General features: G+C 34.6%; 57 protein-coding genes (2 of these 57 only partly in view). 30 read left to right on the top strand and 27 right to left on the bottom strand.

The features are described from left to right. From hppD to AC1Q7L_RS12140, 5 genes are all read right to left on the bottom strand, one after another. Window positions 1–176, bottom strand: the start of a protein-coding gene (gene hppD / locus AC1Q7L_RS12160; protein ID WP_492306178.1) for a 4-hydroxyphenylpyruvate dioxygenase. It extends 955 nt beyond the left edge of the window; 176 of the gene's 1,131 nt are visible here — the first part of the coding sequence; its start codon is at window positions 174–176; the stop codon falls past the left edge of the window. Window positions 177–417: 241 nt separating this feature from the next. Then, entirely contained in the window at window positions 418–1,200 is a 783-nt protein-coding gene (locus AC1Q7L_RS12155; protein ID WP_492306177.1) for a hypothetical protein, read from the bottom strand. A 141-nt stretch (window positions 1,201–1,341) separates the two neighbouring features. Continuing rightward, window positions 1,342–2,616: an acetyl-CoA hydrolase/transferase family protein gene (locus tag AC1Q7L_RS12150; RefSeq protein WP_410693255.1), complete on the bottom strand. Its 1,275-nt coding sequence runs from the start codon at window positions 2,614–2,616 to the stop codon at window positions 1,342–1,344. Window positions 2,617–3,085: 469 nt separating this feature from the next. Further along, on the bottom strand, window positions 3,086–3,271 hold the full coding sequence (locus AC1Q7L_RS12145; protein ID WP_492306176.1) for a bacteriocin-like protein: 186 nt from the start codon (window positions 3,269–3,271) through the stop codon (window positions 3,086–3,088). Between the two features lie 306 nt (window positions 3,272–3,577). Beyond that, a complete protein-coding gene (locus AC1Q7L_RS12140; protein ID WP_492306175.1) occupies window positions 3,578–4,729 on the bottom strand; it encodes a homogentisate 1,2-dioxygenase in 1,152 nt (383 codons plus the stop codon). A gap of 121 nt (window positions 4,730–4,850) precedes the next feature. Between AC1Q7L_RS12140 and AC1Q7L_RS12135 the strand changes: the two genes are divergently transcribed. Together AC1Q7L_RS12135 and AC1Q7L_RS12130 are read left to right on the top strand one after the other, a co-directional pair. Then, the gene (locus AC1Q7L_RS12135; protein WP_492306174.1) at window positions 4,851–6,920 is read left to right on the top strand and encodes a TonB-dependent receptor plug domain-containing protein; all 2,070 of its coding nucleotides are present in this window, start codon (window positions 4,851–4,853) and stop codon (window positions 6,918–6,920) included. Window positions 6,921–7,099: 179 nt separating this feature from the next. Continuing rightward, entirely contained in the window at window positions 7,100–7,567 is a 468-nt protein-coding gene (locus AC1Q7L_RS12130; RefSeq protein WP_492306173.1) for a thioredoxin family protein, read from the top strand. A gap of 286 nt (window positions 7,568–7,853) precedes the next feature. Here AC1Q7L_RS12130 and AC1Q7L_RS12125 read toward each other — a convergent pair whose 3' ends face one another. The 4 genes from AC1Q7L_RS12125 to AC1Q7L_RS12110 all read right to left on the bottom strand — a co-directional run bounded on the left by AC1Q7L_RS12125 (window position 7,854) and on the right by AC1Q7L_RS12110 (window position 11,709). Further along, the gene (locus AC1Q7L_RS12125; protein WP_492306172.1) at window positions 7,854–8,708 is read right to left on the bottom strand and encodes a glycine betaine ABC transporter substrate-binding protein; all 855 of its coding nucleotides are present in this window, start codon (window positions 8,706–8,708) and stop codon (window positions 7,854–7,856) included. A 1-nt stretch (window position 8,709) separates the two neighbouring features. Further along, window positions 8,710–9,537, bottom strand: a complete 828-nt coding sequence (locus AC1Q7L_RS12120) for an ABC transporter permease (protein ID WP_492306171.1) — start codon at window positions 9,535–9,537, stop codon at window positions 8,710–8,712. 1 nt (window position 9,538) lies between these two features. Next, window positions 9,539–10,789, bottom strand: coding sequence for a quaternary amine ABC transporter ATP-binding protein (locus AC1Q7L_RS12115; RefSeq protein WP_492306170.1), 1,251 nt, complete (start codon window positions 10,787–10,789; stop codon window positions 9,539–9,541). A gap of 530 nt (window positions 10,790–11,319) precedes the next feature. Further along, window positions 11,320–11,709, bottom strand: a complete 390-nt coding sequence (locus tag AC1Q7L_RS12110; RefSeq protein ID WP_066751355.1) for a DUF1304 domain-containing protein — start codon at window positions 11,707–11,709, stop codon at window positions 11,320–11,322. A gap of 66 nt (window positions 11,710–11,775) precedes the next feature. Here AC1Q7L_RS12110 and AC1Q7L_RS12105 point away from each other — a divergent pair, with 66 nt between their 5' ends. From AC1Q7L_RS12105 to AC1Q7L_RS12095, 3 genes are all read left to right on the top strand, one after another. Continuing rightward, window positions 11,776–12,348, top strand: coding sequence for a Crp/Fnr family transcriptional regulator (locus AC1Q7L_RS12105; protein ID WP_492306169.1), 573 nt, complete (start codon window positions 11,776–11,778; stop codon window positions 12,346–12,348). A 63-nt stretch (window positions 12,349–12,411) separates the two neighbouring features. Further along, entirely contained in the window at window positions 12,412–12,846 is a 435-nt protein-coding gene (locus AC1Q7L_RS12100; protein ID WP_492306168.1) for a DoxX family membrane protein, read from the top strand. A 19-nt stretch (window positions 12,847–12,865) separates the two neighbouring features. Then, a complete protein-coding gene (locus AC1Q7L_RS12095) occupies window positions 12,866–13,309 on the top strand; it encodes a carboxymuconolactone decarboxylase family protein (protein WP_410693263.1) in 444 nt (147 codons plus the stop codon). Window positions 13,310–13,388: 79 nt separating this feature from the next. Here AC1Q7L_RS12095 and AC1Q7L_RS12090 read toward each other — a convergent pair whose 3' ends face one another. The 6 genes from AC1Q7L_RS12090 to AC1Q7L_RS12065 all read right to left on the bottom strand — a co-directional run bounded on the left by AC1Q7L_RS12090 (window position 13,389) and on the right by AC1Q7L_RS12065 (window position 17,339). Continuing rightward, window positions 13,389–13,895: a PPC domain-containing DNA-binding protein gene (locus tag AC1Q7L_RS12090; RefSeq protein ID WP_492306167.1), complete on the bottom strand. Its 507-nt coding sequence runs from the start codon at window positions 13,893–13,895 to the stop codon at window positions 13,389–13,391. Between the two features lie 65 nt (window positions 13,896–13,960). After that, window positions 13,961–14,944, bottom strand: a complete 984-nt coding sequence (locus AC1Q7L_RS12085) for an aldo/keto reductase (RefSeq protein WP_492306166.1) — start codon at window positions 14,942–14,944, stop codon at window positions 13,961–13,963. Between the two features lie 235 nt (window positions 14,945–15,179). Then, on the bottom strand, window positions 15,180–15,929 hold the full coding sequence (locus AC1Q7L_RS12080; RefSeq protein WP_492306165.1) for a type 1 glutamine amidotransferase domain-containing protein: 750 nt from the start codon (window positions 15,927–15,929) through the stop codon (window positions 15,180–15,182). Between the two features lie 191 nt (window positions 15,930–16,120). After that, window positions 16,121–16,408 (bottom strand): putative quinol monooxygenase, encoded by a 288-nt coding sequence (locus AC1Q7L_RS12075; protein WP_492306164.1) that lies wholly within the window; start codon window positions 16,406–16,408, stop codon window positions 16,121–16,123. Beyond that, entirely contained in the window at window positions 16,408–17,022 is a 615-nt protein-coding gene (locus AC1Q7L_RS12070; protein WP_492306163.1) for an NAD(P)H-dependent oxidoreductase, read from the bottom strand. The genes AC1Q7L_RS12075 and AC1Q7L_RS12070 overlap by 1 nt, the downstream gene beginning before the upstream one ends. A gap of 83 nt (window positions 17,023–17,105) precedes the next feature. Continuing rightward, complete coding sequence (locus AC1Q7L_RS12065; RefSeq protein ID WP_492306162.1) at window positions 17,106–17,339, bottom strand: hypothetical protein; 234 nt, start codon at window positions 17,337–17,339, stop codon at window positions 17,106–17,108. A gap of 33 nt (window positions 17,340–17,372) precedes the next feature. On the opposite strand from AC1Q7L_RS12065, the gene AC1Q7L_RS12060 reads away from it, so the two are divergent. Both AC1Q7L_RS12060 and AC1Q7L_RS12055 read left to right on the top strand, forming a co-directional pair. Further along, window positions 17,373–18,113 (top strand): metallophosphoesterase family protein, encoded by a 741-nt coding sequence (locus AC1Q7L_RS12060; RefSeq protein ID WP_492306161.1) that lies wholly within the window; start codon window positions 17,373–17,375, stop codon window positions 18,111–18,113. A 137-nt stretch (window positions 18,114–18,250) separates the two neighbouring features. Continuing rightward, a complete protein-coding gene (locus AC1Q7L_RS12055; RefSeq protein WP_492306160.1) occupies window positions 18,251–19,168 on the top strand; it encodes a LysR family transcriptional regulator in 918 nt (305 codons plus the stop codon). Window positions 19,169–19,297: 129 nt separating this feature from the next. Here the strand turns inward: AC1Q7L_RS12055 and AC1Q7L_RS12050 are convergent, their stop codons facing one another. Further along, the gene (locus tag AC1Q7L_RS12050; protein WP_492306159.1) at window positions 19,298–20,893 is read right to left on the bottom strand and encodes a T9SS type A sorting domain-containing protein; all 1,596 of its coding nucleotides are present in this window, start codon (window positions 20,891–20,893) and stop codon (window positions 19,298–19,300) included. A 190-nt stretch (window positions 20,894–21,083) separates the two neighbouring features. On the opposite strand from AC1Q7L_RS12050, the gene AC1Q7L_RS12045 reads away from it, so the two are divergent. From AC1Q7L_RS12045 to AC1Q7L_RS12030, 4 genes are all read left to right on the top strand, one after another. Continuing rightward, the gene (locus AC1Q7L_RS12045; RefSeq protein ID WP_492306158.1) at window positions 21,084–21,959 is read left to right on the top strand and encodes an aldo/keto reductase; all 876 of its coding nucleotides are present in this window, start codon (window positions 21,084–21,086) and stop codon (window positions 21,957–21,959) included. A 103-nt stretch (window positions 21,960–22,062) separates the two neighbouring features. Beyond that, a complete protein-coding gene (locus AC1Q7L_RS12040) occupies window positions 22,063–22,764 on the top strand; it encodes a DNA alkylation repair protein (RefSeq protein WP_492306157.1) in 702 nt (233 codons plus the stop codon). A 95-nt stretch (window positions 22,765–22,859) separates the two neighbouring features. Continuing rightward, window positions 22,860–23,180, top strand: a complete 321-nt coding sequence (locus AC1Q7L_RS12035) for a RebB family R body protein (RefSeq protein ID WP_492306156.1) — start codon at window positions 22,860–22,862, stop codon at window positions 23,178–23,180. Between the two features lie 91 nt (window positions 23,181–23,271). After that, window positions 23,272–23,718 carry a lipocalin family protein gene (locus tag AC1Q7L_RS12030; protein WP_492306155.1) on the top strand — a complete coding sequence of 149 codons (447 nt, stop codon included), beginning with the start codon at window positions 23,272–23,274 and terminating at the stop codon, window positions 23,716–23,718. A 44-nt stretch (window positions 23,719–23,762) separates the two neighbouring features. Here AC1Q7L_RS12030 and AC1Q7L_RS12025 read toward each other — a convergent pair whose 3' ends face one another. The 4 genes from AC1Q7L_RS12025 to AC1Q7L_RS12010 are packed head-to-tail and all read right to left on the bottom strand — an operon-like array spanning window position 23,763 to window position 27,019. Continuing rightward, complete coding sequence (locus AC1Q7L_RS12025; protein WP_492306154.1) at window positions 23,763–25,100, bottom strand: UDP-N-acetylmuramate--L-alanine ligase; 1,338 nt, start codon at window positions 25,098–25,100, stop codon at window positions 23,763–23,765. A 5-nt stretch (window positions 25,101–25,105) separates the two neighbouring features. Continuing rightward, entirely contained in the window at window positions 25,106–25,543 is a 438-nt protein-coding gene (locus AC1Q7L_RS12020; protein WP_492306153.1) for a hypothetical protein, read from the bottom strand. Window positions 25,544–25,555: 12 nt separating this feature from the next. Further along, a complete protein-coding gene (locus tag AC1Q7L_RS12015) occupies window positions 25,556–26,362 on the bottom strand; it encodes a lysophospholipid acyltransferase family protein (protein WP_410693278.1) in 807 nt (268 codons plus the stop codon). Window positions 26,363–26,389: 27 nt separating this feature from the next. Then, complete coding sequence (locus AC1Q7L_RS12010; RefSeq protein ID WP_410693279.1) at window positions 26,390–27,019, bottom strand: NUDIX hydrolase; 630 nt, start codon at window positions 27,017–27,019, stop codon at window positions 26,390–26,392. A gap of 286 nt (window positions 27,020–27,305) precedes the next feature. Here AC1Q7L_RS12010 and AC1Q7L_RS12005 point away from each other — a divergent pair, with 286 nt between their 5' ends. The 6 genes from AC1Q7L_RS12005 (at window position 27,306) to AC1Q7L_RS11980 (ending at window position 32,776) form a co-directional block, all read left to right on the top strand. Continuing rightward, window positions 27,306–28,124: a hypothetical protein gene (locus AC1Q7L_RS12005; RefSeq protein ID WP_492306152.1), complete on the top strand. Its 819-nt coding sequence runs from the start codon at window positions 27,306–27,308 to the stop codon at window positions 28,122–28,124. A gap of 170 nt (window positions 28,125–28,294) precedes the next feature. Continuing rightward, window positions 28,295–28,693 carry a hypothetical protein gene (locus AC1Q7L_RS12000; RefSeq protein ID WP_492306151.1) on the top strand — a complete coding sequence of 133 codons (399 nt, stop codon included), beginning with the start codon at window positions 28,295–28,297 and terminating at the stop codon, window positions 28,691–28,693. A gap of 10 nt (window positions 28,694–28,703) precedes the next feature. Further along, a complete protein-coding gene (csgH, locus tag AC1Q7L_RS11995) occupies window positions 28,704–29,432 on the top strand; it encodes a curli-like amyloid fiber formation chaperone CsgH (protein ID WP_492306150.1) in 729 nt (242 codons plus the stop codon). An 11-nt stretch (window positions 29,433–29,443) separates the two neighbouring features. Beyond that, complete coding sequence (locus AC1Q7L_RS11990; protein ID WP_410693283.1) at window positions 29,444–29,854, top strand: curli production assembly/transport component CsgF; 411 nt, start codon at window positions 29,444–29,446, stop codon at window positions 29,852–29,854. Window positions 29,855–29,888: 34 nt separating this feature from the next. After that, window positions 29,889–31,253, top strand: coding sequence for a CsgG/HfaB family protein (locus tag AC1Q7L_RS11985; RefSeq protein WP_492306149.1), 1,365 nt, complete (start codon window positions 29,889–29,891; stop codon window positions 31,251–31,253). Between the two features lie 11 nt (window positions 31,254–31,264). Then, window positions 31,265–32,776, top strand: a complete 1,512-nt coding sequence (locus tag AC1Q7L_RS11980) for a carboxypeptidase-like regulatory domain-containing protein (protein ID WP_492306148.1) — start codon at window positions 31,265–31,267, stop codon at window positions 32,774–32,776. 208 nt (window positions 32,777–32,984) lie between these two features. On the opposite strand, the gene AC1Q7L_RS11975 is transcribed toward AC1Q7L_RS11980, so the two are convergent. The 7 genes from AC1Q7L_RS11975 to AC1Q7L_RS11945 all read right to left on the bottom strand — a co-directional run bounded on the left by AC1Q7L_RS11975 (window position 32,985) and on the right by AC1Q7L_RS11945 (window position 40,458). Further along, window positions 32,985–33,632: a response regulator transcription factor gene (locus tag AC1Q7L_RS11975; RefSeq protein WP_410693286.1), complete on the bottom strand. Its 648-nt coding sequence runs from the start codon at window positions 33,630–33,632 to the stop codon at window positions 32,985–32,987. 226 nt (window positions 33,633–33,858) lie between these two features. Further along, window positions 33,859–34,329: an OsmC family protein gene (locus AC1Q7L_RS11970; RefSeq protein ID WP_492306147.1), complete on the bottom strand. Its 471-nt coding sequence runs from the start codon at window positions 34,327–34,329 to the stop codon at window positions 33,859–33,861. Between the two features lie 99 nt (window positions 34,330–34,428). Then, window positions 34,429–35,805 (bottom strand): T9SS type A sorting domain-containing protein, encoded by a 1,377-nt coding sequence (locus AC1Q7L_RS11965; RefSeq protein ID WP_492306146.1) that lies wholly within the window; start codon window positions 35,803–35,805, stop codon window positions 34,429–34,431. Between the two features lie 147 nt (window positions 35,806–35,952). Then, window positions 35,953–37,347 (bottom strand): T9SS type A sorting domain-containing protein, encoded by a 1,395-nt coding sequence (locus AC1Q7L_RS11960; RefSeq protein WP_492306145.1) that lies wholly within the window; start codon window positions 37,345–37,347, stop codon window positions 35,953–35,955. Window positions 37,348–37,421: 74 nt separating this feature from the next. Next, on the bottom strand, window positions 37,422–38,981 hold the full coding sequence (locus tag AC1Q7L_RS11955; RefSeq protein WP_492306144.1) for an Rne/Rng family ribonuclease: 1,560 nt from the start codon (window positions 38,979–38,981) through the stop codon (window positions 37,422–37,424). Window positions 38,982–39,356: 375 nt separating this feature from the next. After that, window positions 39,357–39,647: an HU family DNA-binding protein gene (locus AC1Q7L_RS11950; RefSeq protein WP_027388329.1), complete on the bottom strand. Its 291-nt coding sequence runs from the start codon at window positions 39,645–39,647 to the stop codon at window positions 39,357–39,359. 139 nt (window positions 39,648–39,786) lie between these two features. Next, the gene (locus AC1Q7L_RS11945; RefSeq protein WP_410693291.1) at window positions 39,787–40,458 is read right to left on the bottom strand and encodes a LuxR C-terminal-related transcriptional regulator; all 672 of its coding nucleotides are present in this window, start codon (window positions 40,456–40,458) and stop codon (window positions 39,787–39,789) included. Between the two features lie 179 nt (window positions 40,459–40,637). Here AC1Q7L_RS11945 and tssO point away from each other — a divergent pair, with 179 nt between their 5' ends. The 13 genes from tssO to AC1Q7L_RS11880 all read left to right on the top strand — a co-directional run. Then, window positions 40,638–41,174, top strand: coding sequence for a type VI secretion system TssO (gene tssO, locus AC1Q7L_RS11940; RefSeq protein WP_410693292.1), 537 nt, complete (start codon window positions 40,638–40,640; stop codon window positions 41,172–41,174). An 11-nt stretch (window positions 41,175–41,185) separates the two neighbouring features. Then, window positions 41,186–41,710: a type VI secretion system transmembrane protein TssO gene (locus tag AC1Q7L_RS11935; RefSeq protein ID WP_410693293.1), complete on the top strand. Its 525-nt coding sequence runs from the start codon at window positions 41,186–41,188 to the stop codon at window positions 41,708–41,710. A gap of 50 nt (window positions 41,711–41,760) precedes the next feature. Then, the gene (locus AC1Q7L_RS11930; protein ID WP_410693294.1) at window positions 41,761–42,669 is read left to right on the top strand and encodes a PKD domain-containing protein; all 909 of its coding nucleotides are present in this window, start codon (window positions 41,761–41,763) and stop codon (window positions 42,667–42,669) included. Between the two features lie 40 nt (window positions 42,670–42,709). After that, complete coding sequence (gene tssR, locus AC1Q7L_RS11925) at window positions 42,710–45,109, top strand: type VI secretion system protein TssR domain-containing protein (protein ID WP_492306143.1); 2,400 nt, start codon at window positions 42,710–42,712, stop codon at window positions 45,107–45,109. A gap of 93 nt (window positions 45,110–45,202) precedes the next feature. Next, complete coding sequence (locus tag AC1Q7L_RS11920) at window positions 45,203–45,706, top strand: DUF4280 domain-containing protein (protein ID WP_492306142.1); 504 nt, start codon at window positions 45,203–45,205, stop codon at window positions 45,704–45,706. Between the two features lie 20 nt (window positions 45,707–45,726). Then, a complete protein-coding gene (locus AC1Q7L_RS11915) occupies window positions 45,727–48,561 on the top strand; it encodes a peptidoglycan DD-metalloendopeptidase family protein (protein ID WP_492306141.1) in 2,835 nt (944 codons plus the stop codon). Continuing rightward, window positions 48,562–49,611: a hypothetical protein gene (locus AC1Q7L_RS11910; RefSeq protein WP_492306140.1), complete on the top strand. Its 1,050-nt coding sequence runs from the start codon at window positions 48,562–48,564 to the stop codon at window positions 49,609–49,611. A 186-nt stretch (window positions 49,612–49,797) separates the two neighbouring features. After that, window positions 49,798–50,760 (top strand): hypothetical protein, encoded by a 963-nt coding sequence (locus AC1Q7L_RS11905; RefSeq protein ID WP_492306139.1) that lies wholly within the window; start codon window positions 49,798–49,800, stop codon window positions 50,758–50,760. Window positions 50,761–50,950: 190 nt separating this feature from the next. Continuing rightward, window positions 50,951–51,355 carry a type VI secretion system tube protein TssD gene (gene tssD, locus AC1Q7L_RS11900; protein ID WP_072409673.1) on the top strand — a complete coding sequence of 135 codons (405 nt, stop codon included), beginning with the start codon at window positions 50,951–50,953 and terminating at the stop codon, window positions 51,353–51,355. Window positions 51,356–51,786: 431 nt separating this feature from the next. Next, complete coding sequence (locus AC1Q7L_RS11895; RefSeq protein WP_492306138.1) at window positions 51,787–54,276, top strand: ATP-dependent Clp protease ATP-binding subunit; 2,490 nt, start codon at window positions 51,787–51,789, stop codon at window positions 54,274–54,276. Window positions 54,277–54,339: 63 nt separating this feature from the next. Further along, window positions 54,340–55,188 carry a lytic transglycosylase domain-containing protein gene (locus AC1Q7L_RS11890; RefSeq protein ID WP_492306137.1) on the top strand — a complete coding sequence of 283 codons (849 nt, stop codon included), beginning with the start codon at window positions 54,340–54,342 and terminating at the stop codon, window positions 55,186–55,188. 79 nt (window positions 55,189–55,267) lie between these two features. After that, complete coding sequence (locus tag AC1Q7L_RS11885) at window positions 55,268–57,205, top strand: type VI secretion system Vgr family protein (protein ID WP_492306136.1); 1,938 nt, start codon at window positions 55,268–55,270, stop codon at window positions 57,203–57,205. Between the two features lie 12 nt (window positions 57,206–57,217). Then, a protein-coding gene (locus tag AC1Q7L_RS11880) for a hypothetical protein (RefSeq protein ID WP_410693304.1) crosses the window boundary here: on the top strand, window positions 57,218–57,671 show its 5' end (the start). The gene runs 1,145 nt beyond the window's last position; 454 of the gene's 1,599 nt are visible here — the first part of the coding sequence; the start codon lies at window positions 57,218–57,220; its stop codon lies beyond the right edge, outside the window.

The following is a 57,671-nucleotide window of genomic DNA, read 5'->3' as shown; positions in this document are numbered from 1 at the left end:
TCTCTTACTCCTGTTTCAGGACCAGCGTATGCTACAGACTGAAAACCGAAAGCGGTTTTATAATAATGAGCAGCCTGTTTAGCATTTCCTACATAAAACTCAATGTAATCTGTACCATTAATTGGTAAAAAATTCTCTGCTTGAGCAATTTTTTCGGCAAATGTAAGTGTTGACATATTTTCTCTTTTACTTTTATTTTATAGGTATGCAAAATACAAAATTCCTTGAAACCTTAAAAATATTAATGTGGAATCCTTGAAGATAGTTAACATAATCATAAAGAAGAGTTCATTTAAGTATATTTAAGTTTCTTATATCACGATTAGGTTATCTACATTTGTATACACAAAGCAAGTGGAAAAAAAATATTTCGAAAATGTGAAAGCCGTAGATCTCTACGGCTTTCATTTTTTTATGTTATTCGGTTTTCTTATTTAATCTTCCTGCGTCGGGATTATAGTTGTCCCATATTTTCCAGATGTTGTCTATTTTTTTGATGAAATAAATCTGTGTATTGAGTTGATTTACAAAGTGTTCTTCGCCAGATTCGCCAACTTTAAATAAAAGATTCCAGAATTCCTGAGACTCTAATATTTTTTTATCGGGTTCATCGGTTACAATATGAATGTCAAAAACTTCAAAATTTGAACGGTTGTTTTTTGTTACTAATTGAAAATCTCTTTCACATAATTCTCTGCTGAATTGCGATGCTCTTTCCAAAAACGGAGAATCATCAAAAACTAAGGGTTTGAATAATTCTGTTCTATGATTGGGGAAATTCTTATAAAATTCAAAAACGGTAGCACAATATTCATAGACCAATTGTTTTAAAAATGCCTGATCATCGGAATCATTCTCCTGTTTTTTCTCTTTTACAAACTGTATATAAGCGTTCAGGTCTTTGTAACCTAAAAAAATACATATTTTATCTAAAGTTTTTAAAAATCTTAAATCATTATGGGTTTTATCCTGATAGTCATTTTCGAAAAAACGTTGTAAGGTAACATGCGAAATAGTGTTTCCTATTTCGAATTTTTTTCCGCCCTTCATCTCTTCAGATTCCGACAGCTCATCTTTGATGATCTCAGAAAGAATTATATAATGGCTTCTTTTCCATTCGTCAACATTCCCTAAAACTGAGTTTTTTACTTTAGAATGTTTTATGACTTCCTCCCTTATCGAATTATATATAGTCTTCAAGTTTCTGATTTTAAAAAGGTTTTTATCAAATATTCTGCCAAAACCTTAAGGCATTTTTACCATTTCTTTATGTTAAGTTAAAAGTACGTTTTTTTTACATTAAATAAAATAAATCAAGAAATAATTTAAATATTAACGCTATTAATGTTTAAATCTTTCAAAAGCTGCTCTTTCCAACATCTCTCTGTCATCGGGGTGTGCAATGCTGATCAATTCCTGTGCTCTTTGGCGTAGATTTTTCCCGTAAAGATAAGCGGTTCCGTATTCCGTAACCACCCAATGAATGTGACCTCTCGTAGTTACAACGCCCGCTCCCTGTTTTAGGAAAGGAACAATTCTGGAAACGCCTTTTTTAGTTCTTGAAGTGATGGCAATAATGGGTTTTCCGTCTTCGCTCAAGGCGGCACCTCTCATAAAATCCATTTGTCCTCCGATTCCGCTGTATTGCATTGTTCCGATAGAATCTGCACAGACTTGTCCGGTAAGATCAATTTCAATGGCAGAATTGATCGCCACCATTTTATTGTTTCTCATAATGTTGATTGGGAAATTAACATCACTCACATCTTTGAAATCAAAAACTGTATTATCATCTACGTAATCATACAGTTTTCTTGTTCCGAAACAGAAACTTGTAATCGTTTTGTTATCATGATAGCCTTTATATTTATTGTTGATAACGTCGCTTTGAATTAAATCAATCACTCCGTCGCTCAACATTTCGGTGTGAACTCCAAGGTCTTTATGATTTCCTAAACATTTTAAAACCGCATCAGGAATAGTTCCGATACCCATTTGTAAAGTTGATCTGTCATCAATTAATTCAGCCACATTTTTTCCAACAAGCATTTCGTCGGGGCCAACTTTAGAACCGTAATCTACTGTTTGAAGCTCTTCTTCATGCCAAACCAATTTGTGAATTCTGCTGATGTGGATCATTCCATCACCGTGGGTTCTTGGCATTAGAGGATTTACAATTGCAACAACCAATTTTGCAGTATCTACTGCCGCTCTTGCAACATCTACCGAAGTTCCTAATGTGCAAAATCCATGTTTGTCTGGTGGAGAAACAGTAATTAAAGCAACATCCAGCGGTAAAATATTTTTTCTGAAAAGAATAGGAATTTCACTTAAAAAAATAGGAACATAATCTCCATTTTCAGAATTAACTGCATTTCTTACCGGTGTGGAAACAAATAATGAATTGACGAAAAAACTGTCTTTATATTCTGGTTTAGCAATTTCTACAGCTCCCTGTTGAGTGATAGAAACCATCTCTACATTTTGAAGTCTGTGGGATTGTCTTGCCAATTCATCAATTAAATAATTCGGAGTACATGCACTTCCATGAAAAAACACTCGGTTTCCGCTTTTGACGGTATAAATTGCTTCTTCTGCGCTAATATAATTATACATATTAGAGTTTTTAATTTTTATCTCTTAAAGATAATTAATATTGTATTTATTTGCTTTAAAAATGGCTGTGTTTTTTTCAAACATTTGTCATATTTTAGAAAAAAAATAAGGACTAAATACCTTGGCATTCACTCCTTTATTTATAGTATTGTTGTGGGATTCTTAATTAACCTGAGTTTGGAGAAATTACTGCTAGGTAGAAAATACCAACACAGATGCGTAAACAATTTTATAGTGAATATTTTGGAAAGTCTGATGGCATATTTTTCTTTAAAAAAAACCGTCATTAAACTTGAATAAAGTAAATGACGGTCAATTATTTTTAAACTTTGCCTATATCAAACTCAGATTAATTATAATAAAAATATTTTTTTGAAGAATCTGATAATTAAACAAAGCAGAGCTCATCGCATGCCGAAGTTTTGATAAACTAAACTCTTATAGCGATGATTGTACTTTTGTCATGATATTATAGACCATAAAGTCTTTTACATACGCATACCGTATGAGTCGAATTTTCCGGATTATAGCAAAAATCTTCAGGAAACACTTCTACAAATTGATTCATTAGTTGAACACAAGTGACACGTGTTGGATTATCTCCTCCTTTTACATTTTTTAGCTCGTTTCTCTTCAATTTTTTAAGATTTTTCATAAATAATTTATTTTATTAGTTTTTCCTACTCATATAGCTTTTCGGATTACGCTTTTTAAATCTGTTAAATTTAATAATTAATTCCAATATATATGATTTATTTCAAAAATAATTGTTTCTTTCCAAAAAATACCGTCATTTAAACCACCATTACTTTAGGATTCGTCATGAAAAATAATGATGGTCAAATATGTTAACCATACCTCACAAATTTGCGAAAAAAGACGCTTTAAATAAAGGATTTAAGGCGTCTTTTGGATGTATTTAGCGGTACTTTTTTAAATTTTAGAAAGAATTTTTACTGCTTTATTCCAACCATGAAGTTTTGTATGACGGATCTTCCACTTTCATGGCTTCTTCCGTAATTTTCAATGGACGGAAAGGGTCTACCATCACCGCATATTCTTCAGTGAATTTTTTACCAATACTTCTTTCCATAGCTCCTGGGTGAGGCCCGTGAACGATTCCTCCCGGGTGAAGCGTGAAATCCATTAAATCGATATGATTACGACTCATGAAATCACCTTCTGTGTAGAATAAAACCTCATCAGAATCAATGTTTGAATGATTATAAGGCGCAGGAATTGCCTGTGGATGGTAATCGTACATTCTTGCACAGAACGAACAAACTACAAAATTATGCGATTCAAAAGTCTGGTGAACTGGTGGCGGTTGGTGAATTCTTCCTGTAATCGGTTCGAAGTTTTTAATATTAAATTTATAAGGATAAAAGTAACCATCCCAACCTACAACATCAAACGGGTGCGTTGCATAGATGAAATCAGTGATTTGATTTTCTTTTTTTACTTTAATTAAAAATTCCCCTTTTTCGTCTTTAGGTTCAACAAAAGTCGGTGCGATGATGTCTCTTTCGCAGAATGGAGAATGCTCCAAAAGCTGTCCGAATTCGTTTCTGTATCTTTTTGGCGTGTAAATCGGAGAGTGGCTTTCCACTACGAAGAAAACGGTATCATCAGAGTTTAATTCAACCTGATAAATTGTTCCTCTCGGAATAATCAGATAGTCACCAACAGAAAAATCAAGATTTCCTACAAAAGTTTTCAAAACTCCGCTTCCGTTGTGAGCATATAAAAGTTCATCACATTCAGCATTTTTGTAGAAATAATCCATCGACTTTCTTGGTTTTGCCAATCCCATTTTCAGGTCATTGTTCACCAAAAGTATCTTGCGGCTGTCCAAAAAGTCGTCTTCAGGAGTTACATTCATTCCCTTAAACATTCTTGGCGTCACGTTTTTGTCAACGGCGATTTTCGGAGTTACATCTTTTGGTTCCCCAATAGATTTTATTTGAGTCGGACGGTGAATATGGTACAGCAAAGAGGAGATTCCATGAAAACCTTCCGTTCCGAAAAGCTGTTCGTAGTAAAATTTATCTTCCGGAGACTTAAAAATAGTATGTCTTTTTGGTGGGATTTTTCCCGACTGGTTATATCGCATTTTACTTTTATATGTAGTTTCTCAAATTTAATAATTTTTCATGAATTGTTTTTAAGAATATTTTCCATGGAGTTTTGTTGTTCTAAAAATAATTGTTAGATTTGTCTAACAATTTTGATTCATGAAACGAATATTATTCTCTATTGTCTTTTTATCCAACTATTGTTTTTCACAGGAAATGGATAGTTTGAATATAAATCAATCAAAAAAGGTTGATTCTGTAAAAATTCCACAACGGGAAGAAAGGACAAAGTTAATCGATGATGTTGTGATCACAGGAACCATAAAACCGATCAGCAGATCGAAAAGTCCCGTGGCAGTGGAGATTTACAGTCAAAAGTTTTTCCAGAAAAATCCGACTCCGAATATTTTTGAGGCTATTGCAATGGTAAACGGCGTAAAACCTCAATTGAATTGTTCGGTTTGTAATACGGGAGATATTCACATCAACGGTTTGGAAGGACCTTATACGATGATTTTAATTGACGGAATGCCGATTGTAAGTTCGCTTTCCACGGTGTATGGTTTAAGCGGAATTCCGAATAGTTTGATTGAAAGAGTGGAGGTTGTAAAAGGCCCAGCATCTTCTCTTTATGGTTCAGAAGCGATGGGCGGAGTTATTAATATTATCACTAAAAATGCTTTGACGGCTCCGAAATTAAGTGTCGATCTTATGACAACAAGTTGGGGTGAAAATAATCTGGATTTTTCAACGAAATTTAATTTTGGGAAAAATGTTGCTTCATTATTAAGTTTAAATTATTTCAGTTTTAATGAAAAAATAGATCAGAATAAAGATAATTTCACAGATTCTGCTTTACAAAATAGAATTTCAGTTTTCAATAAATGGAATTTCCAAAGAAAGGAAAACAGAATGGCTAGTTTTGCGCTGAGATATTTGTATGAAGACCGTTTTGGCGGCGAAATGCAGTGGAATAAATCTTACCGAGGAAGCAATGAAGTGTATGGTGAAAGCATTTATACCAATAGAGTAGAGGCTTTCGGGATGTATCAATGGCCAATGAAAGAAAATATTATTACTCAGTTTTCTTATAATTTTCATGACCAAAATTCTTTTTATGGAAGCAATCCGTTTGATGCCACACAAAAAGTAGCTTTCGTTCAGACGTATTGGGATAAAAAATTGGGAAGTCATGATTTGATTGCAGGAGTTACTTACAAAAGAACTTTTTATGATGATAATACTCCCGGAACTTTATCAGGAGACGGAGTAACAAATGAGCCGATGAAGTCACCTATTTTGGGGGCATTTATACAGGATCAGTGGGAAATTAATGATAAAAATACGTTGTTGTTGGGGTATCGATATGATTACGATAGAATCCATCATTCTGTGCATTCACCGCGTTTTGCATGGAAATTTTCTCCGAATCCTTATCATACATTGCGGTTTAATTTTGGGACAGGTTTCCGAGTGGTGAATTTATTTACAGAAGACCATGCAGCTTTGACTGGCTCTCGTGAAGTGGTGATTAAAGACAATTTAAAACCAGAGAGATCGATTAATGGAAATTTAAATTATGTTTGGAAAATTCCTGTTGGAAATAAATTAATTAATTTGGATGCTTCTGCTTTTTACACCTATTTCAGCAATAAAATTGTTGGTGATTTTGATACTGATCCTCAGAAAATTATTTACGATAATCTTCATGGATATGGTATTTCAAGAGGTGCTTCAATGAATGTAGACTTGAGTTTTAGCTTTCCTTTGAGTGTTAATTTAGGAGTAACTTACCTTGATGTTTATCAAAAATTTGATGGAAATGATGAAAAAGTTCAACAGCTTCATGCTCCAAAATGGAGTGGAACGTATAGTTTGACCTATAAATTTCCGAGTAATTTGACGATTGATTTTACCGGACAGTTTTATGGTCCGATGCGATTGCCTGTTTTACCGAATGATTATCGACCGGAATACTCTCCGTTTTATTCATTGGCGAATATTCAGGTTTCCAAAAGTTTCAAATCAGGATTTGAAGTGTATTGCGGAGTGAAAAATATCTTCAATTTTACTCCAAAAGATCCTTTGATGAGACCGTTTGACCCGTTTGATAAGCATGTTGATGACCCTATTAATAATCCTAATCATTATACTTTTGATACCACTTACGGATATGCTCCGATGCAGAGAATCAGAGGGTTTCTGGGTGTAAAATATACTTTGAAATAGTAATATCAATATGTAAGAAATATTTAACCACAAAAGGAACAAAAGAAATGATAGGAAAAAAAAATGATAAAAGTTTACAAAATGTAAAAGTTCTTAGGCTCGATTGTTTTGTAAGCTTTTAAGTATCTAAAAACGACTAAAAATCTTTTGTCTCTTTTGTGGTTAAAAAAATTGAAGTAATGAAACTTTTAACGATATTTTTATTTTTAATGTTTGTGCCTTGTCTTTGTCTCTCGCAGATAAAGACAGGCACTTTTTCAGACTTGGAAATTCTACAGAAAGAAACTCCAAAACCTACAATTATCCACCTTTATACAGATTGGTGCTCCGTGTGTAAGATCGAATCTTTTAAATTGAATAAAAACAAGGATCTGGTTAAAATGATCAACGACAATTTTTATTTCATCAATTTCGAAGCTGAAAAAACGAAAGATAAAATACAGTTTCAGGGAAAAGAATTCAATTATTTACCGAACGGAAATTCAGGAATACATGAATTGGCGTTGGCTTTATCTAAAAATAAAAAACAGCCTGTTTATCCGTTGTGGATTATTTTAGATTCAAAACAAAACTTGGTGTATTATCATGAAGGAGAATTTAAACCTGAAATGATGAAGCAGAAACTGTCGGAGATTTCTGCTTTGTAAACTTTTGTTGGAGAATCGCAAAGGCGCAATTTATTTTAATAACTATCTGTTTTAAGGCGCAAGGATTTTATCTGCGATAAAATTTAGGAATGCAATTATTACAGAGTTAATATAACATGACGCTTGGTAAAAATCTTTGATTTTCTTGCGCCTTAAAACAGTATATCATTTCATTCTTTGCGCCTTAGCGTTTACCAACTTATATTTCTTATTGATTTAGCGGATGATTATGCATAAAGTGAATTTTTAAAAATTCAAAAAAAATCTGCGAGAGAAATTTAAAAAATTAATTTTTATCCAACCATAATTTCACAAGTTCAGAATGATCTTCCACCCACTTTTTTGCAGTGGCTTCTTTGTCTTTACTGTCTTCCATTTTAGTTAAAAGATCGCCCATATTTTCATCATCAAAATGTACTTTAGAAAAGAATGTTGCCAATTCTGGGTGATCTTTGGCAAAGCTTTTTCGGCTGTAGGTTTTAATCTGTTCTGCTTCTCCAAATGTCTTTTTGGGATCTTCCAGAAACTTAAGCTTCATTTTTCCAAACATCCAGTGGGGTTGCCATCCTGCTACAACAATCCATTCTTTACGTTTGATCGCATTTTGCAGTTCCGTAATCATAGCAATGGTTGAGGAGTTGATTTGTTTATAATTCAATTGATAATCAATAATGGCTTTATCCGTTCCAGAGGTCAATCCGGCTCCCTTTTCAATTCCAATGATTCTGTGATTAAATTGATCCTGATGCTGATTTAATTCTTCTATCGAATTAATCGGAACATATTCAGGAACTACCAAACCTATTCGGCCGTTGTCATAATTGGTTCCAAGGTTAATTAATTCTGGAAATTTTGCAACTTTTGTTGCGTGAGTGTAGGGTAGCCATACCCCCATAAAAAGGTCTGTATCTTCATTATTCATCGAAGCTAGAATCATATCTGTTGAAGCTTTCTGAATAATTACGTGATATCCTTGTTCATCCAGAATGGCTTTGGCAACATGCGTCATGGCGACATCTTCTGCCCAGCCGTCAACCATTCCGATGGTTATATATTTAGAGTTTTTTATATTTTCACATGAATTTAATATGCTGAATACAGCGATTAAAATTGGAAAAAATAAGTATTTTAATTTCTTCATTTTATTGTTTTTTCTTTACAAATCCTTGGGTAATTCGGTCAAGAATAATGGCTAAAATCACAACGGATAATCCACTTTCAAATCCTAATCCGATATCCAGATTATTAATTCCTTCCAATACTTTTTCACCTAAACCGCCTGCAGCAATCATTCCGGCAATAACCACCATGGATAATGATAATAATATCGTTTGGTTGATTCCTGCCAAAATAGTTTGCATGGCTAAAGGAAGTTCTACTTTAAATAAAATCTGACGGTTCGTAGCTCCAAAAGCTCGGGCTGCTTCTACAATATCTTTCGGAACAGCTTCAATTCCCAATGTTGTTAATCTCACCGCGGGTGGCATTGCAAAAATAATAGTTGCAAAAGCTCCCGGTACTTTACCAATACTGAAAAATAATACAGCAGGAATTAGATAAACGAATGCAGGCATTGTTTGCATTAAATCCAGCATCGGGCGGATGATTTTTGCAGCCAATTTGCTTTTAGCAGCCCAGATTCCCAAAGGAACAGAGATGACCAATGCGGTAATGGTTGCGACAAAAATTAGGGCAAGGGTTTCCATGGTTTCTCTCCATAATCCCATTAAAAATATTAAAGTAAGTCCTGTTACAGTCATAATAGCAATGCCCTTTCCTGCTTTCCACCATGCCAATAATGTAAAAAGGAGAATGATAATATAAAAAGGAGTGTTTACCAAAGCCCATTCAATCCCCATGATGGAGGAGTTTCCTACATGTTTTATGACATCGAATACTGGTTTCCCGTTTTCTGTGAGCCAATTGATTACAGTTTCTACATATTGACCAATATCTATAGTTTTATTCATTTTATTGATTGTTTGCGATTTCTTTTAATTCTATGATTTCTTCTTCGTTAAACTTTGTAGCTTCTATCACGAGGGATAATTGACTGATAAGACCCAAAAACTTATTGTTTTCGTCCACAACAGCAATGGAAGATTTACTTCCGGAAATTAACGGTAACATTTCCTCAACAGTAGCCTCAGGATAAACAGAAGGGACATTGCTATTGATTACAGATTCCACTGTAGGTTCTTTTCTTCGGGCAATCATCATAATATCGCTGAGCGTCACAAAACCAAGAAATTTATTTTGAAAATCTACGACAGGTAAGTTTTCCAAACCAGTTGCTCTCATTTTTCTTAAAGCACCTTCAGGACCGTCTTTTCTGAATCTTACTACTGTAGGTTTATCAAACATCAAAGATTTCGCAGTAATGATTGTTTTACGGTCTACTTTTTCCACAAAAGCTTTTACATAGTCGCTGGCAGGATTGGTTAAAATATCTTCGGCTGTTCCTATTTGCTCTATCACACCGTCTTTCATAATGACGATACGGTCTCCAATTTTAATGGCTTCGTCTAAGTCATGGGTAATGAAAACAATGGTTTTTTGTAGGGTATCTTGCAATTCAAGCATCTGATCCTGCATTTCAGATTTGATCAAAGGATCGAGAGCGGAGAAAGCTTCATCCATCAATAAAACTTCAGGATCGTTCGCCAAAGCTCTTGCCAATCCAACTCTTTGCTGCATTCCTCCTGAAAGTTGAGAAGGGAACTGATTTTCAAAACCATTTAAACCTACAATGTCTAATGCTTTTTGAGCTTTTTCATCACGAGAAGCTTTATTTTCGCCTCTAATTTCCAGTCCAAAACCTGCGTTGTCTAGAATATTATGATGAGGTAGCAGTCCAAATTTTTGAAATACCATACTCATTTCCGTTCTTCTTACTTCCAGAAGTTCTTTGTTATTTTTATCAGTAATATTATCATCATTGATATATACTTTTCCTGAAGTAGGTTCATTCAGTCGATTAAGACAACGCAGCAAAGTAGATTTTCCACTTCCTGATAATCCCATGATGACAAAGAATTCACCTTCGTAGATTTCAAAACTCGCTTTGTTGATTCCAACGGTACAACCCGTTTTTTCAAGAATTTCCTTTTTGGAAAAACCTTTGTCTAAAAGTTCCTGTGCTTTTTCTTTGTTTTTGCCAAAAATAATCGTCAGATCTTCAACTTTAAGTTTTACTTTTCTACCGTTTTCAATTTTTTCCATATTCAGAATTTTTGATTAATAAATGATCTAAGAAACTGTACACAAATTAATGATTATACGTTTAATCTTCGTTGTTCTGCTGATGGCGATAGTACAAAATAGTCTGTAATAGCTTTTAATGATAAAAACTTTTTACAATAAAATATGAGCATAAAAACCTGTGGCTTTATGTTTATATTTTAAATATTTCAAATAGATTATACTCTAGAAGAAGAGTGAATCAAGTAAAAAAGAAGTTAATCTTTTAAAGAGATTCTACAAATAAATTACTGATGATGTAATTACAGATATGTGTACTGAACAACTTAGATTTCTACATTTCATCAAAATGCAGGCCAGCATAAAAAAGCTGTGTATCAATTTCTTATGACAGTGCAAATTTACGAATTATATATTAAATGGATTTTTTAAGGCCTAAAAAGCTGGTTTTAAGCCTGATGATGGAATGAAAAATTCATGAAAATTTAGCTGTAAAAATTTAGCTAAAAAAAAGATTTAGATGAAAAGTTTAAGTTTTTTAAAACAAAAAATTATCTCTGCATAAGATGAAAGAAATTACTCAAAACAACGGCAATAATTCCCAAAATAGCGGGCAGTGCCTGAACGAAAAATATTCTTTTAGTTGCAGAAATAGCACCATAAATTCCGGCAATAGCGACACAACTTAGGAAAAACAGAGAAACATTGGTTTGCCATTTCGGATCTTCAATCAATAAAGACCAAATTAATCCTGCAGCCAGAAAACCATTGTAAAGTCCCTGATTAGCGGCTAAACCTTTTGTGGGCTTGAACATTTCTGCGGGTAAAGCAGCTTTGAAAACTTCCTTCCCTTTTGTTTCCCACGCAAACATTTCCATCCAGAGAATGTAGATGTGTTCTATTGCGACTAAGGCGATCAAAATTTTTGCAACGATGTCCATGATTTAATGTTTTTTAGAATTGTAAAACTAAAAAAATAAAGTTAAGTTTGAGTACTAAATTTTACAATGGAAACTTTCAAGGCACATTTAGATAAATTCATTACGATCAACGATGAAGAATTTGCTTCTATTATTTCTTTTTTTCAAGTTCTGAAAGTGAAAAAGAAAGAAAATCTGATGCTTGAAGGCGATGTCTGTAAATTTAAATATTTCGTTTTGGAAGGATGCCTGAGAAAATTTTTTATCAATGAAAAAGGAGTAGAGCAAACGACTGAATTTGCCATCGAAACCTGGTGGATGTCAGATACTTTTGCTTTTGAAAAACAGATGAAATCAAGCTTTAATATTCAGTCTGTGGAAAATTCCAGAATTTTGGCTATCGATTATCAATCTCAGGAACTTTTGTTGGAAAAGCATCCGATTATGGAAAGGTATTTTCGAATGGTGTACCAAACTGCTTATGCGGCGGCTGAGAAAAGAATCCGTTATATTTATGAGATGACGAAGGAAGAATATTATGTGCATTTCAGTACTTTGTATCCTTGGTTTATACAGAGAATTCCACAATATCTGATTGCTTCTTTTTTGGGGTTTACTCCGGAATATTTAAGTGAAATCAGAGCAAAATTACGTTCTTAAACCAGTTTAAGATTTTTACAATTTAGAAGTCGCAACTTTGCCCTGTTAATAAAAACAAGAATTATGACAGGCAAAAAAGATTTTCAATTCCCGCAATTATTTTTAAGGTTAGCCATCTCTGTGACAATGCTTTCCGCAGTTGCCGACCGATTCGGATTTTGGGGTAAAAACTCAGCTTGGGGAAACTGGGAGAATTTTGAAAAGTATACCCAACAACTCACTTCTTTTCTTCCTGAAAGTTTAAGTATATTTTCAGCCTATTTCGCGACTTTTTTAGAAATTCTATTCCCTTTATTATTGCTTATTGGATTTAAAACGAAAATTGCAGCTTACGGCGCAGGTTTTTTACTACTTATTTTTGCTTTATCGATGACGATGGCTTTAGGAGTCAAAGCTCCTTTGGATTATTCTGTCTGGGTAGGAAGTGCGGGTGCATTTTTATTGGCAAGTCAACATCAGTTTTCATTAAGTATCGACGAATTAATCAAGAAAAATTAATCAAATAAATATAAATAATATGAGCGCAAGAGTAAACATCGCGACAGCAGAATCAGCAGCTTACAAAGCAATGATGGGATTAGAAGGATATCTTCAGACGATTTCTTTAAATCATATTCAGAAAGAATTAATTAAAATCAGAGCTTCACAAATCAACGGATGTGCTTTCTGTTTGGATATGCACACAAAAGATGCCATGAAATATGGAGAAACTCCACAAAGAATTTATCTTTTAAATGCCTGGAGAGAAGCTTTGGAGCTTTACACAGAAGAAGAGCAAGTATTGTTGGCAATGACGGAAGAAATTACTTTGATCAGCCAAAAAGGTCTTACAGAAGAAACATATTACAAAGCAAACCAGTTGTTTGATGAAGCACAAATCGCTCAAATCATCATGGCGATCGTTACCATCAACGGTTGGAACAGAATTGCAATAAGTACGCACATGCCAATTGCAAAATAATTTTCAAGAATAAGTTATTTACCAAAAAGCGCTTCCCAATGTTGAGAAGCGCTTTTTTCTTATTATGTAATTTTATTTATTACTTACAATTCAGTTGCAGAACGTTTGCATTCAATGGTTGTTCGATTTTTCGTTCTAATTTTTGGTCATTCAAGGTCACGTAAATTTCCATTGAACCTGTTCCAACATGAAGAGACAAAATATGTCCGCCAAAAGCATTGAATTTGTCATCAGTTGCAACTCCATGAACGTGGATTGACGGACCTTTTTCATTCCATGCAATAGAACCTGTCAAACTTCCCATTTCTACTTTGTTGAATGTCTTCGGATTAAATTTTTTAGCATTAAAATCATAAAATCCAAAAGTTACATCCGATGCAAAACCAATTCCTGTAAAACTTGCAGACGGAATATTCTCTGTTTTTGCCAGATTTTCAATGTTGGCAATCACGTCGTCGCCTTGTCGAAGTACCATTAGATAACCTGTTGGTGTTTTTATATAACGACAATTTTCTTTTTGTTGTGCGGATAAATTATTCATAACTAAAACTGTAAATAATAAGATAATAGTTTTTAATACGTTCATAATCAATAATATTTAAATTTTATAATGAAATTTTTACACCAAATCTTTAATAAATCAGTTTTAAATTAAATTTCTTTCAATTCAGCATTAATAAAATTCAATTCATCCTGAGAAAGATCGAAAGACATTGCTTTTGCATTTTCAATCGCTTGTTGAGCGTTTCTTGCTCCTGCCAAAACGACTGTTATTGCGGGTTGTAAAGTCGTCCAGCGCAAAACTAATTGTGATAGAGTTGCTCCTTTTTCTTGGGCAATTGGTTCAATTTTCTCTAAGAATGTTTTTACTTTATTAAGATCAAACTGAGAAAAATATCCGTTTCTGTGGTCGTTGTCTTTTAATTTGTCTTCTTTGAAGTATTTTCCTGTCAAAAGACCTCTTTCCATCGGACTGTATACGATAATTCCTGAATTATTTTCCAAAGAATAAGCAACCAAATCGTTTTCAATCGCGCGGTTCAACATGCTGTAAGAAACTTGATTGCTTACTAAATTCAGCGTTCTGTTGGCTTCCTGCATTTGCTCAACACTATAATTGCTTACTCCGGCTGAAAGAATTTTTCCCTGTTGAATCAGTAATTCCATAGCTTCCATAGTTTCACAGATACACGTTGTGCTGTCCGGCCAGTGAAGTTGCAAAAGATCGATGTAATCTGTTCCCAATCTTTTTAAACTTTCATCAACCTCCTTAATAATATTCTCTTTTGAAGCGAATTTATAAACAGGAATTTTTACACCATTTTCTTCTGCATCGAAGAAAAATTCTCCTTTTCCATTGTTGCTTCCATCCCAAACCAATCCAAATTTCGTCAATAACTGAATCTTTGAACGGTCTTTTCCTTTGATGGCTTCTCCGATCATTTCTTCACTCAGTCCAAAACCATAGAATGGGGCGGTGTCAATAGAAGTTACACCATGATCCAAAGAAGCATGAATAGAATCTATAGAGTCTTTTTTCTCATTTCCACCCCACATATTTCCACCGATTGCGAAGGCTCCGTGCGTAATGACGGATAATTCCAGATCTGTGTTTCCTAATTTTCTATATTCCATTTTTTTTGTCTTAATTTTTTAAGTTGATTTAACCACAAAAGGCACAAAAGTTTTATTGAAACACTTTAGACCACTTTAGTTTTAAGGTTTAATGTATTGAAAACAGTAAGATCGCATAAGTCGAAAATCTTAGATTTTCAAAAACTTAAGTGTTCTTTTCAACAAAATAATTTTAGCTTAAAATAACTTAAGTATAAAAGTCTTTTGTGACTTTTGTGGTTAAAATATTTAACAATTATTTATTTAATTCCTTTAAAATAGCCTCACCAACACTTTTTGCAGATTGAGGATTTTGCCCTGTAATCACTCTTTGATCTGTCACTACATGATTCTGCCAAAGTCCTGATTTTTCAAACTTCGCTCCTCTTTCTTTTAATTTATCTTCCAAAAGAAAAGGAACAACATTGATCAATTTCACTTCAGCTTCTTCTTCATTGGTAAAAGCGTTGATTTTTTTACCGTCAACTAAATATTTTCCATCATTCAATTTAATATTAACCAAACCAGATGGTCCGTGGCAAACTGCAGCTACAATTCCTCCGTTTTCGTAAATTTTTGAAGCGATAGTTGCTAATTCTGTATTGTCGGCAAAATCCCACATGGCTCCGTGCCCTCCGGCATAAAAGATGGTTGAATAATCATTAGGATTTACTTGTGATGGAGTCAAAGAACTGTCAATTTTACTTTTGTCTTTGCTTTCCCAAAACTCTTTGTTTACGGGATCTTTTAAATCAAATCCATCAACGGGAGGAGTTCCACCTTTTGGACTTACAAAATCTATTTCGTAACCTGCTTTGTGCAAAACTTCCCAAGGATGCGAAACTTCCCCAAGATAATATCCTGTATTTTCGCCTGTATCACCTTTTTTGTCATGACTGGTAACGACAAATAAAATTTTCTTTTTCATATTTTTTGATTTTTTGGTTTGAGACTGAACAAATCCTATCGTGAATAGGGCAAGGACTAAAAACGCTAATTTTTTCATGATTTATATGAATTGTATTGAGGTATTTTTTTTAACCGCAAAAGAATCAAAAGATTTCAATACGTTATAAGACTTTCAAAAGTGAACAAAATTAAAAACATTACATTTTGTTCGCTTTCATATTTCTTTTTTTTCAATCAATTCTTTGTCTCTTTTGTGGTTAAAAAACTATACTCGTTTATATTAAATTTTTAAATAATATTAGTTAAATAAATCTGAGGTTTTTCCTGCAATTTTTCATCAACCAAAGCTCCGAAAGCCTGAATATACGGTTGTTGATTATGTTGAGTTAAACCTTCCTGATTTTTCCAAATCTCATAGAAAACAAATTGATTTTTATCTTCAATTCCTTGATGTAGCGTGTACAATTCGTTGGCTTCTTCTTTTCTGGTTTCTGTCACCATATTTTGAAGAACTTCCAAAACTTCTGTTCTGTGTTCTTCTTTTGCTTTAATTACTGCGGTAAGATAAATTTTCATTAGACTAATTGTGGTTTTAATTCCTGTTCAAAAATGTTGGTAAGATGTTCTTTGTAGATTTTCATATCACGTTCGATGTTCGCATTTTTTTCTACATCATGGAAGTGAAAACTTTCCATTTTTTCTAGAGAAACAAAGGCATTCATTCTATGGAAACCAAATAATGGTCCATTATCTACACTTGTTTCATTGAAAAATTCTCCAGGAAGCGTAAAAGCAGTTTCAGGGGCATTCCAGCTTGTAGTTACCATGTATTTTCTTCCACCCAACATTCCTCCGGTTCCGTAATTGATCTGCGGATTGTCTGAAGTTCTACCGTCACTCATATAAATTCCCTTGGCGTGACCTGCCGTGAAAACTTCATCAATATATTTTTTCAATCCATTCGGTAATTGGAACCACCAGATTGGAGTGTGATAAATAATAACATCTGCCCAAACGAATTTTTTAACTTCCTCATCTTTATCGTAACCTTCGTCTACCGTTGTGATTTTTACTTCTACATTTTCAAATTTTTGTAGAACTTCCAACGTGCTGTCTGCAATTGTTTTATTATATTTTCCTCCAGAATGTCCGAAGTTTTGTCCACCGTTAATGATTAATACTTTTTTCATTGTTGTATGATTGTTTAAATTTTACTCTGCAAAGTTAGGTTGGGGTTTTGTATAATAAAAATAGTATAAATTATAGTGAAGTATCAGAATTGTGATGGTTTGAGTTGGGAGTTAGCAGCCGGGAGATTGAAGTTATCCAGCACGAAAATTTCAATAACAGAATTAAATCGAATTTCCAAATAATTCAAAAAGTACTTTATCATTATCTTAACCGGAATGGCTCCTATCTCCCAACTTCTAGCTTCCAACCTAATTAAACTTCCCATTTCATGTTCAAATATCATGTTGATCTTGAATCTGTTTCTAAAATTTCTCATGTAATTTTGTTTAAATAATTTGAATGAAATAAGATGCAGATAGCAATTTTTAGCGATGTACATGGAAATCTTCCCGCGTTGGAAGTTGTATTAAATGATATTGGACAAAGAGGAATTCATCAGAAATTCTGCTTGGGAGATTTGGTTGATTTTGCACCGTGGGGAAATGAAGTGATTGAAAAGATCAAGAACCTGAATATCCCTTGTTTGATGGGAAATCATGATGAAAGAATTGCTTTCGATATTCCTGTAATTCCTTTGACTAAGCATTCTGAGGAAGAAACTGCTGCACGGTTTTTAGCGATTGATCATTCTAAAAAACATATCACAAAAGAGAATAAAAAGTATTTGTCGGAATTACCTTTTCACTTAAAATTAAATTATAAAATTGGAAAAAAACATTGGAATATTCAGTTAGTCCATTCAAGCCTAAAAAGCAATGATACCTATTTGTATGAATCTGAAAATGATAATATTTTTCTTGATTTATTAAATGATTCTCAGTCTGATGTTGTCATTATGGGGCACACTCATTTGTCTTTTAAAAAATATTTTAATGGTAAATGGGCGATTAATAGTGGCTCCGTTGGTCGATCAAGAGAAGAAAACAGATTGGCTTCCTACGTAATTTTAACATTGGATGAAGATCATATTACTCCTGAAATTATTCAGTTGGAATATCCGCTTGAAAAAGTTGCTCAAAAAATCGAAGAGAGCGAAATTCCAAATTATTATGCTTCATTTTTAAGAAACGAAAAACTATCAGTATTCTGATTATTTTGTAACTTTGTATCATGAAAGTAATAAATGAATTGTAAATAATCAATTCGCTTTGCTTGTCAATTTTTTTAGCTAAAGAATTTCATAATTCACTTTGAAGCAAATTGACTATTCACTAAATCAATACAATTATGGTAAATTTAGAATGGTACAGAACATTTAAAGCAATCTACAAAACCGGAACATTAACGGGAGCGGCAGAAGCTTTATTCATATCACAACCCGGAGTAAGTCTGCATTTAAGCTCTTTGGAAGCTTATGTTGGATATAAATTATTCGACAGAACCGGAAGAAAAATGCATCCCACGGAAAGAGGAAAAGTATTATTTAATGCAGTTTCCGAGCCATTGACAAAACTTGAGGATGTAGAGAAAAATTTTCAAAAATCTACCGAAAAAACAACTCCGACGATAAGTGTAGGCATGTGTTTTGAAACTTTTCAGACCACTTTGGAGCAGTATGTTTCTTCCTTGCCTTTTAATTTAATCATCAGTTTTGGAGAATATCCCGAAATGCTGGATCAGTTGGATAAAGGAATTTTAGACCTTATTATTACGCCTAAAAAAGGAATTTCTCCTAATATTCAGCATGAAGCTTTTTCATCCGAACAGATTATTTTGGTGGGCGGAAAAGACGTGGATACAGAAAGTTTCAAAAAAGTATTAAAATCAAAAGATAAAGAACAGATTGAAAGTTGGTTAAAGGAAGAAAAATGGTACGGAACAACGGGAGATATGGAGCATCTCTTCCAGTTCTGGACCTTGAATTTTGGACATAAACCGGATTTCAGAGCAAATTATATCGTTCCTAACTTAAATTCAATCATTCGTTGTTTGAAGGGCGGAAAAGGATTGGCTGTAATTCCCGATTTTTTATGTAAAAATGAAATTGAAAGCGGAGAGGTGAAATTGATCTGGGAAGGTGAAAAAAAGTTAGAGAATACCTTGTATTTTGGATGCCGTAAAAAAACGAATTATCAATCAGAAATTGCTCATATTAAAGGATTATTCAGACAGGTAATGAGTAAGGATGAAGTTTTGATTGTTTAATTTCTTGCGTTAAACTAAAATTTTATAAATTCATTAAATTTTCATAATAGGAAATTAGAGGTTCGATTAGTAATTAACAGAAAAAACCTGCACAAGGCAGGTTTTTATCAGTTATAGATGAAATATAAATTATTCCTTAATGAATTTTTTGCTTGTATTTTCCTTACCTCCAATTAGGTTTAAAAAATAAATACCTTTTTCAAAGTTTCCGATATTTATTTTTGTAATTAGCCCATCTAATTTTTGAGTATGGATGGTTTTTCCTAACATATCAGTAATGGTAACTTCCATAGAAGGTGTGAAATAATCAAGCTTTAAAGTCATATTATCTTTTGCCGGATTGGGAAACACATTAACTGTTGTAGCATCTTTCACAAGTTCATTAGTTGCCAGATTATCTTGAGCAAGTTTTACGACCCAAATATCATAATCTCCATGATTTCCACTTACATCTCCATTGGTTGAATTTGAACTTCCAGCAATGACATAACCGCCATCTGTAGTTTGAATAACAGAGGTAGCTTCATCACTTCCTGATCCTCCTAAACACTTTTGCCATACAATATTTCCTGTGGTGTTTAGCTTTACAGCCCAATAATCATAAGAAAGAGGTGATTCTCCAGGACCTGTACTTGAAGGAGCATGATATCCTGTTACCTGACCATCATTTGAAGTGGTGCTTCCTACAGCCAAATACCCACCATCAGCCGTTTGAATGATAGAAGAAGCGTTATCTACCTTAGTTCCTCCTAGAGCTTTCTGCCATTGAAGATCTCCTGTAGAATTTAATTTTACGATCCAGGAATCGTCGCTTCCATGATTTCCTGTTACGTCTCCATCATTAGAAGAAGCGGAACCAGCTACAATATAGCCACCGTCTGAAGTCTGTACAATAGATCGAGGTAACTCTTGATAGGTTCCTCCGAAAGATTTTTTCCAATAAATAACCCCTCCATCAGTATTTAATTTTAGGATCCAGTAATCTTTACTACCATGATTTCCTGTTACATCACCATTGTTGTTTTCAGCATATCCGGCAACTGCATATCCACCATCGCTGGTTTGAACAATACAAGTAGCCCTGTCATCTCCCGTTCCTCCTAAAGATTTTTTCCATTGAAGATTTCCATCAGAATTTATTTTTACGATCCAATAATCTACATAACCGTTATTTCCCGGTACATCGCCATTGTTTGAAGAAGAATTTCCTGCAAATATATAGCCACCATCTGTCGTAGGGATCATTTGATTGATAACATCATAATTTGTTCCTCCGAAAGATTTTTGCCAGTAAATAATTCCGGCATCAGAATTTAATTTTAGAACCCAGCCATCTGTAAGTCCATGATTTCCTGTTACATTTCCATTGTTTGAATCAGAGGTTCCTGCAACCACATATCCGCCATCAGCAGTTTGAACGATAGAACTCCCATAGTCAGTTCCTGTTCCTCCTAAAGATTTTTGCCATTGAAGATTTCCTGTTGAATTTAATTTTGCGATCCAGTAATCCTGACTTCCGTGATTCCCTGTTACATTCCCATTGTTTGAATTAGATGCTCCGCTAATCATATAGCCTCCATCGGCAGTTTGAATGATAGTGTGTGCTCTATCGGAGTTTGTTCCTCCTAAAGATTTTTGCCACTCTATGGCCGGAGCTTGTGCAGTAATAGCACTTGAACAAAGAATACCTATAAAAGGTATCATTTTCTTGTAATTGATTTTCATGGTTTTGTTTATTGAATTTAGAGGCGCAAAGATATCATTTATAAATGAAATAAGATTTTTTTATCGTTAATGGAAAATACATACCGAGGTTATAAAAATTAAAATCTAAAGTAAAATTGGTAAGCAGAAATTCCAAAATTTTATCGGAAATTTGTTAGACATCATATTAGTAAAATTAAAATAAAGATTTATGAGTCAAAAAACATATACAGGACAGCCTGTAATTACATTAAATAACGGAAATGATATTCCGGCTTTAGGCTTTGGTGTCTGGCAGATTGATGACCAAAAAGTGTGTGAAGATACGGTAATCAAGGCTATCCAAACGGGATACAGAATGATCGACACAGCTTCTATTTATCAAAATGAAATAGGAGTTGGAAATGCTATAAAAAACAGCGGAGTAGACAGAGAGGATTTATTTATCACTTCGAAACTTTGGGTTCAGGATACTTCATATGATAATGCAAAAAGTGCTTTTCAGAGAACATTAGACAGATTGCAGCTGGATTATTTGGATATGTACCTTATTCACTGGCCTTATTCTGATTTTGTAGGAGCTTGGAAGGCGTTGGAAGAGCTCTATCATGAAGGAAAAATAAAATCAATTGGTGTTTGTAACTTCACGGTTGAAAAACTGGAAGAATTAAAAGCTAATTCAAGCATTCTTCCGGTGGTTAATCAGATCGAATTACACCCAATTTTCCAACAAAAAGAATTGCAGGTTTATAACAGAGTAAATAATATTGTTACTCAACCTTGGAGCCCACTTGGAAACGGAAATGCAGAACTTTTAAATAACGAATCTTTAAAATCCATTGCTGAAAAACATAATAAAACGGTTGCTCAGGTTATTTTAAGATGGCATTTGCAGGAAGGTTTCTGCGCGATTCCAAAGTCTGTGACGCCGTCTAGAATTGAAGAAAATTTCAATGTTTTCGATTTTGAATTATCGGAAGACGAAATGAATATCGTTCGTTCTCTAGATACCAACAAAAGAATATTCTTTGATCCAAAAGATCCGGAGTGGGAGCAGAAAATGCTGAATTCTGTTGCGGATATTTAATTAAAACTCTCGCAGATTATGCAAATCACGCAGATTTATTTACGTAATCATCTGCTAAATCAGCTCAATCTGCGAGAAAATTTTAAAAGTTATTTCAAAAATCATGACTGCAGAACAATTCATATCAAAACTTTCAACATTCAAAGATGAGAAAGAGATTGACAAAGTTGAGAAATTTTTCAAAGGAAATGATGGGGTTACAAAGCATTTTGGGGTGAAATTCGGTGATGTTTTCAATACGGCGAAGGAGTTTTCCGGGATGTCTTTATTAGAAATCAATCATTTATTGGATAGCGATTTCTATGAAGTGAGAATGGGAGCGGTGAGTATCATGGATTTTCAGGCTGGAAATAAAAAAACATCTGCCGAAAAGAAAAAACAGCTTTTTGATTTATACATTCATCGTCACGATCGCCTTAATAATTGGGATTTTGTAGACAGAGCCGCAAGAAATATTGTTGGTGAATATCTGATAGATAAACCAAGAGATATTTTATATGATTTAGCGAAATCCGATGATCCTTGGGAAAGACGAACGGCAATTGTGGCAACTCATGCTTTTATCAGGAAAAATGATTTGGATGACACTTTTAAAATCGCTGAAATTCTTGTTCATGATTCAAACGAATTGATTAATAAAGCAGTCGGAAGCTGGATAAGAGAAGCCGGAAAAAAGGACAAGAAAAGATTGTTGGATTTTCTGGAAAAACATGTAAAAACAATGCCATCATCTACGTTTTCCTATGCAATTGAAAAATTCGATCCGGAAACAAAGAAATATTATAAAGAACTGAGGAAGCAATAGTTATTGCTTCTTTTTTTGATTTTTAGTTGAAATTATTTTTAAATTTTCTAAAATTAGATCTAACTTTACTTTAACCAAAAACTAAAACCAAAACCATGTCAAAAAAAGAGAAAAAACCAACTTCAAATGCGTTTCCGGAACCTGTTAATGATCAGATCGAAAATCATCTAGATGAAGCTCCGGCAATTGCATTGAGAAATGTTTATCAACAGGCTGCACACTCTACAGGAATTATGTTTGAAAATGCAGTGAATAATCAGAACCAACAAAATATTCTTGGTCAAGCTGCAACAACACAAGGAATTATGCAGATTTACAGCTTAGATACGGCTGCAGATGCTGTTTCTGTTGAAAAAATGTTGAATGAAAATGAAGTAGATCACTATCATGTTCGTGTTCAGAAAAATAAAAAATAATATTGAAAATTGAGGAATCTTATAATAGCAGTATAAAAAGCTTAATTAAAATTGTTTTAATTTTGTAGACTTAAAACATGTAATGTTAATTATGAAAAAATTTATTCTGCCATTAATACTATTTTCCTTTTTTGGTTGTAACGGTAATGATGAAGATCAGAATATCAGCAGTAAAGCTTCAATTATCGGAAAGTGGTATATTGAAAAATCTGAGATATACCGGTCTTTAAATCAGCAGATACAGACTTCTTTCTCAACGGATTGCCAGAAAACCAGCACGCATGAATTTACTTCTTCCCATGTTATTTCGATTTCTTTTGCCCAAAACAATAATACCTGTGAAAAAACAGATGCTGTAGCAAGGAAATATACTTTCGATAAAGGAAATGGTAAATTCTGGTTTGAAGGTGAGGAAAATTATCCGTATTTCGTGATTCAGCTTACTTTAACTGATATGGTTATTGAAGATAGGACTCAGGATTTTGACGGGGATGGTATCAAGGACGTATTAAGACGTTTTTATAAGAGAATTAATTAAAATAAAAACTCCTTTCAAATCGAAAGGAGTTTTTTATGTGAAATTTATTTCGTTAAGTCTAATCCGCCAAAATTCCCCGAACTCATCATCAGGAAAACACCGTTAGTTTTATCCAACGTTTCCCAATAAGCGTGAAGTTCTTCGGCATTGGTAAATACTTTTAGATTTTCGTTTTTAAATTTTTCTTTAATCAAATCAGGTGAAATCGGATCCATTCTTTTGATTTTTAAAGCATCTTCAGAATAGAAAACGATGGCTTCTTCCAATCCATCCATGGCGTGATCGTATTGCTCTAAAAATACCGGATTTAAGCTTGAATACGTATGAAGTTCAAGGAAACCGTATTTTTTCTCATTTTTAAATTGCTCACAGAAAGCTTTTACAGCCGCTTTTACTTTACTTGGCGCGTGTGCAAAATCTTTGTAAAGCGTTCCTTTGTCTTCTCTTTCTACTTTTTCAAGACGTTTTGAAGCGCCTTTGAAACTCATGATTGCATCATAGAAATCCTCATCCATAATTCCCAACGTGTGGCAAATATGTCTTGCTCCTTCAAGGTTTAATAGATTGTGCGCTCCAAACACAGAAAGTGGAATATCTCCCATTTCGGTTTTTAAATAAACCTGTCCGTTATTGATCTCGTATTCAGGAGTTTTATAAGGTATTTTTCTGAAATAATTTTCAGCTGCTTCCACAACTTTTACGACCTCAGCATCTTCTTCATTATACACCAAAACACCGCCCGGAGTAATGCTTGCAACGAATCTTCTGAACTGCTCAATATAATCATCAAAAGTTTTGAAAACATTGATATGATCCCAGGCAATTCCGCTCATTAAAGCGATATTGGGTTGATACAGTAAGAATTTTGAACGCAAATCGATAGGAGAGGAAAGGTATTCATCACCTTCCAATACCATAAAATCGTTATCCTGAGTAAGTTTTACCATACAGTCGAAACCTTCCAACTGAGCGCCCACCATGTAATCAACATCTTTCTGATGAAAATTTAAAACATGGAGAATCATTGAAGTAATTGTAGTTTTCCCGTGAGAACCTGCAATAACAACTCTGGTTTTGGTTTTAGACTGTTCGTAAAGAAATTCCGGATATGAGTATATTTTTAAACCCAGTTCTTTTGCTTTTGCCAATTCGGGATTGTCCTGATGAGCGTGCATTCCGAGAATTACGGCATCAATATCAGAAGTTATTTTTTCCGGAAACCATCCCAATTCCTGAGGAAGAATTCCTTTCTTCTCAAGTCTTGATTTTGAAGGTTCAAAAATAGCATCATCCGAACCTGTCACCTGATATCCTTTGTCTTTTAGTGCAATAGCAAGATTATGCATGGCACTCCCGCCGATAGCAATGAAATGGGTATTCAACTTATTTACTGTTTTTTAACATTGTTATTAATGATCTCCTGGAAAGCATTTAAAATGTTGTTCCAGTTTGTTTTATAATTTGGCATTACCAGACTTGCATCTGTTTTACTGCCTTCATTTGGACCTTTTTTAACATTAATAGAAGTAGATACATTGTCGTATATTTTTTTACGGTCTTCCTGTATTCTTCTAAAATTGTTTTGAGATAGAATGTTATCTAACTTTTTTAGATCCTCATTGGTAATTTTAAAATCCTGTTTAATCTTTTTTCCCTGTCCCTCAAAAGAGTAATGCGCATTGTTTTCTTTGATAAGAAGATTCTCATAAATCGGGGCAAAACCACCGCTTTTAGAATAACTTATGTCAAAATCCGAATATACTTTTTGGCTGTTACAAGAAACTAATACTATGATTGCGAATAAGATCCCTATTATTCTTTTCATATTTAATCTACTTTAATTATCTGAATCCTTTTGTTCTAATTTTTTAGCTTTAAGTTCTTCATCATAATTGTGTAGTATATTGAAATCTTCTGTCTGCTCAATGGCAGTCATTATTTTCAACAAAATTTCCGGTGCTTTTTCGTTATCATAATCGATATCGAGAGGTGCTTTAAACTCCATGGTAGGTTTTACGCCTGTTACCTTTACACGGAGGCCTTTTTTATCGAACGCTCTTCTGAATCCATTAATTTTAATAGGAATCACAATCGGGCGCTGATTTTTAACCAGTTTTGCTGTACCTCTTCTTCCTTGCGCAAAAGCCGATGTAGTACCTTGAGGGAAAGTAGCTACCCAGCCGTTGTCTAAGGCTTTCATAATATTATCAACCTCCGTAAGATCTACCATTCTGTTGACATTCTGGCCTTCAGCTCTCCAGGTTCTTTTTACGGTTACGGCGCCTGCAATTTTAAAAATTTTTGGAAGAATACCTTTATTCATGGTTTCTTCGGCGGCAACGTAGTAAAAATCGATCTTTGGATTAAGTAGATAGATCGGGTTTTTTATACTGTCTAAATATCCATTGTTTACAGCACAGAAAGCGTGATACATTGCTGCCACGTCTGCGAAATAAGTCTGATGGTTACACACGAAAAGTACATTGGAATCTGGAAGATCCACAAGATGTTCCGTGCCTGTAATTTTTAATTTATTAAAGCCATTGAATCTTCTGTAAGAGACAATTCCTAAAATAAAAATGATTAACCTTTTTAAAAAATAAGGAGTTCCGAATGCATCGGTGAAAATATTTTTTTTTGCCATCTATCAATTAAACACAGTTGTGCAAAGTTACATTTTTTTCAACAATTGACTGAATTCACTTAATATCATTGCCGTAGCTCCCCAGATGATGTATCCGTTGAAATTGATGACCGGAACTTCATGTCCGCCGGCGCTTGGTAAAGCCATTATTTCCGGCTTATCGGGAAGGTTTAGGAAAGACGTGATGGGAAATTCAATGGTTTCTACCACTTCAGTATGTTGTAGGATAAATTTCGGATCTTTTTTGGTATATGAAATGTAAGGATAAACATAGAAATTACTTGGCGGAATGTAGATCGGTGACATTTCTCGTATGATTCTTACATAATGCTTTTCAATCCCAATTTCTTCTGCAGTCTCGCGAACGGCAGTTTCTGCAAAATCTTTGTCCATTTCCTCACGTTTTCCGCCTGGTAGAGAGATTTGTCCGCTATGTCTGTCTCGTTCGTTTTCAGTTCTTAATATTAATGGAAAATACCATTCATCGTCTTTAATGTACAAAACAATATTTACGGCAGCGAATTTTGGATTTTTTGCTAATACCTCGTCATACGTAAAAACAGGACGTGAAGGAGGTGAAAAAAGACCATGAGCATGTTCTCCTGGTAGTTCAACACTTTTAATTTTTCGTAATAAATCTTTTCCAAAATTTTCCATAGCTCAAATTTAGCAATATATACTGAAGAAAAGAAGAGGCAAAAATGTTAATTAATGATAAAAGGACGAAAAAATATGTAACGAATAGTTCATAATCAATAATAAATTTAAATGAAACAATCCCCGTATTTATACGTAATTACTTACAGTGATGACCTATAAACTGTAAACGGTTACAAACACTACCGTAATTAGTGATTTTGAAAATTTGCCCTTTTATAGTGGTTCGCCCCATTGCTTTAGCGTCTACCTTTGTCAGACTATTAACCAATTAATTTTTATTAAGATGAAAAACTTTATAACAGGTGTGTTTACACTAATGGCCATGGGTTTTACTTTTGCACAAGCAAATATTGATGTAACAACTCAAACTGGAAACTGGAACGTTGCTACCGTAGACCAAACTGGTCTGGTGAATGTCAATACTCTAAATCAGGATGGAAATCGAAATACTGCTGATATAGATCAGGTGGGAGCCTTCAATACCAACACCGCAGAAAGTATCGGAAACAGAAACTCAATAGACGTAGATCAATTGGGAATTGGAAACTCCAATGAAGTAAGCCAAACAGGAAATAGAAACTCTGCTCAGACCTTACAGGTTGGTATCAGTAATGAAGTCTATCAAACACAAATGGGAAGAAGAAATGAAGTTGTTGCTATACAGGGAGGTTCGGATAACCTGATCGTTCAATATCAAGATGGAAGAAGAAACAGCGCAACTGCTGTTCAGCTTGGAGATGATAATGAAGCTCTGCAAGTACAACTTGGAAGAAGAAATGAAGCTGTAGGAATTCAGGTGGGAGATGGTAACTCCCTTGTACAATATCAAGATGGTAATGATAATACAGCTCTTCATGCTCAGGTAGGAGATGATAACATAGCCATAGCTTTTCAAATGGGAAATGATAATCTTGCTGCAGGTTTACAAATGGGATCTGATAATGAGTTATATCAATTTCAAGTGGGAAATGACAATATAGCTGTCGATCTTCAAATGGGAGATAACAACTTTGCTGCAATCGGACAAAGTGGTGATTCTAACATCCATTTGGGAGCTCAGGTAGGAAACAATAATTCAATCATGGTTAATCAATCAAATTAGGGAAAGTACATTACAAATCTCACTTAAGGAGGAGCTGCGGCTTCTCCTTTTTTTGGTTAAAATTTTTTGATGATTTTAAACGTAACCATAAACCGTGATTTTTCAACTGTAACGGGTAGGTGTGTTTTATAGGGCGCTGTAATCCAGTAACTTTAATAAAAATTAATACCATGTTTAAATTAGGGCTGAGTGTATTCGCACTTCTCATTTTCTTGCCTGTGAAGTCACAGCAGGTAGATTGGGATCGGATCAACAGCAATACAGTTCTTAACGTTATTGCCGGACAGAATCCTGATCAGATGATGTCTTATTCCAATGTCATTCAGATTGGTGATGCGAATAATGCTGAACTTTCTCTTAATGCTAAAACCAATATTTCTGTAAAACAATTGGGAGATTACAACAGTCTTTACTTTAATAATTCATTTACTGATACTGAAACCAAAACAGCTATTACAACCCAGGGAAGCAACAATATTATTGATGTTACCGGAAGCAACAGTATTTCGGACGGCCTTCAAATACAGGTGAAAGGAGACAATAAAACGATTTTCATGAGAAACTATTAAAACCCCGATGATGAAAAATTTTTATTCTTTGATTTTGTGTTCTTTTATTTTCCTGTCTGTTTCGATAAACGGACAGGAAGATAAAAAAATCAATGCAAAAATTGAGAGTAAAATAATGGAAGGGCAGATCAATCTAAAAGGTGTAGTCACCAACTCTACCGCAATTTATAAAGAACTCAATTATCTTTTGGTTTCTATTAAAAAAGGAAACGGAGGAAATCTTTCAAACAATCAACAAAGTGGGAAATTTTCTATTAATCCTAATGAAACAAAAGTTTTGTCTGAGATTAATGTTAACCTTGAAAAAAAAGATGCCTTGAAAGTTTTTCTTTATGTAAAAGATGAAGAAACTCAAAAATTAATCGCCAAAGACAGCCTTGAACTTAATAATGATTCATTTAAAAAGAAAGTCAGCAAAGTAGAAGAAGATGTTGTTTTTGAATTAAAAGGATTAACCATCGATGAAACCAAAAGCAAAGTCGGAAAAGATTTTTATGATTTTTTTTACCTTCAGTACAGCCAGCTTCCTGATAAAAGCAATTCTGCTATTACCATTTCTGAACTTCCCGGCCGTGGAACCAACGGACAGATCAATATCGAAATTGATGATAAAGTAGTCTACAGTTTTATGACCAATCCAAGTGAAGATTATCTTAAAGAACAATTAATTAACAGTTTAAAATACATAAAAGAATTTAATGCAAAGAAAAACCTTATAAAAAATGAATTTATATACTAAAAACGTCCGCCATGAAAACTTTAATACTCATTTTGATCTTTTTTGCAGGGATTTTCCTCGGGAAGTCTCAGCAACTCGTCTACAAGCCGGTAAATCCTGCATTTGGGGGAGATACATTTAATTATCAATGGCTTTTAAGTTCAGCAAATGCCCAGAATCAATTTGATCAAAAAAATGATTACAGTGATCTGCTGGGAAATTTGAATTCTGTTGACGGTTTCAGCCAAAGTCTTAACCGACAGGTTTTGAGTGAACTGTCCAGAAAATTGTTTGAAGATCAGTTCGGAGAGGGAAGTATACAACCCGGAAATTACCTTTTTGGGTCTATGTACTTACAGGTTACGACTACCGCTCAAGGACTTTTAATAAATATTTTGGATACCAGCACTGGCGATCAGTCCGAGATCGTAATTCCAAAATAGAATAAAAAAAAGTAACTAAAAAACCAAACTTACCATGAGAGCTTACACTTACACCAGAATTTTTTTCTGTGCCGTCATGTTGTGTGTCATACAGGCGTGCAGCTCGTTATTCGGATTGCCGTCCAATCCCGAAAAATCTACGATGGGAGAGAACACGTCTTACACCGCAGAATTGAAAAATTTACCCTTACCTAAAGAAAAAGTCGTTATCGGTGTTTATAAATTCAGGGATCAGACAGGGCAATACAAACCTTCTGAAAACGGAAATAACTGGAGCACCGCCGTTCCACAAGGTACTACAACTATTTTAATCAAAGCTTTGGAAGACAGCAAATGGTTTATCCCGATCGAAAGGGAAAATATTGCCAATCTTTTGAACGAAAGACAGATCATCAGATCCACAAGACAGGAATATTTAAAAGATGCCGAAAAAAACAGCCAGGCTTTACCACCACTTTTGTACGCCGGAATTCTTCTGGAGGGTGGCGTAATTTCCTATGACAGCAATATTATGACAGGAGGATTGGGCGCCAGATATTTTGGAATTGGAGCTTCAACTCAATATCGACAAGATAGAATTACGATTTATCTTCGAGCTGTTTCTACGTTGAATGGTGAAATTTTAAAAACAGTTTACACCTCAAAAACCATTCTTTCAACAAGCGTTAACGGAAGTTTTTTCAGATATATTGATACTGAAAGATTGTTGGAAGCTGAGGTTGGAATGACTCAAAACGAACCCGTTCAGCTTGCCGTATCTGAAGCCATCGAAAAATCTGTGAAATCATTGATTGTTGAAGGCATCAGAGATAAAATATGGGGAAAAGCAGTAGATAATACAGTAGATTATCAGGCTTTGATCGATAATTATAACAGAGAACAGGAGCAAAACCAAAACAGAGCCATCGGAAATAAGTTTCCGGATAACCAAAGAGGAAAATTTTCGATTTTGGCTCAGGCTGAAGGACAAAAAATTAAAGATGATTACATTAATCCTAAAATGAATATTGGCGGAAAATTAGGGTTTAAATATTTTATAAGTCCAAGTTTCAACGTTGAGGTTAACGGCAGTTATTTCACATTGGAAAATCAGAATATTGTTAAAAGAAATTATTTCGTTCCTGAAGTTAATCTCGAATTTTTAGTTTTCCCTAAATATAAATTCACGCCCTACATTTATGGCGGTCTTGGAGCTATGTATTCTGAGTTTAAACCTAATTATAAAGGCCAGGTAGGAGGCGGATTAGAATATCTGATTGATAAAAATGTTGCTGTAAGAGCTTCAGCACAATATGATTTGGGTTTTAAAGATAATTGGGAAGGTTTGGTGAATGGTAAAAGAAAAGATCAGGCGATGCGATTTGCGTTGGGAATCAACTTTTACATTGGTAACAAATAAAAACATAAACTATGAAAACTTTAATACGAATTATCAGCATAATCATCTTTTCTATTTGTTTATTTTCCTGTAACGAAGAGCTTGTAGATCAGGCTCAGACAGGAATTTTAAAAGGAAAAGTGGTGAAAAGAGGAACAAACGAACCTATTGCCAATGTGAAAATATTCACAGCGCCAACAACGCAAACCGTTTTCAGCGGAACAGATGGTTCTTTTGAAATAGCAAATATGCCTGTAGGAAATTATTCTGTAAAAGCAGAATTGTCCGGTTATCTTACCAATTTTCAGGCGGTTAATGTGCAAAACCAGAATCAGGTCGTAACCGTAGTTTTTGAAATGGACGATGACGAATCATTAAATTCTCCACCCACAACACCACTGTTACTAAGTCCGGTAGACAACGCGGTGAACCAGCCTTTGAGTGTAGAATTGACATGGAACGCCACCGATCCCGATACGGCAGATGTTTTGAAATATAGTTTAACAGTTAAAAATAATCTTGACACTAACGTGATTCAGGTTAATGATTTGACGGCGAAACATTATTCGCTTTCAAATTTGAAGTTTGGTGTAAGTTACTTCTGGCAGGTGTCTGTTTCGGACGGCATTCACCAGCCAGTTTTAAGTTCAATCAGTAAATTTACCACCAATACGGTTCCGTCTAACCGTTATCATTATGTTCAGAAACAAAACGGAAATTTAGTGATTGTCTCAAGTGATGCTTCTGGAAATAATTTCCAATTTACCAGCTCGTCCTACAACAGTTGGCGACCACGGAAAAATAATAATGCCGGATTAATAGCTTTTTTAAGGACAGAAGGCGGAAGCGCACATCTTTATACCGCAAATCCTGATGGTTCCAATTTATTTAAAGTAACATCGGTTCCAGTAGCGGGTTTTAATAATTTTGAAATGGATTTTTCCTGGAGTACAAACGGACAGGAGCTTATCTATTCAAATTTCAATAAATTATATAAAATTAATAAAGACGGAAGCGGATTGACGCTCATCTACACAACTCCCGACGGAAGCATGATCTCAGAATGCGACTGGAGCTATGACGGAAGTAAAATTGCCTTAAAAACCAATGATTTCAGCGGTTATAATGTCAAAATTTATATTGTTGATATGGTCGGAAACGTTGTTAAGACCATTCTCACAGGAGTTGCCGGAGCTGCCGGAGGACTGAATTTCTCCGTTGACGGACAATTGTTGCTCTACACGAAAGATGTTTCTGCCTATCAGGACGGAAGCGGAAATTACCGCCAGCTTGATTCGCGAATTTTCATCTATAATCTAGCAACGAATACAAATATCGATATTTCTACCGAAAGCGATAAACCATTAGGAACAAATGATCTTGATCCTAGATTTTCGCCCAATAATGCACAAGTTATTTTCATGAATACTTCTAATGATAACGTTTCTCAGAAGAACGTTATGACTATTGATCTGAGCAGTTCTATGACAGATCTTGTAAGAACTGCTCTTTTCAGTAATGCCGAAATGCCGGACTATGAGTAGCTGAAATTTAAATAGTGAAATGTGAATTGTCAATTTTGCTTCGCAAATCAATAATTGTGAATAGTGAATCTAAAAAATTGACGATTCACTTGCAAAGCAAAATTGACAATTCACCTTTCACCATTCAAGCCTAGATTTTTTTCATATATTAAAAAATTCCAAACCCCGTAAGGTTTGGAATTTCTGGTTAATTAGTTTTGGTTAGTGATCAGTCAATCATATGATTTTCTAGTGCGTATTTTACAACTCCGACGGAGTTTTTTACGTTTAGTTTAAGGAGAATTCTTTTGCGGTGCGTTTCTACAGTATTGATGCTGATGAAAAGTTTTTCGCAGATATCTTTACTGCTGAGGCCGTCGCAAATGAGTTTTAAAATTTCCATTTCGCGTCTTGTGAGAGGATCTTTGATTTGAAGTCTTTTTTGAGCCTGCTCACTGCTGATGAAATTAATCATTCTGTCTTTCGCGTGATCACAAATATAAATTTCGTTAAGCAGAAGCGCCTGAATAGATTTTATAAACTCGTCGTATCTGCTGTTTTTATCCAGATAGCTCTTAATTCCTTTATTAAAAAGCTTTCTTATATCTACAATATCATAGCTGTTGCCAATAATGATAATTTTTATGTTTTTATTTTCTGATGTTATGCTTTCTACAGATTTATAAAGTTCCGTAAGCATAAGCATGTTTGAACTTATCATGAGAAACTCGGGTGGATCCTTTTTTAATTGTACTGATAGAGCTTCGTAGCAATTGAATACATCAATGGTATTAAAAATCTTACTTTGAATCAGTAATTTTGATAAACCTTCGGTATATAACACCGGCTCATCAAAAATGGTTAATCTGGGCTTCATCATGGTTAGTTTTGTTTATATAAAAATATAAAAAATTATTTACATTTTAAACAAAATAATCATAATATTGTTCTTTTTTTTAACAATAATTATAGTAAAGTTTAATTTTATTGATTATTCGTTAAATAATTCTCTTTTGGTGGAGTTTTTGTTTGAAAATTTAGAGTTATTGTTAGATAAATCTAATATTCATCGGATTTTGAAATGGTTAAAAATATTAATAAAATTATTTAACTAACACGATAGGGATATGTTTCACAGGGAAATTTACCGAGTTCGCAATGAAACAAAATTCATTTGCCTTATGATGAAGCTCTTTTGCTTTCTCAATCATTGATTCTTCTGTAATTATGACGGTCGGATTGAGCGTAACTTCTCTAAAATGTCCACTTCCGTTGGAAGTTTCTTCCATAATCTCGGTTGCGTTGTCGGTGTAGTTTGTAACAATAATTCCGGCTTCTGAACAAAAATGCAAATACCAAAGCATATGACAAGATGATAAAGACGACAGAAAAAGATCTTCAGGATTATGTTTTGTCTTATCTCCATGAAAAGCAGGGTCGGAAGAAGCTTCAATAATAGCTTTATTTTCTGCGGAAATTGTGTGGCTTCTTTCGTAGCTTCTATAATTGCTGGTTCCTGTTCCTTTATTGCCTGTCCATTGGATGGTGGTTTTATAGTGGTGGTCTTTACTCATTGTGTAAATTTATTTTGTTTCAGCTTAAAAACAAAAAAGTATTCACTAAAATTTAGTAAATACTTTTATAAGATTAAATAATATTTTTTAGATGAAAAATTAATTCTTCATCAATTTTTTCACAACTGTGTTTCCGTTCTCAAAAGTGATTTTTGCAAAATAAATTCCTTTTAACAATTCTGAAACATTTGTATTGTTGTCTTTTAAAGTTTTCACCATTTTCCCGTCTGTAGAATAGATCTCTATTTTGTTTACTTGTTCTTTTGATTGGTAAACGAGGTTTTGTTTAACGGGGTTTTTAAAAGAAATTTCTTGGTTGTTTTTTACTGTTTCCGCAGTAGATAATGTGACATTATTAAGCAAATATTTTACAATATTATTACTTCCATTAGCTATAATGTTATTGTCATTAACGATCATGTCTCCAATAATACCCAAATCAGGATTGGTTTCTGAATAATAATTGAAGCTAGGATCTATTGAACCATTTTGATTTAATTTAGAAATAAAATATCTCACATCACTACCTTCGTTCATTCCTCCGATATAATAATTGCCATCTTTTTCAATAATACTCAGAATCCATGTAGTAAAAGGAAGAGAAGTAGGATCAAAATTAAAGGTGTTATCCAATGTTCCGTTAGATTTTATTCTTCCAATTTCAGCATCCATATTAGAATAGACGATATTGTTATTGCTGTCCATATAAGCACTGCCAACATATCCGTAAGGAATTGAATGACTCATTATTCCATTATTTCCAAAACTTGTAAGGGGCTGTCCGTTGTTATTGTATTTTTCAATCGTTGTACCACCTAAGACTACAACATTAGATTGATTATCTAGAAATATAAATTTTCCATCGGCAGTTGTAATAAATCCATTATTTCCAAAAGTGGTATCAATACTTCCGTCTTCATTTAACCTGTAAATTACTTTATAATGAAGATAAGAAGGTGAATTGGGATCAAGCGCTTCTCCATAAAGGATGATCTTATTGTTTTGAATAAGTAGCCCATAACCACGAACATTCATATCTGAACCAACATTATTGATCTCGGTTGTTCCATTAATACCAAATGCGGTGTCTAATTGTCCGTTAGGAAGGATTCTGGAAATAGCTGCGTTTGAATTATCGAAGCCAAAAATAACAAGCTTTCCGTCAGTTTGTTTTTTTAATTGGCTGTCATTGGTTGCATAAGGTAACTTGAGCTCTCCGTTGTTTCCAAAAGAAGAGTCTACAGCTCCGTTCGTGGTAAGTTTTGATAGGAAAGATTCGTAATTTCCTGAAGTTGGATTGTCTTTACTGTAAGTGAAATAAATACTTCCATCCAGATTTTGAGTCATTCTAGACCATGAATTGTTGTTCGCGATAGGGTATATTCCGTTTGAAGCGAAAGAAAGGTCTTTAGAAATAATTTGCGCACATACACTTTGGACTACCAAGATTAGTCCTAGTAATAGATTTTTTTTCATTTGTTTGTTTTTTTAATTTTATAGTAAATTGAGTCTGCAATTTTACTAAGAGAATTTATCTGTACAAAAATAATAAGTGTTACATACGTATTACATGGGTTTAATTAACTGATTAACAGTTTTTTTATTTATATGAAAACAAAAAAATTAATTCTTCATCAATTTTTTCACAACTGTTTTTCCATTCTCGAAAGTGATTTTTGCAAAATAAATTCCTTTTAATAATTCTGAAACATTTGTATTGTTATCTTTTAAAGTTTTAACGATTTTTCCATCTGCAGAATAGATCTCTATTTTATTTATTTGTTCTTTTGATTGGTAAACTAAGTTGTGTTTAACAGGGTTTTCAAAAGAAATATCATTGTTACTTTTTATAATATCCGTTGTGGATAAAGTTCCGGTATTAAGGAGATATTTTACGATAAATCCGTTCCCTCTTATAATAATATTATTGTTATTAATAATCATTCCTTCCGCATCAGAGTCTGTTTCTAAATAATCATTAAAAATAGGATCTGCCGAACCATTTTGAGTAAGTTTTGAAATTAAATTGTTTGGATAGCCAGCTCCTCCAATATAATAAGCTCCGTCTTTCTCGGCAATACTTTGAATCCATGAACCTCCGTTCAGACCAGAGTTTATATTTGAATTATAATTAAATGTATTGTCTAAAGTTCCATCTGGATTTATTCTAAGGACTTCATCATCAGAGTTTAATGAGAAAATAATTTTATTGTTGCTATCAACAAATATAGTCTTAGTACTGCCGTAGCCATAGCCGTTAGAATTGAGTAACGCTACCATTCCATTATTTCCAAAACTGCTTAGTGGCTGCCCGTTTGAATCAAACTTTCGAATAAAACCGCCGTCACTACTGAAGCAAATAATATTAGATTGATTATCTGTTTTTACGAATGTCCTGCCTGCAGGAGTACCTTGTGTGGCTACATACCCATTATTACCGAAAGTGTTGTCTATAGTTCCATTGGCATTAAGCCTGAGAATTACATGTTGCTGTTGTATATTTTGACCATAATTGACGGCATGAACAAGAATTTTTTCATTCTGTAAAAGAATTCCAAAGGATGCATAGTTTTGATCAGCTATAAGGGAAGGGATGATTGTTGTTCCGCCCGTTCCAAAAGTCGGATCCAACTGTCCGTTGGTAAGTATTCTTGATACTGCTACAGATTGTGTATTAGTGAAACCAAAAACCACCAATTTTCCATCTGCTTGTATTTTTACTTCATTCAAGTAGCTATTATAGGGTAGCGGAATTGTTCCATTACTTCCAAAAGTAGGATCTAAAACTCCATTGGCTGTAAGTTTTGATAAATAAGATTCGGATACATTAATTATGGGGTAAATATTTACATTATGAGTAAAATAAATCCCGCCAGCAGAATCTTGAGCCATTGACCATGTAAAGTTTCCGGGTAGTGAATATATCCCGTTTGAAGCGAAAGAAAAATCTTTAGAAATAATTTGCCCGAAAGCAGTCTGTACTGCAAGAAGCAGCACAAGAAATAAATTTTTAGTCATTCTGTATGAGTGTTTTAAGACTGCAAATATAACAAAAAAACCTCCAGACAAGCTAGAGGTTTTAAAATTTTGTATTAGTTAGAATATCCTATCAATTCTTCCTTTTTCGAATTGTAAATCTTGTATTCTAAATATTTAAAAGAATCCCTTGGGATGATAGTTACCCATTTCTTATACTTGATAAACCATTTCATCTGGATGCTTTTAATACCTTTTGTAAGGTAAGCTTCAACGAAAGGGTGTACGTGCAGATAAAGTTTTCCTTTATCCTTTTGTATAATATTTCTGATAGTTTCTTCCATTCTTTCCACAATAACGATCGGAGCGATGATTTCTCCGTCTTTATTCGGGTTATCTTCTTTTGTTTCGATCTGTTTTTCCTGACGGTTTCTTTGTCTGGTAATCTGTATTAATCCAAATTTACTTGGAGGCAGGATCTTGTGGCGAGCTTTGTCGCGCATCATTTCTGCTTTCAGATGTTCAAAAAGATCTCTTCTGTGATCAGGGTTTGGCATGTCTATAAAATCGATAACGATGATGCCGCCCATATCACGGAGACGCAATTGTCTTGCGATTTCTGTTGCTGCCATTTTGTTCACGTTCAGAGCGTGTTCTTTATTGGCTGCATTTCCGGTCGTGATGTTATTTCCGGAGTTCACGTCAACTACGTGCAGTGCTTCTGTGTGTTCTATCACAAGGTAAGCACCTTTTGAACTTGGAATATTTACGTGTTTTCCGAAGCTTTGTTTAAGCTGTTTTTCTACGTTATAATATTCGAGGAGAGGGATGTGTGAATCGTAAAACTGAACAATGTTTTTTCTTTCCGGAGCAATTACTTCTACGTAATTTTTCATTTCTTCCACCATTTGCTCGTCATCACAGATGATGCTTACAAAATCTTGGTTGAAATTATCTCTCAGAATAGCCGAAGCTTTGTCTTCTTCGCTTAAAACTTTAGACGGAAACTTGTTTTTCTGGATGTTTTTAAAAGTGCTTTCCCATTTCTGAATCAGCTGATTCATGTCATTATGTAGGTCGGCCACTTTTTTTCCTTCTGCAACAGTTCTTATGATAACGCCAAAACCTTCTGGTTTGATGCTTTCAATAAGAGTTCTCAGTCTTTCTTTTTCCTCATAGCTTTTGATCTTTTTGGAAATAGAAACTTTATTGTCGAAAGGTATTAAAACCAAAAAACGTCCCGTTAAAGAAACCTGAGTTGAAATTCTCGGTCCTTTTGTAGAAATAGGTTCTTTGGTAATTTGAAGCAGAACAAGATCGTCTTTAACGATTACTTTTTCTACTGTTCCGTTTTTGTCGATTTCGGGTTGTATCTCGAAACTTTTTAAACTTGAAGTACTTTGTTTTTTAGAAATAGTATCTTTTAGAAACTTTTTGTACGTAACATACTGCGGTCCCAAGTCCTGATAATGCAGAAACGCATCTTTATCGTAACCGATATTTACGAATGCTGCATTAAGGTTCGGAGCCAGCTTTTTTACTTTTCCTATAAACAAATCTCCAACTATAAAATCACTTTTGTCCTCTTCCTCATGAAGTTCGCATAGTCTTCCGTCTTCTAGCAGTGCGATCTTCGTAAAGTCGCCTTCATGCGAAACTATTAGTTCTTTCTTCATTTTGTTGTAAGATAAAATTATTAAGATGTTGTGAAATTGGTGTGGTTTTTATCAGGGTGATTAAGTTTTTAAATTTAGGAATTAAATTAAAACCACCGTACTTTATTAATAAAAATAAAAGTGACCACTCCTGATTTTGCACAAAATCTTATAGTTGTTGCAAAACAAAAATATAGTCGGTGAACTTTAAAAAAATAAAACCACCAACTATATTGTTATATTATAAATCTCGAAAAAAAGAGATTATTTTTTCTTGTGTCTGTTCGCTCTTCTTCTTTTCTTTCTCTTGTGAGTTGCAACCTTGTGTCTTTTTCTTTTCTTTCCGCTTGGCATAATTTTAATTTTTTAGTAACTAGTTAATATTCAGTTAATTTCTTATTTTACTGTAACTTTCGTTTTTACTTTCTCAACAAAAGATTTTGATGGTTTGAAAGCAGGAATGTTGTGTGCAGGAATTTCAATTGCAGTGTTCTTAGAAATGTTTCTTCCTGTTTTTGCTGCTCTTGTTTTAATGATAAAAGAACCAAAACCTCTTAGATAAACATTGTCTCCATTATACATAGAAGTCCTGATCTCCTGCATAAAAGCTTCTACAACTTTCTGTGTTTCATTCTTTTCTGTTCCCAACTTATTTGAGATGGTGTTTACCAATTCTGCCTTTGTCATTTCCTTTTTAAATTTTAAATTTTAGGTGTGCAAATTTAGTTAAAAAAATTGAATACTAGCAAATTAGTCACGAATTATTTTTCGGTAAAAGGTTGAGATTTTAATGTTTACTCTATATTATGTTTGCGTTAAGATAGTATTACATGCTGGAATTGTAGTATCCGTTTTCTACGCAGAAGCGTATCAGATGGAGTTTTGTTTTCAATCCGAGCTTTTCTGTAAGCCTGTTTATATAGGTGTCGATTGTCCTTGTGCTGAGATTTAATTTTTCTCCTATTTCTTTGTTACTGAAGCCTTCATAACAGAATTTCATCAACTGAATCTCGGTAGAGGAAAGTTCTCCCTGGCTTTTTTTCTGTCTGTCCATGTACTCCTGAACGGCCAATGGCTGTTGCTCCCACTCTTTAGAATAGGCTTCGTAATCAAATGTATTGGATGCAATTTGACCTTTGACAATATCTTTTATGACACTGCTTTTTTTCTGACAATAAAAAGTATTTGGGATTTTTGAAAGGATCTCCGCCATATCTTCCTGATAAGTCCCGGAATAAGTAATGATCGGCGTCTCAGAATTGCTTTTTCTGATGTATTTTATGGCTTCGATTCCGCTTAATACCGGCATAAAAAGTTCAATAATGAACACATCTTCCTGTCTTCTATAAATCCTGTTTACAAGCTCGTGGCCGTTGTTACAGTCATTGAGAAGCATATAAAAAGGGTTCTCCATAAGGGTTTTGATCATTATTTTTTTAAAATAAAAATCGCTGTCTGCAATAGAAAATCGTACGGTATTAGTTAATAGTTTACTCACTTTAATATCGATTTGGTGTAAGATATTTAAAATTTAGAGGCCTAATGTATGAAAAACTAATTAAAGTGAAAATTAATCTTAAATTAAATATTATGACAGTATTTTTTAACTAGATAATTTAAATATTGTGCATAAAATTTTTTTTTTATATTTTCACCTGCCAAACAAATCACAAATATATGTCTTCGAATAGGGAGAAAAAATTAAACAAATCAGACGTTAGAATAGGCATTTGGAAGTTTGTTCTATCTTTTGTCGTCTTATCAGCCGTTTCTTTCACCAGTGTCTTTTTCTTTTTTAAAAGTTATGACACCCAAAGGGAAGGAATTAAAAAACAGGCAGACGAATACCGCGAATTACTTACCCGCAGCGACCTGCTGAGGACCCATGTCGACAGCATTTTATACAGAATGAACCAGCTTGATATAAGCAAGGTTGATAATGATATTTTCCTTAAAAACTATATCATGGACAATGTACGAGATGCCAAAAACATCATGGGAAAAGACAGTGCAGACAACTTTAAGCATTATTCTATTCTGATGAAACAGTTGGAGCCTATACTGGCTTTAAAGACACAAATTGTTACTGTTTCTTACAAGGAACAGATCGCATTAAGGGATTTAAGTGAGTGCCGAGGCAAGATCGGGATCGCAAATAATGAATTAAGGCTGGATCCTACAAGGAAATTTACCGGAAGTAGAAAAAGAAGATAAATACAGAAATTATGCAGGGACAAATCACATTATCAAAAAAGGAAAGGCATTATCAGTTTCTTTATTTAGTACTTATGCTTTTCGCGGCACTTATTTTTCTGGGAATTATTTTTTTGAAAGGTTTCGAGTCGCCGTTTTCCGATGAAGACGTTATTTCTGTTCAAAATCTGGAGCAGAAAGCCAAATTCGATCAGCAGCAAAAAGTTACTCAAAGAGTTTTAGACAGCACATTTACGCAAATCAACAGACTTACGAATGAGGTTCCTCAGCCTTTTGAGGAAAATAATATCATGAACGGCATCAATGATGTTGCTAATTCTTTTGAGAATGCCAATGTATTAGATATCAGAAAAGAAGCTTATCCTCAGATCGCCAAGTTTTACAAAATGTTCTTCGACGATAAAAAAGTTATTTCAAGTAAAACCGAAAACATAAAGAATTTTGAAAAACAGTTTGACGAATGCTCAATCGGTTTTAAAGAAAAGAAAAGTCAGCTTTTTCAGCGTGAAAATGCTTTAAAGGCAAGAAACCAATAACCAAAATTCAAAAAAAACATTAGGAACAAAACACATCACAATTATTAACTATGAATTATTTTCAAAAAAACAAAAAGAACATTATCATTGGTGTTATTGCAACTTTGCTCATAGCAGCCCTGGTTGCATTGTGGTTGCAGAAGAAAGTCATACACTCCGCTGATGACATTGTGGGAGTGGTGTATCCGTCTTCTCTAAAGGTAGGAGATACACTTTTATTTGAAGATAAAACCCAGTTCGCAAAAACCAAAAGATGGAATTTCGGAGACGGTACAACTTCTGATAAAAGCACAGGGTTTCATTTTTACAATAAACCCGGATATTATTCGGTAACACTTATCGTGGATAATAAATATTCCAAATCTTTCCCGGTAATGGTTTCTGCAAGAGGAATTCCGAAACCAAAGGATACGTTGAAGATTAAAACTTTAATCGATGCGCCATCTCAGGCAATGAATTTTGAAAATGTGCAGTTTCGTGCAGTTTCTGACGCAAAACAGTTTACATGGAAATTCGGTGAAACAGGAAATATAGATTCCAAAGACAAAATGGCAATCTATTCTTATAAAAAACCGGGTGATTATGTAGTTACACTATACACAGACGAAAGTCCAGAACCTATTTTGCATCACATAAAAATTCTTCAGGGTTATGATGCTTTGGAAGAAGAAGTGAGCGTGGAAGATGCTTATGCTAAAATTGATAACGATTTTAAATATCATTTACAGCAGATCGCGAACGGAAACAGCTTCAATACACACTACAATTATCTGTTGAGAACCTATCTGTGTAACAACGAAAACACGGTTGTGAAGGTAAATGACAGTAAGGCAAATAATTTTTACATGTATTGCGCAGGACTTCAGTTTGACAAAAACAACGTCATCCAGACTGTAAAAGTGAATTTTGATGATACGCAGAACTGTGTAACCAAAGTTGATATTAATCAAAGCAAATAATCGTCCTTTCGGGCGCACCAATCATAAAAGATAAATTAGGATGAGAAATAAACTTCCTCTAGCAGCATATTACATCGGAGTTTCTGTATTATTGACGAGTTGCCAGGTAAAACTGCCGTCGAAAAAAACTCCGGAACCTTCACAATACGGACAGGTTGATAACTCACCGGTTGTCAATGGTTTTCCTAAAAAATCAGTGCCGTGGATCGCTATCTCAGACAGATCCAGAAATACGGCCTATCTTGATAAAAGTGATGAAAAATCATATAAAGAAGTTAAGTTTTTAGAGCCGTTAATGGTTCTGAAACACCGTGACGGAATGGTAAAAGTAGCAGAATATATTCCTGATGCTTTAATGAAAAAAGTTTCGTCTAAACAGATCAAAACCTACGGCTGGATCCCCGAATCCGATCTTCTTCTTTGGAGCAATTCTTTAAAAAGCGAAAAAACAGGTTTTCCTGTAAGAGTAGCGGTTTTGCCGAGCAACAGTGATGTTATTAAAAGCTCTGAGAGATATTACAAGAATGATTCGATCATGGTATTTAATTCACCAAGTTTGATTGAGCAGGCAAATGTTAAGATCCCGAACGGGCAAGTCGTTTACGTCTACAAACAGGCCGAAAACAACAAAAGATTTCTTGTAGGTAAAAGACCATCGGTTGATATGGATAGTATCAGCACGAGCCTGTATGGATGGGTGAGCTCAAATGTAATCTCGGCATGGGGTGAACGTTCTGCCGTGAAAATGAAAAATACAACAGGAGTTTCAGAAACTGCTTTAGGTTTACATGAAGGTTCTCCGGGCGGAACCGATGTTGAGAACAGAACTGCCGTTCTTCTTACCGACGTCAACAAAAGAACACCTCTTGAAAATATTTATCCGGTAACATTGCCTTTAAATGACGCTCCGACGGCGGATTCTAAAACAAAGTATTTCACCAACATTTTAGATTACAGTAAAAACTATGTTTTCAATGTTTTAGGCGAGCCGATTTACTTCGATCGTTACAGAGAAATTACAGAAAAAAATAAGAAGATCAATATTGTTTTTGCTTTAGACATCAGTGCTTCGAACGCGCCGTATGCTCCAATCGTAAAATCGTTATTACAGGATCTTCAGCTTAGATTTGAAAAACCTTCTTATTTCAATAATGTGAAATATGGAGTTGTTTTGTTTAAAAATAATTCTTGTGGGGACAATGTAGCGGTATCAAATTTAAGTACAGATTATAGCAAGATTACAACATTCATCGATCAAAAATCGAATGAAATGAATTGCCCTAGCAACAGCGGTTACCAACCTGTAAACGAAGGTTTGATGGCTGCCGGAAATCTTCTTTCAAACGTTCCGGATGAAACGAATATTGTGATCACTGTCGGAACTTCAGCCAATCAGGGCGGAAATATGTACGGAGTGATTAATTCTCTTACTCAGGCTCAGGCTAGATTAATTATGTTCCAGACAAGTGCTAGATCATCAGATACTTATAATGATTTTGTATTACTTTCTGAAAATGTTGTCACCAACACTGCTAAAAATATTGCTGAGCTTAAAAAACAGAAGATCATCAATCAGAATGATGTTTTAACGAAGAATAATTTTAGTCTTGTAGAAGGAGATGAAGGATTTTTCTCATTAAATTATCCAAAACAGAGTATGTCTCAAGGTTTTGTTATTTTCCCGAAAAAAGGGGATATCGCAACGCCGGGCTATCTTAAAAAATCTGTTGACAGCTTGATCGCTCAGGTTACTTTAGATAATGAAACTTTAGATAAATCATTAAATGATTATTTCCACTCTTCAGTTGGAGCGGGAAGAACTGATGTTGATTTAAAATATAAATATCTGTATCCTGGACTTACAAATCCGGTTCCTGCAGGAATTGCAGCACAGTTGATCAATTACGGAAGTCCGTTTTTGGTGAAAGGTTTCATTCCAAAAGAATTAAAAGAGTTTAAACCAGGCCTTGAAAAAGGTATTTTGATCTCAGAAACGGAATATGACAATCTTAAAGCTTTCTACACTGAAGTTTATCTTAAAACTGGCGCTGAAAGAGCAGATTTTAATCAGTCAAGTGCAATTAATGAATATATCAGGTTGCTGAAAAAGTATAATCCTACCAATAAATTTTTGGATAAAAGCGATTTATACGAACAGCCAATGTCTTATGCAGTAGGTGTAAGTACCGGTTTTGATAATTCTGAAGAAGAATTAATGTCAAAATATAAGCTGAAAGGTTGGAAAAAATCTAAGATTATTACCAATGAAACGGCAAGAACTTACTTCCGTCATTACAAAGATCTGGCAGACAGAATGCTTACGCACAGAAACAATCCGGCGGTAAAAATTCAACAGAACGGACAAACATTTTATTGGTTAAATGAGTACTTCATGCCAACCATGATGCCCGTTGAAGAACCCGAATATACTAAACATTAATAATGTATAATATTGAAAAGCAGAAATTTATTTCTGCTTTTTTTATTTTTTAACGTAAATTTTTTATCTTTATAGAACCCAAATCACACAAATATGTCAGATCAATCATCACCTCATGACGGCAAACACTTTGTCGTTCAGAAAGGCAAGGCTGAATGCAATCAGGGAAATCAGTTTCCTCAGTATAAAGTCACGGCCCATAAACAGCATTATTGGAATGATTCTGAAGGAAGTGCAGATTTTCTTGCTGTAACAGAAGACGATCTCCAGTTCAATCCTCCCGGGCCAAGTTTTGGTCAATGTAAATTAAAACCTAGTTCAGGTGGATATTTGCCATGCTCGTATTCTCCAGCCGGAAAATGGCAGAAAACCTACGACAAAGTGAAAGTAATGGACAAAAAGATCGTTACCGAAGAATCAGAGCTGCAATGTGTTATAGGAGGAAAAATTACGATAAAAGACCACGGTCAGCGTGGAGAAATGAGCAAGCAAAATGTAAAAAATGCAGATGCAAAAAGCGTTCAGCACATTAATCCGCTTGTGAAAATAGACGACTTCAAGGAGACTGTTGAAGAAAGTGAAATAGATGCTTATTAACTCTTAAAAAACTTTCTGATATGTCTAAACAAGGAGTTTCAAAAATATCCGGAAATCCTGCTCCAAAAGTAGGAGAAAAGACCCTGTATTCAATTACGGGATGGTATCCTTCGACACCAAAAAATAAACAGAATCCGGCATTGGTAACATGGGAATTATTTAAAAAACGTTCCAACGGAAGTTTTACCACCACCAACATCAAAAAAATAGGTGATGGCAATTTCACTTTCGGGGAAGTAGCCTCAAAACATACGTACCGCCTGGAAGCATATCTTTATGAGCCTGAAGGTAAAGGTTCTACAACAATTGATATTACGCCACAACCTGCCGGAGTCCCCAAAATTAATAAAGTTGAATTACATTATGTTGATGATTCAAAAGGAGCTGTTTTTAGCTATACCGAAAAATTGGTTGCCAAAGCTCAGTGTGTAAATCTTGCAGGTGAGAAACTGTTATTCACGCTTTGGGAAGATGATGCAAAAGGCGAAGGGCATAATTCAAACAACCTGTTTGTTGATAGTAAACAAGGAGTTGTTGGGAAAAATGGTATGGCCACTGCAGAGTTTGTTTTAACAAAAGCTTTAATGCAAAAAGCTTCCAAAGGAGAAACAGATCCCGAAAAAATGGAGTTTTACGTAACGGTAGAATATTATAAAAATAAAAAACATGCTACCGCTAATATCGACGTAAAAAATCCCGAACATAAACCTAAACCTGCAGAACAGCCAAAACCTGCCCCAAAAGCACCTGCTTCAGAGCCTCAGGGTAAACAACCTCCCAAAACAAAAGATTCACCTGTAGGACAGGAACCTGAAGCTAAAGCAGAAACTAAAGGGACAGCTGAACCTCAGAAACCTGCCACTCAGCCAAAACCTGAAGGTAAAAGTACCAGTGTTGTAGATAATGTGAAAGTAGAAGGTCTTCTGGATGCTTATTTTGCTAAAGAAGAATTTAAAAAAGAAACTTCAGAAGCTGCGGGACAGCATCAGTATACATTCCAAAGCAATAATAACAATATTGATAAAGATAAAATTGCAGGAATCATTAAAACCAGAGTTGATGATTTGGTTAAAAATGATAAAAAATATGCTAAACTTGAGGATATCAAAACTGCGCTCACTCAAACTTCTTATAAAAAAGGTGAAAGTATTTCTGTAAATTTATACAAACTTGGTCCTGAATTCGTAAGAATCAACAATGCACCTCTGGATGAGGAAGTGTATGTGGTTGCCAGAACGATGTTGTTGGATGGTAAAGAGGTAAGTATTAATATCAGAGAAAAGGATGCGATTTTAGTAGAAAAAGATGCCAATTTACCGGTTTTAGAAGGTGTAGAAAATGGTAATGAAATTACAACCTTAAAAGCCACTGCACAAGATGGCTTGGCAAAAGTAAAAATAAAACTTCGTCCAAAATCTGATGAAAATTTAGTTACTTGGAAAGATAAATTAAGCGGAATAAAAGACGGAACTTATACTTATAAATTCGGAAGTAATGGAAATAAAACGGCAACTGCAGAACAAAAAAAGAAAATAGCAGGCATTATTGCCAATAAAATTAAGGATGAACTTGAAAAAGAGAAAAAATTCCCGAAAATCGAAACTATCGAAAAAGCTTTAACCAATGAAGTTTATAATAAAGATGAACAAATAACTTTCGATGTTTATAAAAGTGTGACAGAATATCTTTGGTTAAAAGCAGAATGTACAGGAGATGTTAAAAAGCACGACGGGGAATTCCTGAAAAAAGACGGCGCTTATTTTGAAATTGGCAAGAAATGTGAATGTGAAGCAAGAATCAGAGCATTTATGAGAATGCTTAGAGTAGGCGAAGGTACAGAAGGCGAAAAAGGCTACACGACGCAATATAGCGGAACACAGTTTACAGATATGACCAAACATCCTGAGAATGTGATCACAGCCGGGGCTTATTCATCTTCAGCAGCCGGAGCTTATCAGATAATGAGGTACACTTGGTGGTGGCTGAAAGGAGAACAACTAACCAGCGACAATAAAAAAGCAGGGGTCTATGAAGAGGCTCATGATTATATTAAAAAATATTCGGTGCCCGATTTTACTGCAGAATCACAGGACAAACTTTGTATTTTGATTCTTAAACATAAAAGAGCAGGAAGTTTACCATTGATCACCAAGAATCAGGTAAAAGAAGCACTGGAACAATATGGAAGTTATGAATGGGCAAGTTTACCGCCGGGAAGATACGGACAGCCTGCTCAGACAATGACTGCCGCTTTAGAAAAGTATGACAAATTTTTAAAAGAAGAATTGGCCGGTACTTCCGATTTACATCTAAAAAAAGGATTTTTAAAAGAATTCGGAATTCAGTGTAACTGCGGAAAAATCGGAGGAAGTTCAGAATGGCACAATCCTTTGGATAGTATGCAATTGAGAGGATGGTATTCAGATACACAATGGTCGCCAGGCAAGAGTGATTATCATGGAAGAACAGGCGGTAAGCATGATGGTTTAGACCTTTATGCTCCTGTAGGAACGCAGATATATGCGTGTGTAGATGGTGAGATCACCTATTTAGAAGATCCCAACGGATACGGAAACAGGACGTTTTTAGAAGGTAATTATAACGGACAAAAATATTTTTTCATGTATTGTCACCTTTCAGAATATACAACGGGTCAGGTAAGTGCCGGAGATCCGATCGGAAAAACAGGACAGACAGGAAACGCAAGCGGACAGGCTGCAAAAATGGCTCACTTACATTTTGAGGTCAGAAAAGAGAAGATGTCGAAACCGTCTTTTAATCCGCTTACGGAAATTACAGAATTAGGAACGGATGTTAACGTGAGTCCGGACCAAAATAACCAAACAGGAACATAAATGAAACGTAACGTAATTTTTTATTTAGCGCTGTGTATGTTAGGATTTTCATGCAAAGAAAATCGAAATCTAACAGTAAAAAATGCAGCAGCTGATATCAATGTAAAGAATGAAAATAAGTATAATATTCCTTCAGATTTAAAAATTCAAAGTCAGGAAGAAGTAAATATTGACGGTGATCCTGAAAAAGAAGTGATCATTACAGCATCAGATTCTGCGGCTACCAATACGCATGAATTTTGGTTTAAAAATGATAAACTGATCTATCAGTTTACCTATCCATGGGCTTCGATCAATAAAAAATGGCTCGTAGATCTGGATAACGATGATAAAAAAGAAATTGTAAGGGCTCAGGGATATGAAGACGGGGTAGATTATGCTATTTATGATATTGTTGATAATCAGCAAAAACCGGTTTTATATTTTAATCCGGTTCTTCAGGATAGTCGATTTCCCAGTGTCTATTTATGGGCTTATCCTAATGATATCACGGAATTGATTCTCAATCCACAAAAGGAATTACAGGTTTCTTTAGATAATAATTATCAAAGAGATGATGAGCATACAGTTCCGGATAATCAGAAAGAATTACCTTTTATATTCTTCAAAGGTCAGACAAAGCAGCCGGATATGAGGATATCTAAAATGAATCAACCTCAATCTATGACTCTCGCTGGGATAGTGAACAGTGTAAGAAATAATGGTGGGACATTCGCAAAAACAGCTCAGTCAGACAAACAGTGGATAGGCAATTACACAGGTCGTTTTCTGAGAATGAAAGAAGAATCTGGTGATCCTCGAGGCTGGGGGCAGATCTCGGTTAAAATTGATGGTAATTCAGCTAAATTTCAGCTAGACAGTTATGTTGAGAATCTTAAAAAAGATTTAATAATAATAAATACAACGCCGGATGAAATAACACTTGCTGAAAAAGATAATAAAAACTCGGCATTTACAATTTCTAAAAACAAAAGTAAATATGTATTGAAAAGCAGTTTCATTGATAAAACAGTAGGTGAAACAAGCTCATACGAACTGGAAAAAAAGTAAAATAAATAATTTTATTAAACCTAATTTTTTTAATAGATTCATAAAAAGCAGTGTGCAAATTTTGCATGCCGCTTTTTATTTTAATTAATCTTTAAATATTGATTTTAAAAGAATTTAGTAATGTAAAATTATTTTTTAGAAGAATATTTTTAACTAAATTGCTTAATATCAAAAAAAACAAAAACTATGATCGTTCATTTTATACTTCATGGGGAAACACTGGAAAGTATATCTGAAGAAATTAAACTCGAAAACCCCAAATACCTTAAAGAATACCACAATAAACGTTGTGCAAGGGAAGATTATATCCAGGATGAACTTATTCCGCGGAAAAAATTATTAATTCCTGAATTAAAGGATATCAACGAATATAATTCAAAAAATGATGCTCCCTTCAAACATCCCAAACTGAATCCCAAATTATCTTTTGATCCCGAAAATTTCAGCAAAATATTTGATGTAAATATCACGGAAGCCGCAGAAAATGAAGATAAAAAGAAAAGCAATTTTATTTCTTTTACGGCTTCTTTAAAATGGGTTAAAAAAGATTCCAACGATCATATTTTCCATCTTTTTAAGAATAATTTTTATGATCAGTCAGGCAGCAAAACGTCTGATTTGGCTACAGAATCTATCCGTTCTTTGAATCCGATAGTCATTAAAACAGATTCAAAAGGAAAACTTATTAATATCAGTCTAAAAAAAGAAACGATTGATAATTTTAAATCTATAAAGGAAAAACTACTTGATTTTTTTCCTGATAAATATGCTAAAATCTACATTGATGAATTTGAAATGGCGGTTCTCGATCAGAGCTTATTTAATGAAAGAATGAAAAATGATAGTTTCATTAAAACCTATTTTGCATCTGTAAGAAATGAATTTGTAAACGGAAAATCTTATGTTGAGCAAACGATCGGTGAAGAAAATATTCCCGTTATAATTCAGCAAAAAGTTGGCGACGAAAATCATGCTCAGGAAATAGATATTTTACAAACATTTCAGTCTCCCAATAAGGAAATTGACTATAACGGAAAATATACACTGTTTTCAGAGAATGGATTAATAAAAAATATAGAGTTTAAATACGTTATTTTCCAATCTACAATCAAGAATGTGACAAGTTTAAAGATCCATGAAAAATCGTAAACTATCATTAATAAAGGGTTTTTAAAGTTTCGTTTTTATCAACGATCGTAGAATTACTACATCAAATCGTAGAATTACGACAAATTTTTAAAATTGTTTTCAAATGCTTTCAAAAAAAAATTAACCGTTTTATCTTTGTTAAACAATCACTGAATCACAAAATATTATTAACGATTAAAAATTTACTATCATGGCAGCAAATTCAAGAGGAATTTTAAAATTCAACGGAGGCGAAGGTCAAAAACTATTGAAGCTGAATTACAGCGTTTCAAGATCTACAGATGTATCTGGTAGAGTAGCGTCAGACCCCTCAAACGCAATCATTAAATTAACCGTAGAAGCAACAGAAAAATCAGATATTCTGGAAAGCTTACTAAACGGAAAGTACAAACCAACAAGCGGAGAAATTACTTTCAACAAGTCTCACGAAGAAGGTACATTAATTACTTTGAACTGGGAAAACGGATACGTAATTCAGCATGAAGTAGACTTCGACGCGGTGGACGAAAACAGCATGTTGATCAGCTTTATCATAAGCGCAGAGAAGATCAATTATGGTAATTCTGCTTACGAAGGTCTATGGCCGTCTAGCTAAAATCTACACATAATCAACATTCATAAAAAAGACTGTCCCCTCAAGGCGGTCTTTTTTTACCATTACCCAATATATCCATTTCAGAATGTGAATTTTTTTATCATTTTTCAATATTTTAATTAAAAATATACTTTTAAACTTAGCTGAGTGAAACGCCTTTGCGAACGAAAAATATTTCTCAATCATTTCAAAAAAAATCTTTGCGACTTTGCGTTAAAAAAAGCAAATACTCATATATTTTTTCCAGTAATGTTAACTATCTCACATTTAAAAGACATATCTAATATTATTGAAAAAAAACTAATATCTTAGTAAAGAATAAAAATTTTAACGATTGTGGATTAATATTTGTTTAAAATTTAATGAAAACATAATCAAAACATCATACACCGAAATCAGATATAGTATTAATTTTTGAGAAAAATAGTAAAATGGGAGTACTAGTAACCAACGAGACAGTAAAACAACTTTTTCATATTGCACAATCAATCGCGAGAGAAAATTATAATGCCACTTACGGTGGTCCGCATATTCTTCAGGCTTTAATGCACAAAGATATCGGGCTTAATGAATTTTTAAAAAACATAGATAAAGATCCGGGATATTTTTACGAATGGGCAGATGTCCGTATTGAAGATTATCCTAAAACCACGCACCTTCCCGATGAGGCTAAACAGGATGAATTTGTAGACAATATTATTGAGGAAGCAGATGATATTCGTTTGAAATTAGGGCTGGACGAGATCACTCCGATTTGCCTTTTAACGGCTATCGTGAAGCCGCAGGTTGTTTTTTCATTGCAACAGTTGAAATCATTACCGCTCAGAGAACACGAAATATTCAATTTATACAGAAAAGATACACCATTTGGGAATGCCGAGGATGATGGAATATCTTCTTTATTTTCAAATGGCTCAGACTATTCCGATAATTCTTTTCCATCCATTAAAGCCTATTGTGTCGACAGAACGGCACAGGCCAGAAAAGGAGATCTGGAAAATATCATCGGAAGAGATAAAGAACTGAGAATGTTGGTCGAAATTCTTTGTAGAAGAACGAAACCCAACGTAATTATCATCGGAGAACCGGGAGTTGGTAAAACTGCTTTGGTAGAAGGTTTCGCCACTGAAATTATCAAAGGAAACGTTCCCGAAATGCTTAAAAACGGAACGCTTTTAGAACTTGACACGGGAGCTTTACTAGCCGGAACTTCTTATAAAGGCGAAATTGAAGACCGTCTTAAAAAGATCATTACCGAATGTAAAAAGATCGAAAAAGCAATTCTTTTCATTGATGAAATTCACACGCTTTTAGATCCAAAAGGAAGCATCGGAAATGTTGCTAATTTATTAAAACCTGAATTGGCAAGAGGAGAAATTACCGTTATTGGAGCTACAACTCAGGAAGAATACAGAAAAATTATCGAGCCGGAACAGGCTTTTAATCGTCGTTTTGAAGTTTTAACCGTCAACGAACCGGACGAAAAAACGTGCGTTAAAATGATTGATGTTTTATTAGAGGGTTATAAAAAACACCACGGAATTGAAGTTGAAAAAACTGCCCTTCCGGAATGTGTCCGTTTAGCAAAACGTTATGCAAAAGGTAAAAAATTACCCGATGCAGCAATTGATTTGTTGGATAGAACGATGGCCGCAATTAAAATGCTTGACGAACTTTCAGAAAAAGAATTAGAAAGCTGGAAAGGCATTTATGAAACCATTTTACAGGAAGAATATCTGGATGATAAAGACAAAGCAGACGAATTAATTTGGAATTATAATTTATTGAGAGATAAAATAAGTCCAATTTTGTGGGGTTCTTTAAGTGAGCAGCCACAAATTGACAATTCAATGCCTGTCGAGGAAATTCAGAAAATAATTGAAGAAACATACGCTGAACTTTTACAGCACGCATCAAAGAAAAGAGAAAAGGTAGACCGTTTGGAACTGGCTGCTGTCATGGCTGCTAAAACAAATATTCCAATCGGGAAAATTCAGGCTCAGGAAAAAGAAAAACTTCTGAATATGGAAGGTCTTCTACTGAACAGAGTTGTCGGACAAGATCATGCTTTAAAAATCCTTTCTGATGCGATCGTTGAAAACCGAAGCGGATTAAACAAGCCCGGACAGCCAATCGGTTCATTCTTCCTTTTGGGACCAACGGGAACAGGGAAAACGGAACTGGCAAAATCAATGGCAGAACTACTTTTTAATGATGAAAAAGCGATGGTTCGTTTTGATATGTCTGAATTTAAAGAAGAACATTCTGCTGCACTTTTATACGGAGCGCCTCCGGGATATGTTGGCTACGAGGAAGGAGGTATGTTGGTGAATAAAATTCGTCAGCAGCCTTACACGGTAGTTTTATTTGATGAAATTGAAAAAGCGCATCACTCGGTTTTTGATGTCTTTTTACAGATCATGGATGAAGGAAAAGTGCATGATAAGCTTGGAAAAGAAGGAGATTTCAGCAATGCGATCATCTTATTTACTTCAAATATCGGAAGCGAAGAAATTGTAAAACAGTTTGAAGAAGGAAAAGTTCCGCAATCACCTGCATTAATGCAAATTATGTCGAATTCAGGTAAATTCAGACCGGAATTTTTGGCAAGAATCACAGAAATTATTCCTTTTGCACCGATCACAGAATCTATTGCGGAAAGAATCTTTAATATTCAGTTAAAATCACTTCACGCATCGCTTCACAGATTAGGAATGACCTTAAAAATTACAGATGAAGCCGTGAAAAACCTTGCATTAGGAGGATTCAGCAGTAAATATGGAGCGAGACAGATCTCAGGAGTAATCAGAGCGCAATTGGCAAGACCAATTTCAAAAATGATCGTGAGAGAAGAAGTAAAAGCAGGACAAACACTGAATGTAGACTGGCAAGATGATCAATTAACCTGGAAAGTAGAATAAATAAAGTAAAAAGGCAGATTTGCTATTTTTAACAGAGCAGCAGATTTGTCAAAAAATATAAACATGAACTTCAAAAATATTTTTTTAGGAATAATATTGATGAGTTTTTCACAATTTGTGAACGGACAATTCCTCGCTGCATCCGATACTTCGGAAAACAGCGTGAGGAGATATAAAAATATCATTAATTCAAACAAAGAGATCGTTGATTTTATCGAACATTCTCTTGCTCAAAAAGGATTACCGAAACATTTGAGAAATCTGGCTTTGATCGAGTCTCATTTTAACAGAAATATCACTTCTGGAGCAGGAGCAGTGGGCGCTTGGCAGCTTATGACCTCTCATGCCAATCAATACGGACTTTCGGAGCAGAATCGTAATGATTTGTATAAAAGTACAAAAGTCGCGGTGGTTTCTCTGACGAATCTTTATAAAAAATATAACAATTGGGTAACCGTAGTGGCCGCCTACAATTGTGGAGAAGGAAATGTTGCCAAAGCAATGCAGGCGGCAGGTTCTTCACAGTATCATATTTTTTCTAAATATCTTCCGCAGGAAACCATTAATCATGTCAAAAAATATTTAAATGCATGTTACGCAACCGGAGAATTGCAGAGCGTTTTAAGCAACTATAATTCTTCACGAATGAATACTGTTTTCTTTGTAAACGGAGGAAGCAGAAAAGATAACTCCACGTTGGCAGAAACAGAGATCAATGCAGGATTTAATTTAAATGTAATTGCGGACGAGCTTGATGTAGATGTTGATAAACTTCTCTCATGGAACCCGGGAATTACAGAAGAACTTCAAAATAAGGGCGAAAGTATGTTGTATCTTCCAACAGATCTGATGCCTGATTTTTTATTGAGGAAAACGAAAATACTTTCCAGGTCTATTAAAGAAGGAAAATGATATAAAGAACCAAACACCACACACCAAACCACAAAATAACACGGGGAGATAATGTTTAACCTATCTAAACGCAGATAATATGAAAACAGAATCACAAAATATACTGAACAGTCCTTCCTATCGTCCGTCACAGAATGCAGACGGTGTATCGGAAAGCCACCACGCCGGAATCAACAGGCTGGTGAAATTATCTTTGGTCATTGAAGGTAAAGTAATCAAGTATTACAAACACTTCAAACTGAAACAAAGCGCACAGCGTCATCATGAGTTTACGCTCACTTTGGCGCATGACACGTTAGGAAATAACCAAAACCATACCTTGGAAGAGGCTAATAAATTCCTCGGAAAACGTCTGACAGCCGTTATTTCATTCAAAGACATAGAAAACAGCCCTGAAAGAACTTTTGTTGGAGTAATTACAGGAGTAGGATTCAGTCAGGAAAAGATGAGCCTTGGAAATATTGTTCTGTCTGGTTTCAGTCCGACCATTTTATTGGACGGAGCCCGTCATATTCAAAGTTTTGGAGGCGATAAACCTGTCAATATGGGAATTATCGCTGAAGAAGTAATAAAACAGGGAATCGATAAAAGCCGTTTTGATATCAGAATTGATGCGAACGATTATTCTCAGATCATTTATAGCAGTCAATACGACGAAACGCACTACAATTATCTTGCGAGAATGGCAGAAGCCTATGGCGAACAGTTTTATTATGATGGAGAAGTGCTTCATTTCGGTAAACTTCCGCCTCAAAATAAACCAATCAAACTTATTTATGGAAGCAACGCCAACGATATTAAGGTTGAATTAAAAGCAAATCATACAAAACCCCAGTTTTACGGCTACAACAGCAGTAAAAATGAAAAACTAACGTCAGGAGCAACGCCAATTCAGCATGTAAGCGATTTAGCAAAAACCGCTTATGAGCATAACGATAAAATTTTCAAGACCCCTGCACTTCAGGTGGCACCAATTAAAGCATCAACGCATCTTGATGTTGAATATTCTCAAAAAAGTACCTCAGGAAGTGAAGCGGTAAATGTATTTTCATTATCAGGAAATACGACTGTTCCGTTTTTACATCCGGGTTGTGTGGCTGATGTTCAGATGAGAAAGGTTGATACGAATGAAAGTTCTTATTTCACCAAAATCATGGTAACGGAAACTACACATGAAATTGATACGATTGGACATTATACTGGAACTTTTGAAGGAATAGCTTCAGACACCGGATTTTTACCAAAACCGGAATTCACGATGCCAAAAGCTGAACCGCAAATCGCAACCGTAATTTCAAATGCCGATCCGGAAGGACAGGGAAGAGTTCAGGTGAGATTCGACTGGCAAATGAATGATACAACACATTTCATCAGAATGATGAGCCCTGACGCAGGAGGGACGGATCAAATCAGCCAAAACAGAGGCTATGTTGCCATTCCCGAAGTTGGAGATCAGGTGATGGTGAATTTTGTTCACAGTCATCCGGACAGACCTTTCGTAATGGGCGGAATGTTCCATGGCGGAGTTGGATTAGGCGGTGGTGTGGATAACAGAGTAAAATCAATTCAAACCAGAAGCGGTCACCGAGTGGTTTTCACGGAAGATGAGAGTATCATTATTACTGATAAATCCGGCAACGAAATTCACTTGGATACCACAGGAAGCAATATCACAATTACCGCTCCCGAAACCATGACATTGAATTGCAGAAATATGAATATCAATGTTGGTGAAAATATGACAACCAACGTCGGAGTTAATAAAATGGATACCATTGTGATGAATCACAGCGAAAGCGTAGGTTCTATGAAATATGTTTCTACCGGAGCCGATTTTATCACCAACGTAACCGGAAAAATGACGGAATTTATTCAGGGAAATAAAGAATCTCATACAGATAAAGACAGACTTCGGGTAGCAAACGGACAAATTACTACGCAAAGCCAGGGAACTTTTGAGCAACATGCTGAAAAAGAAGTTCAGAACAACTCGGGACAAAAATCTAATAATTACTAAATCTTTTGTAAAATGGGCAAGGAATCTTACATAGGTGGTGATTATATAGAGACAACCGGAGGTGATGCCAAAGTTTTTGCCGGAAAAAGTATTGTAAACTCTTCTGCAGACAAATTTGCCCAAAAAGGCAAAGAAAAGGGGGTGAGCTACAACGTGAGTTCGGCACCTCCGTCACTGGGAAGTTTAGATCTGATTAAGATTAAGATCAATACAACTTTTGATATCTGTCATGATGAGGTCACGGATTTCAGCGATTTTAAAAACTTCTGGATATTGGAGGATAAAGGGAAATATTACCATTGGCTGATTCTTAGAACCAATACCTTAGACAAAAATAAACCTGATCCTTTACCGATAACGCTTGCCAGCACAGATAATTTTGTGTTCACAGCTACCTTTAAAACCAAGGGTTCTATGGCCTGTAAAATCAGGGTAAAGGATGGAAATAATAAATATATTTTTAAAG

The sequence above is a fragment of the Chryseobacterium sp. GW823-FHT05E08 genome, assembly GCF_058795655.1.
This window is presented reverse-complemented; position numbering and strand designations above follow the sequence as displayed.

Bases quoted from the DNA above. Each gene is read 5' to 3' on its own strand.
- AC1Q7L_RS12100 (WP_492306168.1), top strand. From the start codon at position 12,412: ATGACAGGCAAAAAAGATTTTCAATTCCCGCAATTATTTTTAAGGTTA.
- AC1Q7L_RS12040 (WP_492306157.1), top strand. From the start codon at position 22,063: ATGACTGCAGAACAATTCATATCAAAACTTTCAACATTCAAAGATGAG.
- AC1Q7L_RS11910 (WP_492306140.1), top strand. From the start codon at position 48,562: ATGAAACGTAACGTAATTTTTTATTTAGCGCTGTGTATGTTAGGATTT.
- AC1Q7L_RS12095 (WP_410693263.1), top strand. From the start codon at position 12,866: ATGAGCGCAAGAGTAAACATCGCGACAGCAGAATCAGCAGCTTACAAA.
- AC1Q7L_RS12030 (WP_492306155.1), top strand. From the start codon at position 23,272: ATGAAAAAATTTATTCTGCCATTAATACTATTTTCCTTTTTTGGTTGT.
- AC1Q7L_RS11955 (WP_492306144.1), bottom strand. From the start codon at position 38,981: ATGAAGAAAGAACTAATAGTTTCGCATGAAGGCGACTTTACGAAGATC.
- AC1Q7L_RS12150 (WP_410693255.1), bottom strand. From the start codon at position 2,616: ATGTATAATTATATTAGCGCAGAAGAAGCAATTTATACCGTCAAAAGC.
- tssD (WP_072409673.1), top strand. From the start codon at position 50,951: ATGGCAGCAAATTCAAGAGGAATTTTAAAATTCAACGGAGGCGAAGGT.
- AC1Q7L_RS11905 (WP_492306139.1), top strand. From the start codon at position 49,798: ATGATCGTTCATTTTATACTTCATGGGGAAACACTGGAAAGTATATCT.
- AC1Q7L_RS12130 (WP_492306173.1), top strand. From the start codon at position 7,100: ATGAAACTTTTAACGATATTTTTATTTTTAATGTTTGTGCCTTGTCTT.
- AC1Q7L_RS12140 (WP_492306175.1), bottom strand. From the start codon at position 4,729: ATGCGATATAACCAGTCGGGAAAAATCCCACCAAAAAGACATACTATT.
- AC1Q7L_RS12020 (WP_492306153.1), bottom strand. From the start codon at position 25,543: ATGAAAAGAATAATAGGGATCTTATTCGCAATCATAGTATTAGTTTCT.
- AC1Q7L_RS12135 (WP_492306174.1), top strand. From the start codon at position 4,851: ATGAAACGAATATTATTCTCTATTGTCTTTTTATCCAACTATTGTTTT.
- AC1Q7L_RS12145 (WP_492306176.1), bottom strand. From the start codon at position 3,271: ATGAAAAATCTTAAAAAATTGAAGAGAAACGAGCTAAAAAATGTAAAA.
- AC1Q7L_RS12125 (WP_492306172.1), bottom strand. From the start codon at position 8,708: ATGAAGAAATTAAAATACTTATTTTTTCCAATTTTAATCGCTGTATTC.
- AC1Q7L_RS12050 (WP_492306159.1), bottom strand. From the start codon at position 20,893: ATGAAAATCAATTACAAGAAAATGATACCTTTTATAGGTATTCTTTGT.
- AC1Q7L_RS12015 (WP_410693278.1), bottom strand. From the start codon at position 26,362: ATGGCAAAAAAAAATATTTTCACCGATGCATTCGGAACTCCTTATTTT.
- AC1Q7L_RS12035 (WP_492306156.1), top strand. From the start codon at position 22,860: ATGTCAAAAAAAGAGAAAAAACCAACTTCAAATGCGTTTCCGGAACCT.
- AC1Q7L_RS11990 (WP_410693283.1), top strand. From the start codon at position 29,444: ATGAAAACTTTAATACTCATTTTGATCTTTTTTGCAGGGATTTTCCTC.
- AC1Q7L_RS12070 (WP_492306163.1), bottom strand. From the start codon at position 17,022: ATGAAAAAAGTATTAATCATTAACGGTGGACAAAACTTCGGACATTCT.
- AC1Q7L_RS11920 (WP_492306142.1), top strand. From the start codon at position 45,203: ATGTCAGATCAATCATCACCTCATGACGGCAAACACTTTGTCGTTCAG.
- tssR (WP_492306143.1), top strand. From the start codon at position 42,710: ATGAGAAATAAACTTCCTCTAGCAGCATATTACATCGGAGTTTCTGTA.
- AC1Q7L_RS12085 (WP_492306166.1), bottom strand. From the start codon at position 14,944: ATGGAATATAGAAAATTAGGAAACACAGATCTGGAATTATCCGTCATT.
- AC1Q7L_RS11975 (WP_410693286.1), bottom strand. From the start codon at position 33,632: ATGAAGCCCAGATTAACCATTTTTGATGAGCCGGTGTTATATACCGAA.
- AC1Q7L_RS11980 (WP_492306148.1), top strand. From the start codon at position 31,265: ATGAAAACTTTAATACGAATTATCAGCATAATCATCTTTTCTATTTGT.
- AC1Q7L_RS12065 (WP_492306162.1), bottom strand. From the start codon at position 17,339: ATGAGAAATTTTAGAAACAGATTCAAGATCAACATGATATTTGAACAT.
- AC1Q7L_RS12075 (WP_492306164.1), bottom strand. From the start codon at position 16,408: ATGAAAATTTATCTTACCGCAGTAATTAAAGCAAAAGAAGAACACAGA.
- AC1Q7L_RS11915 (WP_492306141.1), top strand. From the start codon at position 45,727: ATGTCTAAACAAGGAGTTTCAAAAATATCCGGAAATCCTGCTCCAAAA.
- csgH (WP_492306150.1), top strand. From the start codon at position 28,704: ATGAAAAATTTTTATTCTTTGATTTTGTGTTCTTTTATTTTCCTGTCT.
- AC1Q7L_RS12120 (WP_492306171.1), bottom strand. From the start codon at position 9,537: ATGAATAAAACTATAGATATTGGTCAATATGTAGAAACTGTAATCAAT.
- AC1Q7L_RS12005 (WP_492306152.1), top strand. From the start codon at position 27,306: ATGAAAAACTTTATAACAGGTGTGTTTACACTAATGGCCATGGGTTTT.
- AC1Q7L_RS12060 (WP_492306161.1), top strand. From the start codon at position 17,373: ATGCAGATAGCAATTTTTAGCGATGTACATGGAAATCTTCCCGCGTTG.
- AC1Q7L_RS11985 (WP_492306149.1), top strand. From the start codon at position 29,889: ATGAGAGCTTACACTTACACCAGAATTTTTTTCTGTGCCGTCATGTTG.
- AC1Q7L_RS11960 (WP_492306145.1), bottom strand. From the start codon at position 37,347: ATGACTAAAAATTTATTTCTTGTGCTGCTTCTTGCAGTACAGACTGCT.
- AC1Q7L_RS12010 (WP_410693279.1), bottom strand. From the start codon at position 27,019: ATGGAAAATTTTGGAAAAGATTTATTACGAAAAATTAAAAGTGTTGAA.
- AC1Q7L_RS11930 (WP_410693294.1), top strand. From the start codon at position 41,761: ATGAATTATTTTCAAAAAAACAAAAAGAACATTATCATTGGTGTTATT.
- tssO (WP_410693292.1), top strand. From the start codon at position 40,638: ATGTCTTCGAATAGGGAGAAAAAATTAAACAAATCAGACGTTAGAATA.
- AC1Q7L_RS12045 (WP_492306158.1), top strand. From the start codon at position 21,084: ATGAGTCAAAAAACATATACAGGACAGCCTGTAATTACATTAAATAAC.
- AC1Q7L_RS11950 (WP_027388329.1), bottom strand. From the start codon at position 39,647: ATGACAAAGGCAGAATTGGTAAACACCATCTCAAATAAGTTGGGAACA.
- AC1Q7L_RS12090 (WP_492306167.1), bottom strand. From the start codon at position 13,895: ATGAACGTATTAAAAACTATTATCTTATTATTTACAGTTTTAGTTATG.
- AC1Q7L_RS11935 (WP_410693293.1), top strand. From the start codon at position 41,186: ATGCAGGGACAAATCACATTATCAAAAAAGGAAAGGCATTATCAGTTT.
- AC1Q7L_RS11885 (WP_492306136.1), top strand. From the start codon at position 55,268: ATGAAAACAGAATCACAAAATATACTGAACAGTCCTTCCTATCGTCCG.
- AC1Q7L_RS12105 (WP_492306169.1), top strand. From the start codon at position 11,776: ATGGAAACTTTCAAGGCACATTTAGATAAATTCATTACGATCAACGAT.
- AC1Q7L_RS12080 (WP_492306165.1), bottom strand. From the start codon at position 15,929: ATGAAAAAATTAGCGTTTTTAGTCCTTGCCCTATTCACGATAGGATTT.
- AC1Q7L_RS12000 (WP_492306151.1), top strand. From the start codon at position 28,295: ATGTTTAAATTAGGGCTGAGTGTATTCGCACTTCTCATTTTCTTGCCT.
- AC1Q7L_RS12115 (WP_492306170.1), bottom strand. From the start codon at position 10,789: ATGGAAAAAATTGAAAACGGTAGAAAAGTAAAACTTAAAGTTGAAGAT.
- AC1Q7L_RS11970 (WP_492306147.1), bottom strand. From the start codon at position 34,329: ATGAGTAAAGACCACCACTATAAAACCACCATCCAATGGACAGGCAAT.
- AC1Q7L_RS11895 (WP_492306138.1), top strand. From the start codon at position 51,787: ATGGGAGTACTAGTAACCAACGAGACAGTAAAACAACTTTTTCATATT.
- AC1Q7L_RS12110 (WP_066751355.1), bottom strand. From the start codon at position 11,709: ATGGACATCGTTGCAAAAATTTTGATCGCCTTAGTCGCAATAGAACAC.
- AC1Q7L_RS12055 (WP_492306160.1), top strand. From the start codon at position 18,251: ATGGTAAATTTAGAATGGTACAGAACATTTAAAGCAATCTACAAAACC.
- AC1Q7L_RS11965 (WP_492306146.1), bottom strand. From the start codon at position 35,805: ATGAAAAAAAATCTATTACTAGGACTAATCTTGGTAGTCCAAAGTGTA.
- AC1Q7L_RS11890 (WP_492306137.1), top strand. From the start codon at position 54,340: ATGAACTTCAAAAATATTTTTTTAGGAATAATATTGATGAGTTTTTCA.